Genomic DNA, 57,139 nt, shown 5'->3' with positions numbered 1-57,139 from the left:
CGCGAGCTTGCGCCCGCTATAGGCCTGGGCGACGCTTTCATGCGCGGGCAGGCGCGCCAGCGAGGCAATGGCCTCGGCGGCGGCCATCTTCATCTGTTCGTTGATGGTCGTTGCCCCCACGTCCAGCGCGCCGCGAAAGATGTAGGGGAAGCCCAGGACATTGTTGACCTGGTTCGGATAATCCGATCGGCCCGTTGCGATGATCGCGTCAGGGCGTGCCGCACGCGCCGTCTCGGGCAGGATTTCCGGTTCGGGATTGGCCAGCGCAAATATCAGGGGCCGATCCGCCAGCAGCGACAGCCATTCGGGTTTCAGGACATGCGGCGCGGACAGGCCGAGAAAGATGTTCGCGCCAGGCAGCACTTCGGGCAGGGTCCTGGCATCGGTGGCTCGCGCATAGCGCGCCATATTGGGCAGCATGCCCTCGCGACCCGCATGGATCACGCCGTCTCTATCGGTCAGAGTGACATTCTCCCGAGGCAGGCCCATCGCAACCAGCAGGTCAACGCAGGCCAGCGCCGCAGCGCCTGCACCCGAGGTTACCAGCTTCGCGTCGCTCAGCGGCTTGCCCTGGAGCACCAGCGCGTTTTGCACCGCCGCCGCGACCACGATGGCGGTGCCATGCTGGTCATCGTGAAAGACGGGAATGTTCATCCGTTCCTTAAGGCGGGCTTCGATCGAGAAGCATTCAGGCGCCTTGATATCCTCCAGATTGATGGCGCCGAACGTCGGCTCCAGGAGCGCGACGGCATCGACGAAGGCGTCGGGATCTGTGGTATCGACTTCGATGTCGAACACGTCGATATCCGCGAATTTCTTGAACAGGACGGCCTTGCCTTCCATCACCGGCTTGGATGCAAGAGCGCCGATCGCGCCAAGCCCCAGCACGGCCGTCCCGTTGGAAATCACCGCAACCAGATTGCCGCGCGCGGTGTAATCGAGCGCCTTGCCAGGGTCGGCGGCGATTTCCTCGCAAGGCGCGGCGACGCCTGGCGAATAGGCCAGCGCCAGATCGCGCTGGTTGACCATCCGCTTGGTGGGCTCGATCGCCAGCTTGCCGGGCTTGGGATGCCGGTGGTAGTCGAGTGCGCTGCGATAGAAATTGTCGTCCATCTATGACCCATTATCCCTTGGGCTGACAGGCTGCCCACAAGGTCCTGCTGCCGCCAGCCATCGCACCAACTCGAAGTCCATGATCGCGCGCGATGGTTGCGTGACGAGTGCCATCAAGGCTCCCCAGGCCATTCAACGATCGGCGCGATCTCTCCCACGTGTTTGATTGCCAACTGGCAGCCCTACGCCGCCCGACCGGTTGTTCCGATATTGCGAAAATAGGTCTGAACCAACATTTTGGCGGCGTGCAGGGCCAGTGCTTGCGTTGGCGCATTCGTGTTGCCGCTCGTGATTGTCGGCATAATAGACGCGTCGATCACATGCAGTTGTTCTGTTCCTCTGACCTTGAGCCGGGCGTCGACCACAGCGCCTTCGTCGAGGCCCATTCGGCAGGTGCCCACCGGGTGCCACATGGTGGTGGCCACGCTTTTCACGAACTCACCGATCTGCTCGTCGCTCTGCTTATCTTTTCCGGGGAGAACCTCTTCGTCCACGACTTCGGCAAGCGATTCCTGTTCCATCACCTTGCGCACAGCTTTCACTGCGTCGATGCCGACCTTCAGATCATATTCGTGACCGATGAAATTCGGGTTGATGAGCGGCATCGACGTCGGATCGCTGTCCGCCAAGCGCACCCAGCCCCGGCTTTTGGGCTGCAACACGACGGTGGCAAAGGTCACCCCGGAGCGCGAGCCGGTGGGGTTCAGTCCGTCCGCAGCGATGATCGGCTCGTGGTAGCATTGTACCGTGGGCTCCTCGCTGTCCAGGTCCAGCGGGTTCCAGTAGGACACCGTTTCGATCCCGTTGCCCGACGCCGGGCCGTCACGGGTCAGCAGATAACGCATCCCTGCGACCAGGGAGCCGATGCCATGGGCCGAATGCTGATAGCCCATCTTCCCCTTCACATAGGCAGTGATGGGAATGATCGGGTGATCGTGCAGGTTTTCCCCAACGCCCGGCAGATCCACCTTCACCTCGATCCCGAATTTCTGGAGTTGCTCCCTTTGCCCGATGCCCGAGTGCATCAGAATCTTCGGCGATTGCACCGCACCCGCAGACATGATCACGAGGTCAGCGCGGATGTCCTGTTCGTTTTTTCCGTTGAGAGCCCTGACACCGACTGCGCGTGTCCCGTCCAACAGCACTTTCGTAACCGTATAGCCGGTAAGCAGCTTCACTCGCCCACTGTCTACATGCCTGTGAAGATACGCGACCGCAGCGCTGCAACGCTTGCCGTTGAGCGTGTTGGTCTGAACGGGCGAAACACCGTTCTGGAAGTCTCCGTTATAGTCCGCGTTGTAGGGAAGGCCATATTCCTGGAATGCTTTCATGCATCGCTGATTCAGCTCGTTGATGCCCTTGGGCAGTTCAACGGACAGATCTCCGTGAATGCCATGATGGGCATTGTGGAAGGTGTCGTTCTTTTCCTGCTCGATATAGGCCTGGATCATCGTGTCCCACGACCAGTCTCCTGTATCGCCGACGGCAGCCTGCCAGGCGTCAAAATCCTGCTTCTGACCACGAACGTAGCACATGGCATTGATCGAGGAGCCGCCCCCGACGACCTTGCCCATGCGAAAGCGCCGGGGCGTCCCATGGACCGGCACCGTATCATAGGCCCAGACATGCCGGTCATGCGCGAGGATGTTCGAATATCCCGCAGGGATATGGATCATCGGATCACGATCCTTATCGCCTGCCTCGATGACCGCAATGCTGGCTCGGGTGTGACGGGCGAGATAATCGGCCACAACGCACCCGGCAGCGCCACTGCCTACGATGACCACATCGAACTCTTTGGTAGACATTGACAGGCTCCTGATTGCTTTTTGTTGTCTGCTCTGAATGGTTGGCGGCTCGATCAGGCCACCTGATTGGGACGCTGCCTCGGCCAAACCTCGCTACTGAGGACCTTTTGACTAGCGGCTGGCTCGGCCCTCAGCCGGATCGTTATGGAGTTGGAAGAGGTGTTCCGGACCTGGGCTCAGAATGGAGAGGCTGGAGGGGCATTCTTGATCGTCACCCACTGCCAATGTGTGAATTCTTCCCGATTTGCAGGACCGCCGATCGCTGTGCCATTACCTGAAGCGCCGACGCAGCCGTCACGCCGATGAGCGCCGCGTCCGCCTGTCCCGCGCGACCAAGCGCGTTGCCGGTCGCGGGCTCGATCACTTGATAGGACGCGGCGGCCTTCTGCCAGGCGCCGTCGAACAGCCTTCCGTCGAGGTGGGCGTCCTCCAGGAGAATCGACATTTTCATGCCCTTTTTTACGCAGCGAAATGGTCGAGGACGGCGGCGGTGAAAGCCTCCGCTTGCTCGACATTGGAAAGATGGGCGGCCGGCAGCATCTCAAGGCGTGCGCCCGGAATGGCGCGCGCCAGCAGCTCCGAATGGGGCGGGGGCGTCGCCGGATCCTCGGAGCCGCCAATTACGAGCGTCGGCGTGGCGATCAGGCCGAGTATCGGACGCATGTCCATGTCGCGAATGGCGGCACAGCAGCCCGCATAGCCCCCGGGATCGGTGGCGGTGAGCATGGCGCGCACCGGCGCGATCTGCTCCTTGGGCGTCGCGAGGAAGGCGGGCGTGAACCAGCGGTCCAGCACCGCGTCGACGAGCGCTGCCAGGCCGCCCTGGTGCACGGCCGCGATCCGGCTGTCCCACGACGAAGGCGGCCCCATGAAGGGCGAGGTGTTGGCCAGCACGAGGCGCTCGAGCCGTTCGGGCGCGCGAATTCCGAGCCACTGGCCGACCATGCCGCCCTTCGACAGCCCGCAGAAGAGGACTTTCGAAACGGAAAGCGCATCGAGCATTTCGATCACGTCACGGCCGAGCCGGTCCATCGAATAGGCGCCGGCCGGCGCATCGGACTGGCCGTGGCCGCGGCTGTCGTAGCGCAGGACACGGAAGGACCGTGCGAGCGCCGGTATCTGCGGCGCCCACATCTCCATGGCGGTGCCGAGCGAGTTGGACAGAAGCAGGACCGGTGCGGCCTCCGGGCCCTCGAGCCGGTAGGCGATGCGGCACCCATCGCCGGCAGTGATGAAATCGCTCATCACACCCGCTCCAGCAGCAGGGCGATGCCCTGGCCCACGCCGATGCACATGAAGGCCATAGCATAGCGGCCGCCGGTGCGGTGCAACTCCTCGGCGGCGGTGAGCGCGATGCGCGCCCCTGACATGCCGAGCGGATGGCCCAGCGCAATGGCGCCGCCGTTGCGGTTGACGCGCTCGTCGTCGGGCTGAAGGCCGAGATCGCGCAGCACGGCGATGGCCTGGCTGGCGAAGGCTTCGTTCAGCTCGATCACGTCGAGCTGGTCCATGGTGAGCCCGCCCAGCGCGAGCAGCTTGCGCGCGGCGGGCACCGGGCCGACGCCCATCACGCGCGGCGCCACGCCCGCCGCTGCCATCGCCACGATGCGCGCGCGGGGCGTGAGGCCGTTCGCCTTCGCCGCCGCCTCCGACGCGATCAGCAGCGCGGCGGCGCCGTCGTTGACGCCCGAGGCGTTGCCCGCCGTCACCGTGCCGTCGGGGCGGACGACGGGTTTGAGCTTCGCCAATGCCTCAAGCGTCGTCGTGCGGGGATGCTCGTCGTGAGCGAAGACGATGGCGTCGCCCTTCTTCTGCGGGATGGTGACGGGCACGATCTCGGCGGCGAGCCGGCCATTGGCCTGCGCGGCGGCGGCCTTCTCCTGGCTGCGGACCGCGAAAGCATCCTGATCCTCTCGACTGACGCCCCATTCCTGCGCGACATTCTCGCCCGTCTCGGGCATCGAATCGACGCCATAGGCGGCCTTCATCGCCGGGTTGACGAAGCGCCAGCCGATCGTGGTGTCCTCGATCTTCTGGCCGCGCGAGAAGGCGGTGTCGGCCTTGCCCATCACATAGGGCGCCCGGCTCATGCTCTCGACGCCGCCCGCGATCATCAATTGCGCGTCGCCCGAGCGGATCGCGCGCGCAGCCAGCCCTACCGCGTCCAGCCCCGAGCCGCAGAGCCGGTTGACGGTAGAACCGGAGATCTCCTTGGGCAGTCCGGCGAGCAGGGTCGCCATGCGCGCGACATTGCGATTGTCCTCACCCGCCTGGTTGGCGCAGCCGAGGATCACATCGTCCACCGCCTGCCAGTCGACATGCGCGTTGCGCTCGGCCAGCGCCTTGATCGGGATCGCGGCGAGATCGTCGGCGCGGACGGCGGCCAGCGTGCCGCCGAAGCGGCCGATCGGCGTGCGGATCGCATCGCAGAGGAAGGCCTCGGCCATCACGCGGCTTGCCTGTCTAAGGCGCTGGTGTCGAGCGAAGCGCCGGTCTTTGCCTTCACCTCGTCCAGCGTGACGCCGGGCGCCAGCTCGACGAGACGGAGCCCACCGGCTTTCCTGTCGCAGGCGATGACGGCGAGGTCCGTGATAATCAGGTCGACCACGGCCTTGCCGGTGAGCGGCAGGGTGCATGCGGTCAGGATTTTGGGCTCGCCCGCCTTGTTGGCATGGTCCATCACCACTACGACGCGCTTGACGCCGGCGACCAGGTCCATGGCGCCGCCCATGCCCTTCACCATCTTGCCGGGGATGGTCCAATTGGCGAGGTCGCCGTTCGCCGCCACTTCCATGGCGCCGAGCACGGCCATGTCGATATGGCCGCCGCGGATCATCGCGAAGCTGTCGGCCGACGAGAAGAAGCTGGAGGTCGGCAGGGCAGTGATGGTCTGCTTGCCGGCGTTGATGAGATCCGGATCGGCCTCGCCCTCATAGGGGAAAGGGCCGATGCCGAGCATGCCGTTCTCGCTCTGGAGCGTCACGTTCACGCCCGCCGGGACATGGTTCGCGACCAGCGTGGGGATGCCGATGCCGAGGTTCACATAATAGCCATCGCGCAACTCCTGTGCGGCGCGCGCGGCCATCTCGTCGCGGGTCCAGCTCATGCGACGGTCTCCCCCTTTGTCGCCTCACGGGGGCGCGTGGTCAGTTTCTCGATGCGCTTCTCGTTGATCGTGCTCTTGACGATGCGATCGACATAGATGCCGGGGGTATGGATGCAGTCCGGGTCGAACGTGCCCGCCTCGACGATCTCCTCGACCTCGACCACCGTGATCTTGCCGGCGGTCGCCATGTTCGGGTTGAAATTGCGCGCGGTCTTGCGAAACATGAGGTTGCCCGCCTGATCGGCGCGCCACGCCTTGATGATGGCGAGATCTGCGCGCAGCCAGGTCTCGCGCACATATTCCTCGCCCTCGAAGATATCGACCGGCTTGCCCTCGGCGACGACCGTGCCGACGCCGGTCTTGGTGTAGAAGGCGGGTATGCCCGCGCCGCCGGCGCGGATGCGCTCGGCCAGCGTCCCCTGCGGGTTCAGCTCCAGATCGAGCTCGCCAGAGAGATATTGCTGCTCGAACAGCTTGTTCTCGCCGACATAGGAGGAGATCATTTTCTTCACCTGTCGGCTTTCCAGCAGCATCCACAGGCCGAACCCGTCGGCGCCGGCGTTGTTGGAGATGACCGTAAGATCCTTCACGCCCGCCTTGCGGATCTCGGGGATCAGGCTTTCCGGATTGCCCGAAAGGCCGAAGCCGCCCGACATGATCGTCATGCCGTCGAACAGCACGTCCGCGAGCGCGGACGCCGGGTCTGCATATATCTTGTTTGCCATGATGTGCCCTATCCGAGATCGCCACCGGCGACGGGAAGGACCGATCCGGTGATATAGGATGCTTCGTCCGAAGCGAGGAACAGGATCGGTCCGACCTGTTCGTCGATCGTGCCGTAGCGCTTGAAGAAGGTAGAATCGGTGACCTGGCGAACCGCCTCGGCCATCCACCGCTGCTCGTCGGCGCTATCGCCATCCGGGTTGCGGGCAACCCGGCGGGGCGGGGCCTGCGTGCCGCCCGGCGCCGCTGCGACGACGCGAATATTGTGCGCGGCATATTCCATGGCCAAGCTTTGCGTGAGCGCGTTCACGCCGCCCTTGGCTGCGGAATAGGGCACACGGTGAATGCCGCGTGTCGCATTGGAGGATATATTGACGATCGTGCCGCCGCCTCGCGCCAGGAGGTGCGGCAGGACGGCATGGCAGCACCACAGTGTCGGCATCAGCGAACGGCGGATCTCGGCCTCGATCTGGTCAGGCTCGAATTCGGCGAAGGGCCGCATCCGGATCGCGCCGCCCACCCCGTTGATGAGGATATCGATCCCGCCAAACCGATCGACGGCGGCGGCGAGGGCGGATGCTGCGCCGTCATAAGTTTCCAGATCGCATACATGGCCTGCCGTTTCTCCGGTTGCGCCATCGGCGACCTCGGTCACGAAGCTCGCCCGGTCGACGAACAGCACCTGGCCCCCTTCAGCCGCGGCGCGCTCCGCCACCACGCGCCCGATACCCTGGGCAGCACCGGTGACGACCAGCACCTTGCCCGAAAAACGATCCGGGAAGATCATGCCGTCACCAGTTCGGTCGGGGCGAACTTCTCATAATAGAAGCCTGCCGGCGTCACGCCGCGGTCACGCAGGAGTTGCCGCACGCTCTCGACCATGGCCGGCGGCCCGCAGAGATAGACATCGCAGTCGCCCGCGTGGAGCGCTTCGTCCTCGATATGGTCGGTCACGTGCCCCTTGCGCGGGTGTTCGACATCTTGGCTGACGCATGTCACGTAGGTAAAGGTTGCGAGCCTGTCCTTCAGCGCGTCGAGGCGTTCGATCTCGACGAGGTCGGCAACCTTCGACACGCCATAGACCAGATGGACGGGCTGGTCGGTACCCTCGTCCGCAAGGACCTCGAGCATGGACAGCAAGGGCGCAAGGCCCGTGCCGCCCGCCAGCATCAGCAGGGGCCGCGTCCCCGCACGCAGGAAAAAGCTGCCGTTGGGACCAACGAAGCTGATCCGCGCGTCCGGCTGGGCCTCGGTCGCAAGCCAGCCGCTCATCAGCCCACCAGGAATGTTGCGGATCAGGAAGCTGGCTTCGGCTGCACCGGGTTTCGAGCTGAAGGAATAGGAACGGTGCTGATCCGTGCCCGGCACGGTGATATTCACATATTGGCCGGGCAAAAAGTCGAGCGCTTCCGGCTTGTCGAGCCGGAGCTTGAGGACGATCGTGCTGTCGGAGACCAGTTCGACCGCGCTCACCTGCGCGCCGTGCTCGGTGGGAACGAGCTTGCAGGCGGTGGAAGGCACCGGCACGTCGATCACGCAATCGGAGGATGGCACCATCTGGCAGGTGAGGACGAGGCCCTCTTCAGCCTCCTCGGCGGTCAGCGCGTCCTCGACATAGTCGTCGCCGAGGTCATAGTCGCCCTGTTCACAGCGACACTTGCAGGTGCCGCACACGCCGTCGGAGCAATCCATGGGCAGATTGACCTTCTGGCGATAGGCGGCGTCCAATACCTTCTCGCCCGCGTTGCAGTCGATGAAACGGGTGACGCCGTCCTCGAAGTTAAAAGCAATACGATAACTCATTCTGTCCTCTCCGGCAGGCCAGCGTCAGATGTGATAGACGTCGATGACCTGGTGGATATAATCGTTCTTCAGGACCACTTTCTTGCGCAGGATGACGGGTTCCGCGCCGGTGGTATCGAGCGTGTAGAAAGAGGTGCCGAAAAAGCTGTCGGTCACCTTGTAGCGATGGCTCAGCGTGTTCCAGTTGAAGCGCAGGTCCAGTTCGCCGTCGCGCTCCTGCAGGATCTCGATATTCCCGATGAAGTGGCTGGTGCGCGGCTCGGGTGTGGAAGCACCCGAGCGCTCGGTCTTGATGCGGAAAACCCTGTCCTCGAGACCCTCGCGGTTGGGATAGTAGATCAGCGAGATATGCTTGTGGGGATCTTCGACCAGCTGATCGTCGTCATCCCAGGCGGGCATCCAATATTCTGCCTTGGGCGAATAGCAATCGAGCCATTCGTCCCATTGACGGTCATCGAGCAGCCGCGCCTCGCGGTAGAGGAAATCAACCACGCTTTGGCGATCGAGGCCGGACGCGCGGGTCGGCTCGGGGGCGAGGAGGGTGCTCATTCAGCTGCCTCCAGCACCGGCGCGTTCTCGTGGAGAAGCGCCGTCTTGAGCGTCTCCGCCCAATATTCGTGCTGGCGCACGAACAGCCCTTCATCCTCGCTGCGCTCGCCGCTGAGGATCGGTTCGAGTCCGATTGCCCTGGCATTGTCGTCCGGCCCGTCGATCCAGCGCAGCGCGCCGCGACTCAGATCGTTCCACACCCCGTCGGCGGCCTGGTAGGCGGTCTGGCAGGCGCGGAACTCTTCCAGATCGTCCGGCGTGCCCATGCCGCTGACGTTGAAGAAGTCCTCATATTGGCGGATGCGCAGGGCGCGCTCCGTGCTGCTCTCCCCCTTGGGCCCGAAGCAGTAGATGGTGATCTCCGTCTGATCGACGCTGATCGGGCGGACGACACGGATCTGCGTCGAGAACTGGTCCATCAGATAGACGTTCGGATAGACGCCGAGGTTGCGCGTCTGTCCGACGATGAAGCCGGCCCGCTCCGCGCCCAGCCGTGCCGTCAGTTCCTCGCGATGGGCGAAGACGGGGCGGACCTCCGGATTGAGCAGATTGGTCCAAAGCAGGATATGGCCGTTCTCGAAGCTGTAGACGCCGCCGACGCTCTTTGACCAGCCATTAGCATCGACGGTGCGCGTGCCGTCCGCTTCGTAATTGCGGTGGCCCATGGTCGCCGCGTAGTTCCAGTGGACCGAGCTGACGTGATAGCCGTCAGCCCCATTCTCCATCTGGAGCTTCCAGTTGCCGTCATAGATGTAGGAAGAATTGCCGCGCAGAACCTCCAGCCCGTCCGGCGCCTGGTCGACGATCTGGTCGATGACGGCCTTCGCACCGCCCAGATGCTCCTCCAGCGGGAGGACATCGGGGTTGAGGCTGCCGAACAGGAAGCCCCGATAATTCTCGAACCGTATACGCTTGAGATCGTGCGAGCCGTCGGTGTTGAAGCCGGCGGGATACTCGCCGGTCTTCCCGTCCTTCACCTTGAGCAGCTTGCCGGCATTGTTGAACGTCCAGCCGTGAAAGGGGCAGGTGAAACTCCCCTTGTTGCCATGCTTGCGCCGGCAGAGCATCGCACCGCGATGCGCGCAGGCATTGATGACAGCGTGCAGTTCGCCGCCCTTGTCGCGGGTGATGACGATGGGCTGGCGGCCGATCGAGGTGGTGAAATAATCGTTGGGTTCGGGAATCTGGCTTTCATGCGCCAGATAGACCCAGTTGCCCTCGAAGATATGCTTCATCTCAAGCTCGAACAGAGCTTCGTCGGTGAAGATGTCGCGGCGGCAGCGGTAGATGCCGCGTTCCTTGTCCTCGACGACGGCCTGATCGAGCCGCTCCAGCAAAGTGGTGCCCATCATCATTCTCCTGTTTGCGTTTTGCGGCGTTCAGGCGTCCTGCAGGGCGCGGGCGCGGCTCGATTCCTGTTCGTCCGTCTGCTCCTCTGCCGGGTTCAGCACGAAGTCGAAGGCGATCTCGGCATAAGGCGCGTTGAGCCCGGCGGCATGGATATCGCTTGCGACGCTATGGCGAATGACCGGCGGGATCAGCTCGTCCTTGGTCGCATAGGCGAAATCGTCATGGACAAAGGGATCGCCCTCGATGTTGATCTGCGTGGTCAGATGGCGATAGCCGTGCGCGGAGATGAAGAAGTGAACATGCGCGGGCCGATTGCCGTGGCGGCCGACGGACGCTAGCAGCTTCTCGATATTGCTGCCGCCCGGCACGGCGTAGCCCGAGGGCAGGACGCTGCGGAAGCGATAACGCCCCTCCGCGTCGGTCTCGATCCGGCGCCGCAGATTGTAATCCGACTGGGTCTTGTCGAAGTAGGAATAATTGCCTTTGGTGTTGGCATGCCACACATCGACAATTGCATTGGCGATGGGCTTTCCATCCACATCGCGGACCTGGCCGTGCATGATCAGCACCTCGCCGTCATCGCTGCCGTCGTCCAGCCGCGCCTCGGCCTTGAGGAGCGGCGCGCCGGCCACGTAAAGCGGACCTTCGATCGTACGCGGGGTGCCTTGGGTGATGCCCTCGGCCTGGTCCTTGAGATCGGCGCGGATATCGAGGAAATGCTCGAGGCCCAGGCCCGCCGCCCACAGGCCGAACTCCGGCGCGCCACCGGCAATGAAGTTGAGCGCATGCCAGAATTCGTCGTCGGTCACGTCGAACTGGTCGATCGTCTCGAACAGGTCGGACACGATCTTGCGGACGATCGCCTTGAGCCGCTCGTCGCCGGCGCTTGCATGGTCGGCGCCCGCGATCTGGTCGAGGAAGCCCTGAATATCGGGAGATTGCGTCAACTGGGTCATTTCAAATATCCTCTCGACTTGGAAGAGTTTCTTGGGTCCGCCTGCCGGGACCAAATGGTCAGCGATCATCCTCCCGGATGGAGGAGGGGTGCCGACACAGCGGCGACACCCGGATCTCCATGAAGGGAAAAAGCGGCAACATGCTCAGCAGGTCGTGCAATTCGGCAGGGCTATCGACATCGAAGATCGAGACGTTTGCGTAGCGTCCCGCGAGGCGCCAGATATGCCGCCACTTGCCCGCTTCCATCAGTTCCTGGCAGCGCGCCTTCTCGGTCGCCTTGAGCGCGTCGATGCGCGCCGGATCGGCATCGGTGGGGATGCGGACATCCATCTCGACGTGGAACAGCATCAGCGGCCTCCCGTGACCGCATGGAGGACGGGGCTGGTGCGGTCCCGGCGGAAACGGGCCACCTTGTCTTCGTCGAGCGCGACCCCCAGGCCCGGGCCTTCGGGCACCACGAGCGAGAAATCCTCGTAGCGAAGCGGCTCGGCGAGGATTTCCTCAGTGAGCAGCAGCGGGCCGAACAGCTCGGTGCCCCAGTCGAGACGGGGAAAGGTCGCAAAAAGCTGCGCCGAGGCGGCCGTGCCGACGCCCGCCTCGAGCATCGTTCCGCCGTAAAGACCGACGCCCGAGGCCATCGCGATCGCCGCGACGTCATAGGCCGGATGCAGCCCGCCCGACTGGGCGATCTTGACCGCGAACACGCGCGCGCCCGCCGAAGCGGCAACCGCGAAAGCGTCGCGCGGTCCATGCAGCGCCTCGTCCGCCATCAAGGGGATCGCATGCCGTGACGAGAGACGTGTCATGGCGGGCAGGGCATCGCGCGCCACCGGCTGTTCGACGAGGTCGCATCCGCAATCGGCGAGCAGCCCCATGCCGAGGTCGGCCTGCGCCTCGTCCCAACCCTGGTTGACATCGACGCGCACGCTGCCACGATCACCCAGCGCCTTCTTGATCGCGGCGACATGCGCGACATCCTCGCGCACGCTGCGCTTGCCGATCTTCAGCTTGAAGATCGCATGACGGCGCTGTTCGATCATCGCTTCGGCTTCTTCGATGTCGCGGGCCGTATCGCCGCTCGCCAGCGTCCAGGCGACCGGCAGCCGGTCGCGCACGCGCCCGCCGCCGATCAATTCCGACACGGGAACACCCAGGCGCTTGCCGGCGCCGTCCAGCAACGCGGTCTCGACCGCGCATTTGGCGATGTGGTTGCCCACCACATGGCGCCGCACCTTGGCCATCGTCTCGCCGACGCGCGATATGTCGCAGGTCTCGAGGACGGGCGCGATATAGGTGTCGATGGCGAGCTTGATGCCCTCCGGGCTCTCGTCGCCATAGCTCAGCCCACCGATCGTGGTTCCCTCGCCGATGCCCTGGATGCCGTCGTCAGCCTGAATCCGGACAAGGACGACGGACTGGCTGTGCATGGTCGCCATTGCGAGCACATGAGGCCGGATCGTCGGCACATCGACAATCAAGGTATCAATGCTGACAGATCGACTCACCACACAGACCATCCTCAAATTAGCTTGTCTGCGGTGATAAGTACGGTAAGCTATAGGGAGTGGCAAAGATCATTCGGGTCTTGATGTGATACCCATAAGGTATGAAAGCGCATGGACCTTCGACAGCTTCGCTACTTTGTAACGCTTGTAAATGAACGCAATTTCACCCGCGCGGCCGATCGGCTCCGCATCGCCCAGCCGCCGCTGAGCCGGCAGATCCAGCAGCTCGAGGCGGAGATTGGCGCTGAACTGATCGATCGTTCGGCGCGGCCACTTCGACTCACCGAGCCCGGGCGGCTTTTTTACGAACAGGCCGTTCAGGTGCTGGCGCGCGTCGAGGAAATGCGCTCCATGATGAGCCGGGCGCTGGTGATCGAGAAGCGGCGCTTCGTCATCGGGTTCGTGGCATCGACGATTTATGCGCATCTGCCGGAGCTCATCCGCGAATTCCGCGCGGAAGCGCCGGATGTCGAGTTGAGCCTGATCGAGCTCGTCAGCCTGGAGCAGATCAGTGCGCTCAAGGAAGGGCGGATCGATGTCGGGTTCGGGCGTGTGCGGTTCGAAGACGAAGAGGTGCGCCGGACGGTGCTGCGCGAGGAACAGCTCGTGGCGGCGATCCCCGCCGGGCATCCTCTCGCGAAGGTTGATGGCCCGGTCTCCCTTCGGCAGCTCGCCGATGAACCGCTGATCCTCTACCCGCGGGCACCGCGACCGGGCTACGCTGACCAGGTCATCGCGCTCTTCCATGATATCGGCGTGGAGCCGCGCATCGCGCATGAGGCGCGCGAGTTGCAGATCGCCGTGGGTCTTGTTGCGGCGGAGGAAGGCGTGAGTATCGTGCCGGTATCCGTCCAGAAGTCACGCGTGAGCGACATTCGCTACCTGCCGCTGATCGAGCGGGCGACGTCCCCCATCATCATGAGCCATCGCATCGGTGACGCCTCGCCGGAGCTCGCTCTCATGGGAAGGGTGATTGCCCGCATGTACCCGCGATGGGGCTACGACGTGCCGGAGCCCTTTCGCCAGGCAGGTTCCTGACGAAAATCGTCGGGCCCGTACCTCTTCATATCCGGTATAGTTAGAATACTCCGATAGTCTTGGACAGTCGGTGGCGGCTTGTTCAATTTCGAGAAACCGCCAGTGTCGAACCCTTAAAGCGGCGACCCTGAACAACGCGGAAGCTAACGGGCGTTTCGGAGGGGACATGCTGGACACAAAGGTAGATCGTCGCTGCTGAGAGCATAGCTCTGCAGCGCACTCGATCGCTTCAATCAACAATCAATTCTAACGGCATGGCGCGGATGCGTGTCTTGCCGGGAAGAGGAGGCTCGGATGAGCAATGTCGATCCGGAGTTCTTGCAACCGCAGCACGCCGGCCCACCTGCGGGGAAGGGGTTATCGGCGTCGTCTCTCGTTGGCATCGTTGGTCGAAAGATGTTCTCGCGCCCGGCATTCGACGACCAGGCGGCATCGCCGACCATCGCCGGCAGCCGCAGTCCCAAACATCATTGGTTCGCAGCATGTCGTGGTGGCCACGGATGAAGCTCCACTCTATTTTGCGGAAGTCCGGTCTTTTGGCCGCTATGACCATGACGTGGATGGCCGCGCCCGCGAGTGCAACCGACGTGGATCCGGGCGACTATACGGCGCTCCCTCCCGGGACGAATATGTTCCTGATCTATGGCCAGCATATCCATCGCGATGAACTTCGCACGCCCGACGGCGGAACTCTGAAATCGGGCACCAGCCTGGACACGTCTGTGACGCTCCTGCGCTATGTGCATTTCACGAAGCTCGGGCCGTTCGTCGTCGATCCGCAGATCATCCTTCCGATTGGTTCGGTGCATAATGCGCAGGTCGGCGGACAAAGATTGGGCAAGGATACCGGTCTTGGCGATGCGTTGATCTTCGCAACCATCTGGTTCGTCAACAAACCCGGCAAGCGTCCGACCTATGTCGGATTTTCACCGATCATCGGCGTCCCGACCGGCGACTATGATCCCGACAAGGGCATCAATTTCGGAAACAATCGCTACACGTTCAATCCGCAGATTGGCGTCATCCAGGGGATTACCGACCGAATCCTGCTCGATGTCTACGGCGATGTCACCTTTTATGGCGACAACAACAAGGTGGGGCGCCTGCACCAGACGCTCAAGCAGCACGAGACCTATGAAGTCCAGTCCTGGCTCCGCTTCGCGATGCCCGACAGCAAATCCACTTTGTCGGTCGGTTATGCCGGATATTGGGGCGGCAGGCAGTATCTGGACGGGGTTTACCAGGGGCAGCGGACCGAGCACCAGCAACTGCGGCTCGCGGCGCAGACGATGCTGACGCGGAGCTTCCAGCTGGAGGCCATCGTCGCCCGGGATGTGCAGGCCAGGGACGGCTTCCGGGAAGCCGGTCGGTTTCAGCTTCGGCTGCTCAAGATTTTCTGATCCGACGACTACGGGCCGAGCCACGCAAGATGCGCCGGTCCCTCAACAGGGAGAGAATGCTATGTTCAAAAGGGCTTTGGGAATCTCGTATCTTCACTCGTCTATATCGGCGCTATCGCTGATCGCAGCGCTCGGTGTCTGCGATGCCGCCGCCGCCCAGACTTCAGGCGAGGCCGTGCCTGGCCCGAATGACGCACCGGTGCAGACTGCGGCAGCGCCTGGGCCGGCAGGAATCTCCGACATTGTCGTGACCGCCCGCCGGCGCGAGGAAAGCATCCAGAATGTGCCAATCTCGATTGCGGCGTTCGGCGGTAGCGCGCTGGCCGAGCGACAGATCGATTCCTCGGACAAGCTCACCCAGCTTGCGCCCAACGTCCAGTTCAGCGCCGTTGCCCCTGCTTCGGGAAACAGCTCTTCCTCGGCCATCTTCATCCGCGGTGTCGGCCAGACCGACTTTCTCGCCTCGACCGATCCCGGGGTCGGCTTCTATGTCGACGGGGTCTATTTCGCGCGGGCCAGCGGCACCGCCATCTCCCTGCTGGATGTCGATCGTGTCGAGGTGCTGCGCGGTCCGCAGGGAACGCTCTTCGGCCGCAACACCGTCGGCGGAGCAATCCAGGTTTTCTCGGCGCGACCGAAGTTCGACAAGATTGCGGGGAATATCGGGGTGACACTCGGCGATTATAATCGCCGCGATGTGCGCGGCGTCCTCAACCTGCCCGTCAGCAATACCCTGGCGCTTCGGTTCGCCGCAACGAAACGGGTCCGTGACGGCTATGTCACCAATATTCTAAGCGGGCGCGATCTCGGCGACGTCGATACTTTCGCGGGCCGGGCGAGCTTGCTGTGGAAGCCGACCGACAAGCTCGAGGTGACGCTGATCGGGGATTATACCAAGGACGATGTCCACGGTTCGCCGACGGTGTTCGGCGGCATCAACACGAGCGCTGCATTCGTCCGGTTCGCATCGGCGATCGCAGGGTGCCCGGGCTTCGCGCTCACCACGCCGCCCACGCCGGTTCCCGAAAACACCGACCGCCGCTGCGCGAACAACCAGTATCTCGGCCTCGGGCCCTACAAGGTCGCCTCCAATGCCCCCAGCAAATCCGAACTGGAAATGTACGGCGTCGGGCTGACGGTCCAGTATGAGCTTTCCAACTGGATGACCGTGAAGTCGATCACCGCCTATCGCAAAACCAAGCCCTTTTCGATCCGCGATGCCGACAACACCCCGCTCCAGATCCTCGAGACGGTTAACAGCGACAATATCAAGCAGTTCACGCAGGAACTGCAATTTCTCGGCGACGTCTGGGACGGCCGCCTCAAATATCAGTTCGGCGCCTATTATTTCCGCGAGACCGATTACCAATTTTACCCGGTTTACCTTCCCTCCCAGATCAGCCCGACGACAGGTGAGGAATTGCGCGTCGGCGGCCTCAATAACAATGCCTCCATCAAGAATCAGTCGATCGCCCTGTTCACGCAGGAATCCTTCGCCATCACCGACAAGCTCAACCTGACCGTCGGCCTTCGCTATACCCGGGACCAGAAGGAGGCGACGCCCGACGAGACGGCGGCGGCGTCAGGTTATGGCTACACCAATGTCGGGTATAATGTCGCCTATCCGGCGCCGCTCTCCGGTCAGACCGTATGCCTGGGGCCGCCTCGAACCGGAGCGGCGGCCGCGACATGCGCGGGCTCGAATGTCTATCTCTTCGATCCCGTCCTCAACAAGAAGACCATGAGCAAGGTCACGCCCGCCGCGACGCTCCAATACCAATGGACGCCCGAGCTCATGACCTATGCAAGCTATTCGAAGGGCTTCAAGAGCGGCGGGTTCAACACCCGGATCGTTCAGCCGGTGATCTCTCCCAACGCGCCGACGGGCAGGGAATTCCTGCCGGAATTCGATCCCGAGCAGGTCACGACATATGAAATCGGCGGAAAGTTGCTGATCGGGCGCGCGTTGCGCCTGTCGGGTGCGGGCTTCATCTCGAAGTACAAGGATATTCAGATCGTCGTTCGCGAAGGCGTGGCGCCTGTCGTGCGCAATGCCGGCAAGGCGACGATCAAGGGCTTCGAACTCGAAGGCACGGCCAATCCGGTCCGTCCACTGCTGATCAACTTCGGCGTTGGCTACACGAACTTCCAGTATGACAGCTTCACTGCTGCGCTCGAGGCAGGCCAGGTCGGGCTGGCGCCCGGTGCTTTGGGACGTGTCGACCTCAACGACAAGCAGGCCTATTCCCCCAAATGGAGCCTGAACGGCGGTCTCTCGTATCGCATCAAGGTCGGCGAGGGATCGATCACCCCACGCGCCGACATTGCCTACCGCAGCAAGACCTATTTCGATGCGCCAAACACGGAGCAGATCGCCCAGGGCAAATACGCGCTGGTCAATGCAAACATTCGCTACGAAGCTCCGGGCAACCGGTTCAGCCTCGCGGCCGGCATTACCAACCTGACGAACAAAGCCTATCGTGGCAGCGGCAACTCGTCGCTGACCGCATCCTCCGGCTATGCAGAAGTGACCTACGGCCCGCCGAGGATGTTCACCTTCGAGGGCACGTACAACTTCTAGGCGTTGCGTCCCGCCACGGCCTGGTTGCCGGGGTTCTGACGCGGATGAACCAGCTTTCCCGAACAGCCGTGCTGGGTTCACATGGACGCAATAACCTCGCTCCCGGCCTGGCGCCGCCCGTCCACGCACGCGGTCGCGCCAGGCCGGAAGCAAGTTCTGCCCGGGCATGCTGCAACAAAAACACCACCCCCGTGCGATGGGGCGGTTGCAAAGATGACAGACGGCTTGTGAACCAGGGGACAGCGGATTTCCAGTCTAGCCGCCCCGCTTCAATACCGCGCGTATCAGTCGGCATTGTTCCGGCGAATAGCCGTGATCCAGAAGCTCAGCTTCCGCCCCCGGCGCGCGATTATCTCCATGCCGAAAGAGGACGCAATAACGACGAAGCGCCTCGAGCCGCGCGTCGGCGAACGGATTTTGAACCTGGATATCGAACAGGCGCTCGATCAGCCGGCGCATGCGCCCGACCTGGGAGACACTGCGCAGGTTGTCACGGCAGGACAGCTGCGCGACCTGCATCGTGAGTCGATCCAGCTCCTGTGAGCCACGCGCCTTTGGTGCGATTGAGCAAGTGGCCTTGTCGGCGAATTGCTGCGCAAGATCGAGAAACATTATCGCCTCTTGACCGCATCAAGCGGTGCCCGACAGCGGGAAGACTGGATTTCCAGCCATCGCGCGATGGCGCCCAAGGTCATCTCGTCGATTTCGATTCCCCACAGACGAAGCATTCCTGTTGCAAACCTCATGGGTGCGTCCTCCGGGCGGGATGCCCGAAGATATGGGGCGCGGCCGTGACACCAATCAGCGCACAGACGATGATCGCGATGAACGGATCATCAAGAGCCCGTACAAGCGCTACGAAGAGGACACTGATTATTCCCACGGTGGCGGCGAAGAACGAGACCGAGGACAGTCGGGCCAGCATGTGCGGCCGCGTAAAGGTCGAGATCGATCCTCGCTCGGGGGCGCCCTTCAGGAGTGAAGCTGGCGCGCGGCGTAGAATGGGGAGCAGGAACAGTTTCATGTCTTCAACCGGGGTTTGAGATCGAGCCGGTATCTGCGCCGCGTGGACACGCAATTCAAAGATCGATTTGCTACTTGTGGATACCGCTGCGGTATGGGTTGACCATTCGCGCTCATCGTAGCAAAGGCGCATACCGCAGCGGAGGTCCGATCTTGCCGCCAAAGGGACGGCGACGCCGCTTATCACGCCATAGGCCGCGAGACCGGGCTTGCCATCGCGCGGGAGTGACCCTCTCTCCTGATCGACCCGCTGCTGCAGCGTCCGCAGATGCAGGGCAACGTCGATGATGGACCGTGTCCCCGGAGGTCCTTCTCGACCTCGATGCGGCGGCGCCGGTCTCCGTCGCCTTGTCAGTCCCGAAAACAGGGTTTCGGGGCTGGACCGGTAATCTCGCGACTGCCCAAGCGGACGTTCAGTGGGGACCTACGGCGCCTGGCGGGGGCGGCTACGTGACGCCAGCCCCGCCCATTTGCCTTTGCATCGTCGCTCAGAGCGCCATCGTCCTGCCGAACAGGGCCCTACGCGTTTCATCGTCAATGTCGGACTTGAGCTTGAGCGTGTCACGAAGAGCGATCGCGCGAGCGGCTGCCGGGCGCGTGTTCATCGTCTCATGCCACCTCCGCAGATGGGTCAGGGAAGGGAAAGCTTCGCCGACGATGCCGGGCGCGAAATTCACCCAACCCCACGCCGCGAAATCGACGATCGAACAGTTTTCTCCAAGTATGAACGAACGGTCGGCAAGGCGCGCATCGAGAATCTCGAGATGCCTTTCGGCTTCTTTCGTATAGCGGTTGATCGCATAAGGGAGCTTCTCCGGTGCGAATTTCACGAAATGGACCGCCTGACCGGAATATGGCCCAAGCCCCGTCGCGATGAACATCAACCACGACAGCAGTTCGCCGCGCGAACTACCGGCCGTTGCGCCGAACTGGCCGGTCTTCTCTTCCAGATAGAGAAGAATCGCGTTGGAATCGAACACGATCTCACCGTCGTCCACGATCACCGGCACCTTGGCATTCGGGTTGAGCGCGGTAAAAGCCGGGATATGCTGATCCCCCTTGAATATATCGACGGGGATCATCTGGTATGGAAGTCCCGTTTCCTCCAGCATGAGCGCAACCTTCATCGGATTGGGCCCGGAGTGAAAATAAAAATCGATCATGGATTGTGTTCCTGTTGAGGTTATTCACAGCTGTCCGATGTCAATAGTGCCTTATTGTCCATCTGCCTGGGGGTCGCCGTGCACGACGGACCGGCCGTTTCCGTTTCAGTCAGCGCGCCCGCGCACGAATTGAAGCGTCGTTTCCGCAACGCGCCGGCCAAGATGCTCGGCAGTCCGCAGGTCGGCGGCGGGAGGAGCAACATCGGGACCTTCGTCGGCGTTCGACTGTGCCGATGCGCCCAGCCAAATTCCCAGCCGGTTCAGATCCTCTTCCGATCCTGTGCTGGAGTTGTTCGCGGGCGGCAGGCCGAGGCTGACCCAGTGCATGCCCTGCTGAGCCGCAAATAGTGCGATCTGGATCAGCGTCGCCAGCTTGTCGCCCGAGCGCGAGGCCGAGTTCGAGAAGCCGGCCGCGATCTTATTTTTCCAGGCAAAGCCCTTGGCGAAGACGGTGCTTGAGGTCAGATCCAGGAAGGCTTTGAACGGCGCGGACGCGCTGCCCATATAGGTCGGCGCGCCGAAGATGATGGCCTCCGCCGCCTCCAGATCGTCCCAGCGAGTCTGGGCCTCCTCGACCGTGAGCAGCAAGGCCTCCGCGCCCTCCACCTGGTTCACGCCCGACTTCACAGCCTCGGCCTGCCGCGCGGTATGGCCGTATCCGCTGTGATAGACGATGGCGATGCGAATATCCGACATATGCACACTCCTTTGTATATATGTTGGCGACATACCAACATAATCAGATAAATGAAGTCATCCTTGCCAAGGGATGGTGAACTGGCCCCGCCTGGCAATGTCGGCGGCCACTTCCGCGATCGAAACCCTTTGCAACTCCTCCTCCAGCGCCTGACGGGCGCGATCGAGCGCAGGGAGCATCGCGGCCTGGATATATTTGCCGACCACGCATTTCTCATCGGGCGGCGAGCGATGCAGCGAGAAAATCTCGCAGTCCTCCACGGCCTTGTAGACGTCGAACAGGCTGATCTTCGCCGCAGGTTTCGCCAGTAAAGCACCTCCTCCCAGGCCCATCTGCGCGGTGGAAAGGCCGGCATCGGCGAGCCTGGAGAGAATCGACCGGATGACCGCCGGATGGGTACTGGCGCTTCTTGCGAGATCCTGGGACCGCACGGGCCTGCCCTCGTTAACGGCAAGCGCGGCGAGCGTGTGAACGGCAACGGCGAAGCGGGTGCTGGTGGGCAAGTGAAAGACCATATCCAAATGTGTTGCTATCGTAATTACACATTAGTGCGGATCCTTCAATCCCCATCGGATGACCGACGGGGCACATGTATTTCGTCCGGTGCTTGATGCGCTGGTAAAACTCTTGCGCCGGACCGTCGCATGGCTCTACGGACGCCATCACAAAATTACGTTGATAAGACCGTGCAGCTGTCGCGGGCTCGTTCGAAATGCGCGCCACCAATTCGCTCAGTCGGAGCCTGCCGACTGTACCCATCGAATCTCGCATCGCCGGATCCAAAATCGTTTCATTGTTCAGCGATAGCTTCCGGTCTGGAGCTCGGATCTATATTGATAGGCGAAAGGCTCGTCCGCAACGTGTCGAGCATCAAGTTCGCCGCGGCCCGGACTGCCGATTCATCGCATCCGGCCACCGCCTGGACATACACGCCGGATAGCAAGATCAAAATAAGCTGGGCCAGATCGCCTGGATCGACGTCGCTCCTGAGTTGCCCGGCCTGGATCGCGGCGGACATCCGGCGTTCAAGTGTCCATTGGCGAAGCCGTCGTCGCCGTTCGACAAAATCACGTATCGCGTCGCAGCACGGAGCACCGGACAGGATGGCGAGGAAGCCGGTGGGTCCGCTGCCTGCGGCGAAGACGGCCGTATCAACACTGCCGGCCACCAGCTCCCTTAGGACGTCACCAATATGGACCCGCCGCAAGGCGGTTCGAAAAAAACGCAGTCGTGTCGCTTCAAAGCGCAGAAAGGCATGGCGGAAAAACGATTCTTTAGGGCCGAACGTCCGGTAGAGGCTCGGCCGGCGCAGGCCGGTAGCATGCTCCAGATCGTCGATGCTGGTCCCTTCGAATCCCTTGGCGCAAAAAACCTCCATGGCGGCCTCGAGCGCCACATCCGGATCGAACGAGAGGTGCCTTCCCATGCGCGTTAATCGGTCATCGCGAACCGGTGTATCAGCCCGGTTGGATCTTCCCTTTTTGCCGCAGTGTGAGGTGGCAGTCTCGCGCATGTTGGCGGCTGCTCACGCTCGGATGCCAAGTCATTGGCTTGCCGTCCGCTCCCCACGGCTCTCGTCCGTGCAACAGCCGATCGAACGGGCATATGGTTCTTCCTCATGATCGGGCGTGGTGTTTATCGCTGCATCTTCCGGTCGCATTGATTGTAACAGGCTAAGGGGCATAAGATAAGGATCCGGCCTTCAGCAGCATGGCGACATAGGCCGAGGTGTAGCCACCATGGAAGTCTTCGGCAGCCTGATACATCTGCTCAGCGTGCATTTGCCTTTACTCGCGTTGAACTCTCTTTCGTTTCTGTCCCCTCTGGTCCATCCGTCCACCCCCCACCAAGCGCCAGGAACAGGTCCACCTGCCGATCGACAAGGGTCGCACGCGATTGCGCGAGTGTTGCCTCGGCGTTCGCGAGACTTGCTTCGGCGGAAAGAACATCGATGAAGTTTGTTCGGCCGAAATGATAGAGACGGCTTGCCTGGTCGCTCGCCTTGAGCGTGTCCCCCTGGGTCAGCGTGAGGGCATGGTTTCGATCTGCTTCCCGGGCATAGGCCGACAAGGCGGTTTCGGTCTGCCTCAATGCCTCGATGACCGTGCCGTCGAAATTGGCGGAGGCAGCCTCGGCAGAAGCCCCGGCCTCTGCGATCCGGGCATGGGCGACCGACCGATTGGGAAAGGTCCATGAGAGGAGGGGGCCGAGGCTACCGCCGAAGCCGTTGCCCGACAGGAAGGTCGAGAACGGACCCGCGAAGCCCATCGAGCCGCCAAGCGAGATGTGCGGGTAGAGTTCCGCTGTCTCGACGCCGATAGTCGCCGTCGCTGCATGAAGCCGGCGCTCCGCCGCGCGGACATCCGGACGTCGGCTGAGCAGCGCGGCGCCGTCTCCGATCGGGATGACCTGCCGGAGCGAAGGTGGAGCAGCACATTCCTCCGCCTCACGGGGGTAGTCCGCAGGCGCGCGGCCCATGAGCGCAGCCAGTTCGTATAACGCGGCCTGACGACTGGCGAGGACGCCCGGAATAGCCGCGGCGCTCTGATCGACGGCCGCCCTTGCGCGCGTGACATCGAAGGCCGTGCCGCGCCCGCCGCTTGCGAGGCGCGTGGTGACCTGCAGCGTCTGGCGCTGCACCTCGAGAACCCTTCGGGTGGCCGCAAGCGTCACGTTTGCAGAGCAGGCGGCCGCGTAGCTGCGCGTGACCGCTGCAGCGACGGCCACCCGGACCTGGTCGCGTGCCGCCTGTTCAGCCTCGCTGTTGGCGCGTGCCGCCTCGATGCCGCGCTTGATGCCGCCGGCCAGATCGAGTGGGTAGGACACCCCCGCGCCAAGATTGTAGGTATAGGACGAACCGGGGCCAGTGAAGCCGCCGATGCGGCTGATGTCCGCGCCGCCCGAGATGGTCGTCTGGATGGTCCGGCCCGCCTCGGCCTCGCGCACAATATAGCTTGCACGCTTCAGATTGGCATCGGCGGCCCGCAGATCGGTATTCGCCGCGAGCGCTTCCGCTACATAGGCGTCGAGTCTGGCATCCTCATAAAGACGCCACCAATGATCGGGCAGAGGAGCCGATATGTAGATTGCCTCGTCGCCGCTGTGGAATGGCGCGTTCGCCGAAGGCGATTTGACCATCGCATGGTCCGGAACCCGGAAATCCGGACCGGCGGTGCAGGCCGACAGCAGCGCCATCAGCAGTCCGGATGCGGCAGCATGGCGTTTCATGCCCGCTTCCCCCTCGGCAGGATCGTGACAGTCGCTGTCCGCCCGGGAATAAGCGCGGTGTTCGGCGCCAGCCGATCGATATGGATCCGCACAGGAATGCGTTGGGCCAACCGAACCCAGGTGAATGTCGGAGTGACCGTGGGCAGCAGGTTGCCGCTGTTCCCGCGCTGGTCATCGGCGATACCGCCTGCGATGCTGTCGACATGGCCCTCCATCGGTTGCGGCGTTCCCATAAGCCGCACGATCGCGCGGTCCCCGACACGAATGCCGTCGAGCTTGGTTTCCTCGAAATAGCCCTCCACCCTCAGGGTGTCGGTCGCGATCAGCGCCATCGCCTGCGTGCCGACCCCGATATAGTCGCCGGGATGAAGATCGAGATTGGTGACCTGCCCGTTGACGCTTGCGCGGACCTCGGTCCGCTGCAGGTTCAGCGCGGCGGTTTCGCGGGCCGATTGCGCCTGCATCAGCGCCGCCTGCGTGGTCAGCACGCGAGCGACATTCTCTTCATGGGTCTCGGCCGCGACCAGGTCGCCCAGCGCGAGATCGCGCCGCGCCGTCTTGCGCGCCATATCGAGTGTTGCCTTGGCGCTGGCAATGTTGGCGTCGGCTTCGTCGAGCGCGGCCCGGTATCTTGGACGGTCGACTACGAAGAGCAGGTCGCCGGCATGAACGACCTGATTGTCGCGCACATGGACCTCGGTCACCAGACCGGCAACATCGTTCGTGACCCGCACGACATCGGCGCGGACATGTCCGTCGCGCGTCCAGGGCGAGACCTCGTAACGATGCCACATTGCGATCGCGACGAGCGCCGCGACAACGACGATGACGAGGGTCGCCACCAGCCTGACCAGATAAGGAACAAAGCGTTTCATGACATGGATCCAAAAATGCCGCTCGCATCCGCGAGCGCGGCAAGAAGGAGAAGGAAGATTGCGAGATCGACGATCGGCCGATGGACGATGAAGCGATAGAAGCCGATGCTCGACAGGAGCATCGTCACCGCCCCGCACAGGACCAGCGCTCCGAGCCCGATCAGGATGAGGGTCGGAACGAACACCCCGAAGATCGAGATTTCGCCGATCATGCTTGCGTCTCCAGGAGAGGTGCGGCGGCATCGGGAAAGAGGCTTCGCCGCAGACCCACGAGCGCGAGAGAGAGCGCCCTTGCGGCATCCTGCGGAAGCGTCGATGAGCTCCTTGCCAGGAGCCGATCGAGTTGTAGGCGTGCATCCTCGCCAACACCGGGCGCAGATGAACCGGCGGATCGAAGATGGTCATGAACCGCAACCAGCACAGACCCGATAGCCCCATCGGTATCGGCCAGACCCCTTCTGCCTCTGATCCGGCGCAGCTCGTCGATGTTGATGCCGGCCCGCGTGTCCGCCAATATAGCCTCGAGCGTGTCGGAAGAGGCCTCTCCGCGGGCTACATGCGGATAGAGATAGGCGACGCGGTCCAGCATTGTAGCGAGCCAGCGCTCGGTGCGAGGTCGGGCACGGCTCAGGCATCGGCGAGCCAGGTCACGCCGCGTGACATGAAGCAGCTTGCGGGCACGCATGTTACCATCGATGCTCGCAAAAAGCGTCAGGCTGATCACGGGGGCGGCCATCCCGGCGAACTGCGCCATATTGCCGTTGAGAAGGGCATCGAGGCTGCTGGAATAGCGATCGACGAGTCCGATCGAGGTCGGCAGCGTCACCATGAAGCCGAGCGCATAGGGTGCTGTCGGAGGCATGGTCATCATCCCTCCCATCAGGAGAAGCGTGGGGGCCAGAACCATGACCAGAGGCGCGAAGTCCGTGACGCGCGGAAAGATCGCGAAATCGTAGAGTAGGCAGACCATCGTGGCGACGACGGCACCAATCAGCAATTTCCAGCCGGTGGCGGAGTCGCCGCCAATGCTTGCGAGAATGGCGCCCACGGCCCCGGCGATCAGGGCGGCCGACGCGCCGTCGGGCCAGGCAGTCGCGATCCAGACCGTGCACAGCAGCACAACCGCGGTTGCGACTCCCAGCGCCGACCGGATGGCCACCCCATGATCGCGGTGGAGCGGACGATGGCCGGCGCGGCGTAGAACGGCTTCTATCTCCCTGGGCGGAATTGCATGAGGATCGGCTATCAGCGTCCGCAAAGCGCCGCAGGCGCTATGGGATCGAATCAGTTCGTTGAGGCGCACGAGCAGATTGGCGAGCAGCATCGCGGTCCAGGACGATGGCGCTGCAGGTTCCAGCATCCGCGCACGGCTTGCGAGCGTCTTCGCCTCCCCATCGGAGCGCGCACCGGACTCCAGCCACTGGCGCGTGTCTGCCAGAAGCACCTCGACCGTTTCCGGCATCGCTCCGGCCGCACGGAGCTGTTCGATCCGGTCGAGACATGCAGCGCCCAGGGGCAGGATAAGGGAAATCTGATCCTGCAACGCCCGCACCACCGAGATTCGCGGCTGCAGACGTGCCATGTCGAAGGGAAGGTGGATCGAAAGCTGGTGAAGATCGAAGATGTCGACCGCTAGACGCCGCCGGTCCCGGTTCAACGTCGCTTCCAGTCGGTCGTTCAGCGTGTCGGACGACCAGCGCGCTGCATCCCCGAGAATCGTATCCACGCGGGCGATCAGACGCGAGGTGACAGTCTGCGGAAGGACCACGCCATGGAGCAAGCTGGCACACAGGATCCCCAGCGTGATCTCCTGGACGCGCAGGATCGCGGTGGTGAAGATCGCATCGGGCGCGGAGACCGAAGGAAAGCCGATAATGCTCGCCGTGTAGCCGGCAAGAAGAAAGATATAGGATCGCGGAGTCCTATCCAGCAGTCCGAAATAGATGCAGACGCCGAGCCAAAGGGCGAGTGCAAGCGTGAGAAGCTCGGGAGAGTTGACAAGATTGGGCACGAGGATCACCGCCATCGTGGCGCCCAGGACCGTGCCCAGTACCCTGAACAGCGCTTTCGACAGAACCGCACCGGCAAGCGGTTGCGAAACGATATAGGCGGTAAGCACCGCCCAGGAGGGCCGGGGCAGGCCGATGCGCAGCGCGATATAATAAGCGAGCATCGCTGCCACGAGGCACTTCACGGAGAAAAGCGCGTCGCGGACGCCGAACCGATCAGAACTCATTGCGCCGCTCCCCGTCGAGCGACCGTGCAATCCTGCGGATCACGCGCAGGGCGGTTGCGAGATCCTCGTCGTCGAAGCCCGCAAGCGCCGTGGCGCGCAACGTCGCTATTGCCTGTTTGACCTCGCGCGCGGCCTTGCGACCGCTGCTGGTGAGGCGCACGCGGCGCACCCGGCGATCGACGGGATCGAAGAGACGTTCGACATAGCCGGACTCTCCGAGCGCATCGACGAGCCGGACGAGCGATGCCGAATTGATATCGAGACCTGAAGCCAGGTCGGTTTGGCGAAGATCGTCGCCGAGTTCGTCCGTGAGAAGCAGGGCAAGACCGGTGGCTCCCGAGAGACCCAGTCTGGCCAGCTTTAGGTCGAGTGCATGGCGCCAGCTGCGCGCGAGCGGGACGAATTCCCGAGTGAACTCGCTTTCAAGTGCAGCGCGGCCTCCCGCTCTGCCGTCCTTGATATCCAGGGGCATGCCGTCGCGCTTTCCACAGGATCGGGGCGATGCGCGTTGCCCTGCGTCCATCTTCTCGGTAGCCATTGTCAGGAAAGCCTTTCGCGGCACTCATCCGACGCGGCATTTGCTCTAAGGAAATGACTGCGTAAAAGATCATTATGGTTCGAACGAATACCGTGGGGGTATCGTGTACGATGTGAAGCATCTCCGCTATTTTGTCGCCGTGGCGACCGAACGCAGTTTTACCCGTGGCGCCGAACGGCTCAACATGGCCCAGCCGCCGTTGAGCCGTCGGATCCATGAAATGGAGGAGGAACTCGGGACGAAGCTGTTCGATCGTGAGGCAAGGCCGCTCGCCCTCACGGCCACAGGCCAGCTCTTCTACGAGCAGGCGATCCAGGTCATCCAGCGGGCCGAGCAGATGCGCACGACGATGAAGCGCTTCGTCGCGTCGGAGCGCCCCCGGTTCGTCATGGGGATCGTCTCGTCGATGCTCTATGCGCGTCTGCCGGAAGTGGTGCGTCGCTTCCGTGCGCGGGCGCCCAATGTCGACTTGAGCCTCGTCGAGATGAACAGTGCCGAACAGATGTTGGCGCTCAAGGAGGGGCGCATTCATGCGGGCTTCGGACGACTGCGCCTGAATGATCCGGCCGTGCGTCGGGAAATTCTGCGGGAAGAACCGCTGGCGGTGGCCATGGCGCCCAACCATCCGCTTGCCTTTGGCGACGGACCGCTAGAGCTGGAGGCCGTGGCCGATCTTCCTCTTATCGTCTATCCGAAGGAACCGCGCCCGAGCTATGCGGACGTCGTTATCTCGATGTTTCAGGACCTCGGCATGTATCCGTCCCGGATAGTCGAGGTGCGTGAACTGCAGACCGCGCTCGTCATGGCAGCGGCGGGCGAAGGCGTGTGCGTCGTGCCGGAGTCGGTGCAGCGCATGGGAAGGGTTGATATCGCCTTTCGCGAACTCGGCGGGGCGATGACGATCCCGATGATCCTGAGCTATCGGATCGACGATCGCTCCGAGGAACTCCACACCCTGTTCCAGGTATTCGCGGACGTCTTCGCCGAATGGGGCTTCCTGCTGCCTCAGGGAATGGTCGACGCAATAAATACTGAACGGCCAATGGGCTGACCTCGAGCCGGTGGATATCCTTTTCATTATGCTGCTTGAGATCGCTCACTAGCTAGGAGACCTGTGCGCGGGTGGGTGTAGGCACGGGCAATGATTGTTGATTCTATGGGGCTTTCCCAAGAAGAGAGCGGGACGCGGCGCATCGTTCGATAGGTCAGGAGCGGATCGGTTTCGCAGGCCGTAACCAGCGCGGATCATCGCTCGACGAACTGGCAACGCTGATCGATTGGCAGCCGGTGGCGGCTCTTCTTGGTCCATTGTATTCCGCTGCCAAGGGCGAACCGGCCTGGCCGCCGCTGGCGATGTTCAAGGCCCTTTTGCTCTCGATCTGGTACGATCTATCTGACGTGAAGCTTGCGGACGCACTTGATGATCGCGCATCCTTTCGTCGCTTCTGCGGCTTTTCCAGCACCGAGGCGACGCCGGAGCGCACTGCCTTCGTGCGCTTCCGCAAGCTGCTGGTCGCCGACGGACTCGACGGCAGCCTCTTCGACGCTGTGACGGCTCAACTCAGCGCGAAGGCGGTCACGGTCAAGATCGGTACGCTGGTCGACGTCACTATCATTGCGTCGGCCAGCGAAGAGGATGGCGATGGCCGCTGGGTCAAGCACAAAGGCAGGAGGGTGGTCCACGGGTTCAAGGTCCATGTCGGCGCGGATGCGGACACGGCGTTGGTCGAGAAGATTTCGGTCACCCCGGCCAATGTGAACGACGGACATGCCGGTCCTGCGGCGCTGCCCGACCATCCCGGCCAAGTCTTCGCCGACAGTGCCCACCGGGGAGCGCATTTCGGCAGCGCCGTCCGCGCCAAAGGCGGCACACCGCGCATTGTCGCCCACAGCGTCTGGGCTCGCACCGAAGAGGAAGCGCAGGCTTGGCTTAGGGCCTGGAACCGACCGATCCATCGCGTCCGCGGCAGGATCGAGAAGATCTTCGAAGCTACGGCCTACGCAGGATGCGATGGCGAGGCATCGCCAAAGCCACCGCCTAAGTTCATCTCACCGCCATCGCCTACAACCTCAAGCGCACGCTCACCATCGTCAATGCCGAGGCGGCTTGACGGCAAACAGCACGCGACCGGCGCGTCTCCGCCCGCCAATAGTATTCAAAATCAATGCTCTAGATCCACCCGCGCAACGGTCTCCTAGATGCGTTCAATGATTACTGCCGGTGCCATTCCGCCGGCTGCGCACATTGTAACGAGGCCGCGCTTCAGGTCGCGGCGCTCCAGTTCGTCCAGGACCGTACCGATCAATATCGCGCCGGTGGCGCCGATGGGATGCCCGAGTGCGATCGACCCGCCATTGACATTCACTTTGTCCCGGTCGAGCCGGAGGTCGCGGATGAACTTTTCGGCGACTACGGCAAAGGCTTCGTTGATCTCCCAAAGATCGATGTCATCGACCGTCAGGCCCGCCTTCTCGAGTGCTTTCCGCGCGGCGGGGACGGGTGCATTGAGCATCAACGTCGGGCAATCTCCCACATTGGACATCGCAACGAGTCGGGCGCGGGGCTTGAGACCGTTTTTGCGCGCATAGTCCGGTGATGTCAGCAATATGGCCGCGGCGCCATCGACGACACCGGAGGAATTGCCGGCGTGGTGGATATGCTCGATCTCCAGATCGGGATATCTGGCATTGATGAGCTTGCGGAACGTGGTTCCTGAAGAATCCAGCTCAACGTCGGCGATGATGGGGAACGAAGGCTTGAGTGCCGCCAGTCCCTCCGCGGTCGTCTGGGGCCGCGGGAACTCCTCGCGGTCAAGAGCGAGGGTCCCGTCGGCCTTGTAGACGGGCACGATGCTCCGATCGAACCTGCCTTCGGCCAGGGCAATGGCCGCTCGCTTCTGGCTTTCGAGCGCAAGGGCATCAACGTCGGAGCGGGTGATGCCCTCCAGCGACGCGATGGCATCTGCACAGACACCCTGATGGGATTGGGGGTGGCTGGCGCGCAAGCGTAGATTGCCGGCATCCATCATCAGCGGCGGTTCGCCGGCAGCGGCATCCTTCGCGGCCAGCACACCGGTCAGCGACATCATTTCGGTGCCGCCGGCGACAATCACATCTTCCAGCCCCGACATGATCATGCCCGAGGCGAGATTCACGGCTGTGATTCCCGAGCCACAGAAACGGTCGAGGGTAACGCCGCTCGCCCTGATGTCATATCCGGCGTCAAGTGCTGCCATGCGCCCAAGATCACCGCCTTGAGGGCCGCGCTGAGCACTTGTGCCCCAGATGATATCGTCTACTTCCGCGGTGGCAAGGTTGTTGCGATCGGCAATGGCACGCAGCACCGTCGCCGCCAGCTGTTGCGGGTGCATATCGGCCAGCGCGCCTTTACCCACCTTGCCGATACCCCGCGGGGTGCGAACACTATCGATAATCCACGCTTCGGCCATGTCGTTTCACCATTAATCAATCAACTAATAAATGTCTTAGTCCGGGGATCCCCAAATGTGCAACCGGCTTTCGAGAATGACGGGCAAATTCCAGCGGCTCGTCTTCACCACCCTTGGGCTGTCCGGATGTCCCCAAGACTCTATTGTGCGGCTCTGACCATCCTGGTCACGCCGCGGGAAGTGCGTCGAACGCCTCGACATCGATTGCAAGCTGACATGCACCTCGCGCCATTGACAGGAACATTTCGTCGCCTCGCTCCGTGCGTTCGACATTCGCCGAGGCGAAGATCGGCATGATGACGCCCTGCAGCATCCCGCGCCGATAGTCGGTCCAGGCATTATCCCATCCATAATCGGTGACGCCGTGGCGGCGCAGTTCATCGAGATACAGGCGAATAAGATCTCTCTCATGGGCGCGGCGCAACTCGCTTTGTATGCCGGCGCCCAGAAAATATCCCACGTCCACCATGCCCATGGCGCGCGCGGCCGTCTGCCAATCGAGAACGGCTAGCGGTTCCTGTTCGCCAAGGATGTCGAACAGGAGGTTGTCGAGACGTAGATCCCCGTGAATGACACAGAAGCGTTCGAACTCGAGCGCGCAGAAATCCCCGACTTTCTCGCCGAAACGCGTGCAGACGGCCATCAGGTCGGGCTCCAATATGCCGTCATAGCGCTCCTGGAACTTGCGCAGCGCCGCAGGGAAAATGCCTTGCATCGTCTTGAGATGCCTGGGGCGCGCGTTCAGCCATTCGATGGACCGGAGCGCGGGATCGTTCCACCTTGGGCCATGAAGGGCGGCCGCCTGCCTCATCACATGCTCTGCATCCTCGAGGCTGCATCCCTTGAGTTGATTGCCGCCCCGCGCCGGCCCCAAATCCTCCAACAGGAGCAGAAAGTCACCCGTCGCCTCGTTGATTGCAGCGTAATAGGGGTGCGGGGTGCGAACCGCCACCGTGTGGCTCAATTCTCGATAATAGCCCACCTCGTTGAGGTAGAGCCCCAGTGCTACACCGGTTTCGCGACTGGTTTGATCCTCGGCGGGGAATTTCCCGACCAGCGTCGCTGGGCCAGCTCGGCCATTGTCGTCATAGGAGAGCGTGAAGCGAATGCTGTCTCCAACCATGCCGGCACCGATCGACTCATAGCTCAGGCTGGCCACTGAGGCGGCGTCGACGATTCCCTTTTTGCTGAAACAGTCGGTTAGCCATGCAGGCGTCACCTGGCTGGGGTGGATGGGAATGTGATCGACGCTTGTTTCCATTTCGGTGGCCTCTCCTGCCATGGCTTTTGCGCGCTCCTCCTGTTCCAACAGGGGCTTGCATCTCGCTAATTAGTCAATTAATGCGGCACGGGCAATAGCGACGTATCAGGTCGCAGGGAGGATGATATGGGAAGGATCGGATTTTTTCTGGCTGGCGTTGGCATCGCCGCTTTGGCGGCCCCGGCCTTTGCTCAGGATGCGCCGCCGCAAACTCCACCGGAGGGTCCTGGTCTTCAGGACATCGTCGTGACGGCTCAGCGACGGTCGGAGCGTCTGCAGGATGTTCCGGTCGCGATCACGGCGGCCGGAGCCCAGCAGCTCGCGACGGCCCGTGTCGAGAATATCGCGAACGTCGCTGCGATCTCTCCGAGCGTCCAGTTCACTGCGGGCAATATATCGACGTCGACCGCCAACATCCAGATTCGCGGTCTCGGCACGACGGGAAACAGCAGAAGCTTCGAGGGCGCGGTTGGTGTCTTTATCGATGGCGTATATCGAACGAGGGCGGCGGCGGCGCTTCAGAATTTCAACGACATCGACAATCTGCAGATTCTGCGTGGTCCGCAAGGAACCCTGTTCGGCAAGAACACGTCAGCCGGCGCGGTTTTGATCAGCTCCACCGCGCCCGAGTTGGATCGGGTCGAAGGCAAATATGAGATCGGTTACGGAAACTTCGACACCTTTCTGGCCAAAGGCGCGGTTAACGTCCCATTGAGCGAGAATGCCGCGATCAGGGTGGCCGGCCTTTATTCGACCCGCGACGGCATCTACAAGGATGTCAACACAGGCAAGCGCCTCAATGGCGACGAGACCTATGCCTTCAAGGGGCAATTTCTGTTCGAGCCGGTGGATACGGTCAAGATTCGGCTCATCGGCGACTATTCGCGTGGGCATGGGGCCTGTTGCTATGCCACCTCAAATCTCGTGGACGGCCCGACGCAGCCGCTGGTCGACGCGCTGACCCTGGCATTGGGTCTCAAGACGCCGTCGACGCGGCTGAAGGACTATGAAGTTGCGCTGAACCATCCGGGTAACCAGGTGGTAAAAGACTATGGCGGCACGCTGCTGACCGATATCGAGCTCGGTGGCGACACGCTGAAGTCCGTGACGGCCCTGCGCAAGTTCAGCGTGATCCAGACGGACGTTGATCCGGATTTTTCAGGAGCTGACATTTTCAGCCTGGACGAGGACTTTGCCAGCCGGTTCTTCTCGCAGGAACTGACCTACAACGGCAAGATCAGTTCGCTGAATGCGAACTATGTGCTCGGCGCTTTCTATTCGAACGAGAAGCTCTCGATGGCGCGGGCCACGCGTTGGGGGAGCCAGGGTCAGGTCTATTGGGACACGCTGTTATCTGCTGCTGGTCTGCCGCCCGGGACGGTCTATGCGGCCCCGGGCACTTGGGCGACGGAAGCGATGGGGGGGCGCTCGCGCTCCTATGCGGCGTTCGCCCATTTCGATTTCAAGGTAGGAGATAAGTGGAACATCATCGCTGGTCTTCGCTATTCGATCGAAAAGAAGAGCGGCTTCTTCTTCAATCCCTTCTATCGCTCGGAGCCGAATGACGTGTTCCGTGTGCTGGGCGTGCAGCCTGGGCCAGCCTATAACGCGAGCAGAACGGACAAGGCGCTCAGCGGAACATTCGGAATTCAATATCATCCCTCGCGCGATGCTATGATCTATCTGACCTATAATCGCGGTTTCAAGGCGGGTGGGGTCAACATGGACGCGAACGCAGCCGGTCTGCCCGCCAATAATCCCGCGGAAGTGCCGGGCGCTACGCCTCTCGATCCGACCTATCGTCCTGAGAAAGTGGACGCGGTCGAATTGGGCGCGAAGATCGAATATCTCGATCGCCGCGCACGGACGAATGTGGCGGTCTTTTACAACCATGTTTCTGACCTTCAGGTCGCGCAGTTCATCGGCTTGCAGTTTGCCGTGCTCAACGCAAAGTCTGCTGAAACCTATGGGTTGGAAATCGAAAACCTGTTCAAGATCAATGATGCCGTCACGCTCGGTCTTGACGGTACCTGGTTGCCTAAGGCGGCATTTGGTGATGATCCCAACATCGATCCCGTGCTTTCCGGGCATCGCTTCCGCTACGCGTCGAAATTCACGGGCAATGCCACGGTCAATCTCGATCAGCCGATCACCGACGACCTCAGCCTCACTGGCCGTGTTCAGTACCAATATACCGGACCGCAATTGTATAACACGGCCTCGCTCGTCCGGCGATCGGCGGTCAGCCTCGTAAATGCGAATTTGGGAATCAAATCCGGGCGTGGCGGATGGCAGGTGGAAGCCTGGGTCCAGAACCTGTTCGACAAGATCTACGGCACCTTCGCGTTCAACACGCCGTTGCAGACGGGCGACGAGAATGTCTACCTAGCGGCGCCCCGGACCTTCGGTCTCACGCTGCGCGGCAACTTCTAGGGCAAGGAAGCGGAGCGGTCTGGTGACCGTTCCGCTTCCTGTCTTGATGGGCCTGGAAGGAGCGCGATCATGTCCAACGGCTATTCATCCCGGAGCATGGAGTCCCGTGTCGTTCTGGTGTCGGGAGCGTCGTCCGGTCTGGGCGCGCATTTTGCCCGCGTTCTCGCCGCGGCTGGCGCATCGGTTGTCCTCGTCGCACGACGCACCGACAAGCTTGAGACCATAGTCGCCGAGATCCAGGCTTCCGGTGGCCGCGCGGTTGGCGTCCGCATGGATGTGACGGACCCCGTCTCCGTCGGGCAGGCCTATGAGGAGGGCGAGAGGGCGTTCGGGCCGATCGACGGCGTCATCGCCAATGCCGGGATGAATTCGGAAGGTCTGGCGCTGGAGCTTGGCGCAGACGAGTTCGATGCGGTGATGGCGACGAACGTCAAAGGGGTGTTCCTGACGGTACAGGAAGCCGCGCGGCGCATGATTGCGCAGAGCAGCCGGGAACGGGAGAATGGTCGGATCCTGATCATCTCGTCGATCACCGCGCACGCCGTCACACCTGGGCTCGCAGCCTATAGCGCCAGCAAGGCGGCGGTCGTGCAGTTGGGCAGGGTGCTTGCCCGCGAATGGGCGCGCACTGGCATCAGCGTCAATATTCTCTGCCCCGGCTATATCGAAACCGACCTCAACGACGAGTGGTTCGCGAGTGAGGGCGGGCAGAAACAGATCGCACGATGGCCGCGCAAGCGGCTGCTGGCCGCGGAGGATCTCGATGCGACGGTCCTGCATCTGCTGTCCGATGCGGCGCGCAGGGTGACCGGCGGTGTCTTCACCATCGACGACGGACAGTCGCTATGAAAGAGGCCGCATCTCTCCAGGCGGGTCGCTTTTGTGGCAAGGTGGTGGTGGTGACGGGCGGAGCGTCGGGAATCGGGCGCGCGAGCGTGGAACGATTCCATGCCGAAGGCGCGGCGGTGATGGCCGCCGATCTGAATGAAGAAGCCGGCGAGCGTCTTCTGTCGCAAGTGGGCCGAGACCGTTTGCTGTTTCGCAGGACCGATGTCGCCGATGCTGCCGATGTGACCGCGATGGTTCGCGAAACCGGCAATCGGTTCGGGAGCGTGGATATCCTCCTTAACAACGCCGGCGTCGGCTCTTACGCCAGAACGTCCGATCTCGATGCGGATCAGTGGCGGCGCACCTTCGCGGTCAACCTCGATGCCGTCTTCTATGCGAGCAGGGCGGTTCTCCCGTCGATGATCGCCGCGAAAAGCGGTGTCATCCTGACGGTCGCCTCGATTTCCGGCCTTGCGGCGGACTATGGCTTTGCCGCCTATAATAGCGCCAAGGCGGGCGTGATCAACTTCATGCGAGCCTTGGCGATCGACCACGCCGCAGAGGGGATACGCGCCAATACTATTTGCCCCGGCCCGGTCGACACGCCCATAATGTCCGACCTTGAAACGATGCCGGGAATGCGGGCCTATTGGGAGCGTCGCGTACCGACCAGGCGCTTCGCGCAGGCTGAGGAAATCGCGTCAGTCATCGCATTTCTGGCGTCAGATGACGCGAGCTTCATCACGGGGGTCGCGCTTCCCGTCGATGGCGGACTGACGGCGCATACCGGGCAACCCGATCTGCCGACATTGCTGGCGACAGGAGAGCCGATACCGCTTGTCTGAATCACAAGGGAACCAGAGAGGATAGCTATGGAACGCGATAAGGCCAAATCCGACAAGTTCGCCATCTATCGCATGGCCGACGCGCCGCCCTATGCCGAACTCGATGTCATGGTGACCGAGCATTTGACGCCGATCATCAGCGATGGTCTCCAGCGCGCAGGTATGGCGGGTGCCGACAACGGCACCATTGTGAAGCTGCTCTTCGCCATGCCGGGCATGAGCCTGACCTACGCCTGGTTCAAGAGCGGGTTCCCACTGCCCCGCCACAGCCATGACGCGGATTGCCTCTACTATATCATCGCCGGCAATCTTCGGCTTGGCACCGAGACGCTCGGTGCCGGCGATGGCTTTTTCGTGGGTAGCGAGGTCCCCTACGCCTATACGCCGGGTGAGCAGGGCGTCGAGTTGCTCGAGTTCCGGACGGCGGAGCAGTTCAATATTCGCTGGCTCGCCAACAATAAGGGTTTCTGGGACAAGACGGTGGGCGCGATCGCCGCGCAGCAGAGCCAATGGCAAGGCGAAAGGCCGCCGAGCAGCCTGTAGCTGCGCGGGCCATGAAGTTCTCGATGCCCGCTTTTGCGCAACATTGTCCGGCGATCGTCGCGGCGATGCAGGGGCGGGGCGATCCTTCCACCTGAAACGGGGCATGAGCCCATCGGAAACCGCGGATGCACGGACTGGAACAGTATCTAACGCAGCCATTTCACCGGGCGCTTCGGGAAGCGGCGGGGACTGTGGCGACGATCGATGCGGGGCGTGTTCGGACCTGGCGCCAGATCGGCGAGCGTGTGCGCCGCCTTGCCGGCATCCTGCATGAAGCCAGGCTCGAACCGGGCGGCCGCGTGGGGATGCTGGCCGCCAATGGCGACCACTTTCTCGACTATATGCTGGGCACCTGGTGGGCGGGCGGCGTGATCAACCCGGTCAACCTGCGTTGGACGTTGGGCGAGATCGCCTATTCTCTGGCGGACTGCGACACGCGGATTCTCATCGTCGACGAGAAGCATCTGGGGCATGCGTCCGAACTGCGCAGTCTCGCGCCCTGCATCGAGACGGTCCTCGTTGCCGGCTCGCCTGACTATGAGGCGCGGCTGCTTGCGGCCGAGCCTGCCGAAGAACATCTGCGCGGCGGCGACGACCTGGCCGCTATCCTCTATACCGGCGGAACGACGGGCAAGCCCAAGGGCGTCATGCTGACCCACAGGTCGATGATGGCATCGGCACTTGGATATGCCGGTACCTCCGATTGCGCTCCGGGCGCATGCATGATGCATACCGCGCCGCTGTTCCATGTCGGAGCGATCTCGGGCCTGATCGCTGCGATGCTGCGGCGTTCGGTACATGTTTTCGTGCCCGGTTTCGACGCCGAGGCAGTCATGCGCGCGGTGGCCGCCCACAGCGTCACCGACCTGTTTCTGGTGCCGACGATGATCCAGGCGCTGCTCGATCATCCCGCCTTCGCGAACCATGACCTCAGCAGCATCGAACGGATCATCTATGGTGCCGCCCCGATCCCCGCCGCTTTGATGGACCGGCTGATCGAGGCCTTGCCGCGGTGTGGTTTCGTCCAGGCTTACGGCATGACCGAGCTGTCGCCGGTCGCCACGTTGCTCGGGCCCGCCGATCACCGTGCGCTGGACCCGGCGGGCGAGCGTATCCGTTCCGCCGGCCGGGCGACGATGACCGTCGAGTTGAGGATCGTCGACGAGCATGATCAGGAGGTCCCCGTCCGGACCCACGGCGAAATCGTGGCGCGCGGCGAGGGCGTGATGCTCGGCTATTGGAACCGGCCGGAGGAAACCGCCGCGGCGCTGCGCGGCGGCTGGATGCATACGGGCGACATCGGCTGGATGGACGAGGCGGGCTATGTCCATGTCGTCGATCGGCTCAAGGACATGATCGTGAGCGGCGGCGAGAATGTCTATTCGGTCGAGGTCGAGGGCGCGCTGGCGAGCCATCCCTCGGTCGCCCAATGCGCAGTCGTCGGCCGCCCGCATCCCCATTGGGGCGAATCCGTTCATGCCGTGATCGTCGTGCGCCCTGGCGAAACGCGCGACGAGACCGCGCTTCTCGCCCATTGCCGCGCGCGGATCGCCGGCTACAAATGCCCCAGGAGCTTCGAGTTCCGCGACGCGCTCCCGCTCTCCGCCGCCGGGAAAATCCTTAAAACCCTGCTTCGGACATAAACCGCCGTAGCAGTCTGGCAGCGGCGAGTCGCCTCGATGGTTACAATGGCAAGCGAGGCCGCCCGAACGAACGGGTGACCTCGCTGCTGGTCATGCCTTGAGCGTGTAGCGGATCGGAAAATTCTTGATGCCGGTGACGAACGGCGCTTCGACATAGCGGACGGGGCCGGCCACTTCTACGGTCTCGACCCGATCGAGGAACGATCGGAAAAATGCCTCGATCTCCAGCTTTGCGAGGAACTGCCCCAGGCATTGGTGCGCGCCATATCCAAAGGAGAGATGATTGTTGGGGCTGCGGTCGATGCGGAACTGATCGGGGGCGTCGAAGGCTTCGGGGTCACGCGTGGCGGCGCCGTAGCTCAGCATGACCGTGTCACCCTTCGCAATCGTCTTTCCGCGCAGCTCGTAGTCGGCGGTGACATTGCGGAAGAAATGCTTGACCGGCGCGGTCCAGCGTATCGCTTCATTCGCGAATGATTTGAGCAGAGCTGGATCGGCGCGCAGGCGCAGGAATTGCTCGGGATCGTCGATCAGCGCCTTGAGCCCCCCCGCGATCGAGGCGGCCGTGGTGTCATGACCGGCGGTAGCGACAATGATATAATAGCCGATGCGTTCTTCGATCGACATATCCTCGCCGCCGGGTTTGCCGTTGGCGATCAGCGTGGCGACGTCATCGCGCGGATTGGCCCGGCGATCACGGGTGATCTCGTCGAAAAAGGCCAGGAAATCCATCTTCACCGCTTGCAGATGTTCGGCCTGCGTCATGCCTGGCCTGACGATGTTGGGGTCCGAGGAGCCGAATGTCTCTTGGGTGAGCTTGAGCATCCGGGCTTCGTCTTCTTCGTTGATGCCGAGAATGGTCATCGCGACCCGCAGCGGATACCAGAACGCGACGTCCTCGACGAAATCGCACTCGCCGCCCAGACCGGTGAGGCGATCGACATATTGATCCGCAAGCTGGTTGATGAGCCCCTCCAGCTGGCGGACATTTTTCGGCAGAAAATAGTCCTGCGTGAGCGCGCGCATATCCTGATGGCGCTGTCCGTCGATGACGACGAGCGAGTAGATGCCGGCCTCGACGCCGTGATTGGCCCGGTTGGCGTCTTCGACCTCGATCGGCAACAGTGTATTGCGTGGACCGGCGTTGAATATCTCCGATTGGCGTTCCAGTTCCCGGATATCGTCATGCCGTGAAACGATCCAGAACGGTCGATATCCCTCGGGTGTGGCGTAGGCGACGGGGTGCTCGGTTCGCAGCCAGCGGAAATAGTCTTGCAGGCGATCCGCGTCGCCATACAGGGCATTGTCCGCGATGTCGTTGATCGTGAAGCTGGTCACTTTATCTCTCCGTAAATCGTCATTGCGCGGCTTGCGCGGTGTCAGGCGTGAGTACAGCCTTGATGCATTTTCCCTCATGCTGGTCGCGAATGGCGTCGTTGATCTTCGAAAGGGGGTAGATCGTCACGAGCTTATCGAGCGGGAGCCGTCCGTTGCGATGATGCTCTATGAGCTCGGGGATAAAGGCCGCGGGATCGCTGTCCCCCTCGATGATGCCGATGATGCGATGGCCCAGTGTCATCAGATTGTTGATCTCGCCCGGCGGAGGCGTGCCGGGCGCGGCGATGCCGACCAATCCGAGTGCTCCGCGCGGCGCCAGGACAGACAGGGCAGCCGCAAGCGCGTCGGGGCGTCCGGTGGTGTCGAGTACATATTGCACGCCGTCGGGGACGATGGCGCGCACTGCCGCCGCCCAGTCGGCGTCTCCGATTGGATCGAGACTATGCGTGGCGCCCAGTTCGAGTGCCAGATCCCTCCTCGCCGCATGGGGTTCGACAACGATGATGGTGGCGCATTGCTGGATGATGGCGCCCATGACGGCGCTCAGGCCGACTGCGCCACCGCCGATCACCAGCAGCGCTGATCCGGCTTCGCAGCCCAGCGAGCGCATGACGGCTCCCGCGCCTGTCTGGACGCCGCACCCAAGGGGACCGGCGATCTCGAGCGGAAAATCGTCGGGCACCCTGGCGAGGTTACGCGCATAGGTGATCGCGTGGGTAGCAAAAGAGGACTGGCCGAAGAAATTGGACGCCAGCGGCCCGTTGGCCCGGCTGAGAGTGGTCGAGCCATCGGGGCGCATGCCCGCATAATTGAGCGCGGGCATGGTCTGGCAATAGGAGGGAAGGCCGGCGAGGCACTGGCGGCACTCTCCGCATGACCGGAAGCTGATCGCGACGCGATCGCCTGCCTGGAAGTCGCCGATATCGGAGCCGACGCGCTCGACGATCCCGGCGCCCTCATGACCCAGCACGACGGGCCGGTCGAAGCCGAATGCGCCCATCTGCGCCACGATGTCGGTGTGGCAGAGGCCCACGCCGACGATCCGCACCAAAATCTCATCGGGCCTGATCTCATCGAGCGTGACGGTTTCCACACGGAATTCCGCTCCGGGACCATCCACGACCGCTGCTGTAACTTCCATGCCTTCCTTACCCACAATTAGTCACTGAATTAATGGCAGAGAATAATCGCCAATTCAATAGCGATGGGGCTTCGCGGCGGATGCGGTGCCATCCTGGCCCGGTGCGCGCTTTTGCCGGGCGCGGGCCTTTGGTGGCCGAAAAGTCAGGGAACAGGCATATAGGCCGCGGAGCGGCGGTGAGCGGCATTGCAGTTTTCACGTCAATTAACTAATGAAATAATGAAAAGGACGGCACAGGATTGTCGAGAGAGGCACGATCATGTCGGCGCGCGCCGCATCCAATATCAGATCCGTGGTCGTCGCGGGCGCTTCGCGAGGGATCAATCTGGCGATTGCACGCGGTTTTGCCGAGCGCGGGGCAGATGTCGTCCTCTTGAGTCGCGATCCGGACCGTATCGAGTCGGCCGCAAAGCAAATGCGTGATGACGGGCTGGGCGCGCTGGGATTTGCGTGCGACGTTCGCGACTATGCGGCGGTCGAGGCCGCTTTTGCCGCTGCCGTCGAGGCCAATGGTCCGGTCGATGTCGTGATTTCCGGAGCGGCGGGGAATTTCCTGGCGCCGGCTCTTGGGTTGAGCGCCAATGCCTTCAAGACGGTCGTCGATATCGACCTGCTCGGAACTTTCAACATATTCAGGGCAAGCTATCCGTGGCTGAAGCGGCCGGGTGCTTCGCTGATAGCCATTTCAGCCGGCCAGGCTGTCCATCCGACAGCGTTCCAGGTCCATGCCTGTGCCGCCAAGGCCGGAGTGAACATGGTCACCCGTTGCCTTGCGCTCGAGTGGGGGCCGGCGGGGGTTCGCGTCAATGCGATCTCGCCCGGGCCGATCTCCGATACCGAGGGCATGGCGCGTCTTGCCGGGGATTCGGCAACCGAAGCCGCTATCAAGGGGCGGCTTGCCTTGCGTGCCTATGGCACGAAACAGGATATTGTCGAGGCGGCGCTGTTCCTGGCGAGCGAGCAGGCGCGTTATATCACCGGGGCGATCCTCAACGTCGATGGCGGCAATGATCTGGCGATGCCGCGATCGATGCCATCCCCGAGGCATTCCGATGAGAGCCCCCAGGACCGTGCTCCGCTCAGCAGGCGGAGGTGGGCAGCAGGCCGCGCAGAAGGATGTCGACAAGCTTTTCAGCCACCTCGCCAGCGGTTTCTGTCCCATCGGGCCTGTACCACCGCGCCGGCCAGTTCAGCGCCCCCGCAAGGGCAAAGGCGGTGAAGCGAACATCGGTCGTGGCAAGCGAGCCGTCCCAAACAGCGTCCTCGATAAGGGCGCGAAGCGACTGATCGACCTCCCGTTTCAGGGATCGGAACCGGGTGGCACTTTCATCGGAGAGCAACTCGTCGCCGGTACGGATGACGCAACGCCCGAAATCATCCATGTTGATCTCGGCATAGCGGATCAGGAAAGCGCGCAGCCGCGCCAGTCCGTTGCCCGGATGATTCGAGGCTTTGCGTGCCGCATCCTGCAACTGTTCCAGGCCTCGGCGCACGCATTCGAACAGTACCTGATCCTTGTTGCCGAGATAATGATAGACGACCGGCCGCGTGACGCCGAGCGAAACCGCGACATCGTCAAGCGACGTCGCGTGGAAACCGCGACTGTTGAACATCCTTACGGCCGCGACGAGCACTGCTTCGCGCTTGCGTTCTCGTTCCTCGATCCGATCGCCAGGCGACCGGAACGGGCTTTGATCGGGTTCAGTCGAAGGTTTCACGATTGACCTTTACACGTCCATATGGAAGTTACGTATGCGTATAGAGAATCGAGAATCTTTTCAATATCAGTCGGAGTCTGTCTGACATGTCGTTCGATCCTGTGATTATCGCGTCGGTTGCGCGCACGCCCATGGCCGGGTTTCAGGGTGCTTTCGCACCGATGACGGCCGTTGAACTCGGCTCGGCCGCGATCCGCTCGGCGGTCGAGCGCGCCGGGATCGGATCCGAAGCCGTCGAGCGGATCTATATGGGCTGTGTCCTGCCCGCGGCCCAGGGGCAGGCGCCGGCGCGCCAGGCCGCGCTCGGCGCCGGGCTGGCGCGGAGCGTCGAGGCGACGACCGTGAACAAGATGTGCGGTTCGGGCATGCAGGCGACGATCATGGCGTGTGAGGCCATTCTCTCCGGTTCCATCGATATCGCGGTTGCGGGCGGCATGGAAAGCATGACCAACGCGCCTTATGCGCTGCCCAAGCATCGTGGCGGCGCACGGATCGGGCATGACCGTGTCGTCGACACGATGATGATGGATGGTCTTGAGGACGCCTATGCGCGCGGCAAGCCGATGGGGGCATTTGCCGAGGATAGCGCACGCGAATACCAGTTTTCACGAGAGGAGCAGGACGCCTACGCGCTTGCGAGCCTTTCGCGGGCGAATGCGGCGATCGCCGGCGGGGTATTCGCGGCCGAAATCGTGCCTGTGGAGGTCTCTACCCGCGGCTCCGCCACGACCGTTGCGGTGGATGAGCAGCCGGGCAAGGCACGGCCGGACAAGATCCCCTTGCTCAAGCCCGCCTTCGTCGATGGTGGAACGGTAACGGCGGCCAATTCCTCATCCATCTCCGATGGCGCCGCGGCGCTCGTGCTCGTGCGCGAAAGCGTGGCACAAAGCCGCGACTTTCCGATCGAGGCGCGCATCATGGGCATGGCAGCTCATGCGCAGGAGCCCGCTCTTTTCACCACGGCGCCGGTGCCCGCTATTCGCAAGCTTCTCGCCAAGACAGGTTGGACCATCGAGGATGTCGATCTGTTCGAGATCAACGAGGCCTTTGCCGTCGTGGCGATGATCGCGATGCGGGATCTGGGCATTCCCCACGAAAAGCTGAACGTGAACGGCGGGGCGACCGCGCTTGGCCATCCCATCGGCGCATCGGGCGCCCGGATCATCGTCACTCTCGTGTCCGCCCTGAAGGCGCGCGGGCTCAAGCGGGGCGTTGCCGCCCTGTGCATCGGTGGCGGCGAGGCGACGGCGGTCGCGGTTGAGATCGCGTAACAGGAAGGGGACGCCCAATGGAATTGAACGGTATCGGCGCCATCGTGACAGGCGGCGCATCGGGCCTGGGGGGTGCAACGGCGAGACTGCTTGCCCAGAAGGGCGCCCGGGTCACGATTTTCGATCTTAATGAGGAGACAGGGGCGGCCCACGCTGCGGACATCGGAGGCCTTTTCGTCAAGGTGAATGTGTCCGACGACGCCAGCGTGTCGCAAGCTGTGGCGAAGGCCGAGGAGGCGCATGGCGTTGCCCGCGTGCTGGTCAACTGCGCCGGTGTTGCGCCGGCGATCAAGACGGTCGGCAGGGAAAACGCGCCGCATCCGCTCGACGCATTCCGCAAGACCGTCGAGGTCAACCTGATCGGCACCTTCAACGTCATCTCGAAGTTCGCGGCGCGCCTCGCGGCGGCCGAGCCGATCGGGGAGGAGCGCGGTGTCATCGTCAATACTGCGTCGGTCGCTGCCTATGACGGCCAGATCGGGCAAGCGGCCTATGCCGCATCCAAGGGCGGCGTGGTCGGCCTTACCCTGCCGGTCGCGCGTGATCTGGCCCAGCACAAAATCCGCGTCGTCACCATTGCGCCGGGCATTTTTCTGACACCGATGCTGATGGGCCTGCCCCAGGCCGCGCAGGACAGCCTCGGCACCCAGGTTCCGCATCCCAGCCGCCTTGGCAAGCCCGAGGAATATGCCCAGATGGTCGAGGCGATCATTGCCAATCCGATGCTGAACGGCGAAGTGATCCGTCTCGACGGCGCCATCCGGATGGCGCCGCGATGAGTGGCGTCGGCCCCGAAAAGACGGCGGAGATCGCCGCAAAAGTCGAGGCGTTCGTTCGCGACGTCGTCGTTCCCTATGAAAAGGATCCGCGCCGCGATCATCATGACGCGCCGACTGACGAACTCGTCACGGAGCTGCGCGAGAAAGCGCGGGCGGCCGGCGTGCTGACGCCGCATATCCTGCCTGACGGCAGCCATCTCTCGCAGCGCGAGACTGCGATCGTCCTTCAGAAGTCAGGTCTTTCGCCACTCGGCCCGCTGGCGGTCAACACGGCCGCGCCGGACGAAGGCAATATGTACCTGCTCGGCAAGGTCGGCAGCCCGGAGATCAAGGACCGTTTCCTCAAGCCAATGGTGGAGGGACGGGCACGTTCGGCTTTCTTCATGACCGAGCCGGCCGAGGACAATGGCGCCGGGTCCGATCCCTCGATGATGCTCACGACCTGCCATCAGGACGGCAATCACTGGGTGATCAACGGCCGCAAGGCCTTCATCACAGGAGCCCAGGGGGCCAAAGTCGGCATTGTCATGGCCAAGTCCGACGACGGCGCCTGCATGTTCCTGGTCGACCTGCCTGACCCAGCGATCCGCATCGAGCGCGTTCCGAACACGATCGACAGCTCGATGCCTGGCGGTCACGCCGTCGTTGCGATCGAGAATCTGCGTGTGCCGGCCGACCAGATGCTGGGTCATAGCGGCGAGGGCTTCCAATATGCCCAGGTGCGGCTCAGCCCCGCGCGGCTGTCGCATTGCATGCGCTGGCAGGGCGCGGCAATCCGGGCGAATGAAATCGCCACGGCCTATGCCTGTCGCCGCAAGGCGTTCGGCAAGACGTTGATCGACCATGAAGGCGTCGGCTTCATGCTCGCCGAGAATCTTATCGACCTGAAGCAGGCCGAACTGATGATCGACTGGTGCGCGACGGTACTCGACAGCGGTTCGCTCGGTTCGGCCGAGAGTTCGATGACGAAGGTCGCCGTGTCCGAGGCGCTGATGCGCGTCGCTGACCGCTGTGTTCAGGTGATGGGCGGCAGCGGCGTTACCCAGGATACGGTTGTCGAGCAGGTGTTCCGCGAGATCCGCGCCTTTCGCATCTATGACGGGCCGACCGAGGTGCACAAATGGAGTCTCGCGAAGAAGATCAAGCGCGACCACGCGCACAGCCTGGAGAAAGCGTCATGACCGGCGCGGGGTTGCGTTTCGAGCGGGAAGGGGCGGTCGCCCGGCTGGTGCTGGATCGCCCCGACGCCGCGAACAGCATCAATCTGGATCTCGCCAAGGCGTTGGCACGGGCCGCGGTCCAGTGCGACGAGGACGCGACCATTCGCAGCGTCGTGCTCACCGCCAGGGGCAAGCTGTTCTGCCCTGGCGGGGATGTGGGGGCCTTCGCGAGTGCTGGAGATGGTTTGCCGGCGCTGCTCAAGGATCTGACGATCTATTTGCATCAGGCCGTCAGCCGGCTGGCACGGATGGAAAAGCCGCTCGTCACCGCCGTCAACGGCGCTGCCGCGGGTGCTGGGTTCAGTCTCGCTATTCTTGGCGACATCGCGCTGGCGGCCCGATCGGCAACATTCAACGTGGCCTATGGCGCTATTGGCCTGTCGCCCGACGGCGGCTCGACATGGTTGCTGCCCCGACTGGTCGGGCTGCGGCGCGCTCAGGAGATCATGCTGCGCAACCAGCGGCTCGGCGCCGAGCAGGCCGCTGAGCTTGGCGTCGTCACCCGTGTTGTGGACGACGGCGCGCTCCTCGAAGAGGCCATGGCGATCGCGCACGAGCTCGCGACCGGGCCGACCTTCGCTCTCGGACGTACTCGTGCGCTGCTGTTGAACAGTTTCGGCGAAAGCCTTGAGGCGCAGATGGAGTTCGAGGCGCGGTCGATCGTCGAATGCGGCCGATCGGCGCATGGACAAGCGGGCGTCGCGGCTTTCCTCGCGCGCCGCAAACCTGAATTCGATTGAGCGCCGGAACGGGCGGAGAGGTATAGACTTATGGCGATCAAGACGCGTTTCACCGAATTGCTGGGGATCGAACATCCGATCGTTCAGGGCGGCATGATGTGGGTAGGCCGCGCGGAACTCGCCGCTGCCGTATCCAACGCCGGGGGGCTCGGCATCCTGACCGCGCTCACCCAGCCGACGCCCGATGATCTGCGCCGGGAAATCGACCGGTGCCGGTCGCTGACGGACAAGCCGTTCGGCGTCAACCTCACCATCCTGCCCTCGGTGTCCCCGCCGCCCTATGCTGAATATCGCAAGGCGATCATCGATGGCGGCGTCCGCATCGTCGAGACCGCCGGATACAAGCCGCAGGAGCATATCGACGACTTCAAGGCGGCGGGCATCAAGGTTGTCCATAAATGCACGGCCGTTCGTCACGCGGTGTCGGCCGAACGGATGGGGGCGGACGCGATCTCGATTGACGGTTTCGAATGCGCCGGACATCCCGGCGAAGATGACATTCCGGGTCTCATTCTGATCCCGGCGGCGGCGGACAAGGTCAGCATTCCGATGATCGCCAGTGGCGGGTTCGGCGACGGGCGCGGCCTCGCCGCTGCACTGGCGCTCGGGGCGGACGGCATCAACATGGGAACGCGCTTCTGTGCGACCGTGGAGGCGCCGATCCACGACCGCGTCAAGCAGTTCCTCGTCGACAATGACGAGCGGTCGACCAATCTGATTTTCCGCAAGTTCCACAATACAGGCCGTGTCGCAAGGAACAGCGTCTCGGATCAGGTGGTCGAGATTTCGGCACGCGAGGGTGCGGTATTCGAAGACATCCGGCCGCTGGTGTCGGGTGCGAGGGGACGTGTGGCCCTTGAAAGCGGCGATCTCGACGCCGGCCTGGTCTGGGCCGGGCAGGTCCAGGGGCTCATTCATGACGTGCCGAGTTGCGCGGCCCTGATCGAGCGGATTGTCGGTGAGGCGGAAGCCATCATCAAGGCGCGCCTGGCCGGAATGGTTGCATGAGGCTGACGGAGACGCAGCAGGCCATCCGGGACACGGTTGCCGCCTTTTCCCGTGATCGCATCGCACCCAACGCCATTCAATGGGAAGCGGACGGCCGGTATCCGGTCGAACTGTTCACCGAACTGGCACAGCTCGGCCTGATGGGCATGACGGCGCCGGAGGCTTTTGGTGGCACCGAGGCCGATTATGTCTCCTATGCCCTGGCGCTCATGGAGATCGCGGCCGGCGATGGCGGCCTCTCCACGGTGATCAGCGTCCATAATGCGCCTGCCATCGCCTGCTTGCTCCAGTCCGGGTCGCAGGCGCAAAAGGAGCGGTTCCTGCCCGACATGTGCGCGGGCAGGTCGATCGGTGCCTTCGCGCTGACCGAAACGGACGCGGGGTCAGACGCTTCGGCGATCCGCACGCGCGCCGAGCGATCGGGCAGCGGTTATGTGCTCAATGGGACAAAGCAGTTCATCACCTCGGGTCGCATAGGTGGCGTCGCCATCGTGTTTGCGGTGACGAACGTAGAGGCCGGCAAGCGTGGGCTTTCGGCGTTTGTTGTTCCGACCGACACAGCCGGATTTGAAGTCGACAAGGTCGAGCACAAGCTTGGGCAACGGGCATCGGACACTTGCGCGCTCCGGTTCGTCGACATGGCGGTGGGCGAGGACCAGTTGCTGGGCCGTGAAGGCGACGGCTACAAGATCGCGCTGGCCAACCTGGAGACCGGGCGCATCGGCATTGCCGCGCAAAGCGTCGGCATGGCACGCGCGGCCCTCGAAAAGGCGGTCGTGTATGCGCGGGAACGACGTTCCTTCGGCAAGGCGATCATCGAGCATCAGGCCGTCGGCTTTCGTCTGGCGGATCTTGCCGCGCGGCTCGCGGCGGCCGAAGCCCTGGTGCTGGCGGCCGCCGCACGCAAGGATGCGGGCGAGCGCTGCCTTTCCGAAGCGTCGATGGCCAAGCTCTTTGCATCCGAGACGGCCGAGGCGGTCTGTTCCGGGGCACTCCAGACGCTGGGCGGCTATGGATATCTCGAGGAGTTCGGCATTGCGAAAATCTACCGGGATGTGCGTGTGTGCCAGATTTACGAGGGAACGTCCGATATTTTGCGGATGGTGATTGCCAGGGGGCTGCGAGCGGACCGATGAGCGAGGACAACCAGCAGTTCGACGACAAGGCGCTCGGCGCTTATCTTGCCGCCAACCTCGAAGGCTTTACCGGCAATCTTGTGACCACGCGTCTCACCGGCGGCGCATCCAATCCCACCTTCCTGCTGAGGGATGGCGAGACCGGCAGCCGCTATGTCCTGCGCAAGAAGCCCGCTGGCGTGCTGTTGCCCAGCGCCCATCAGATCGAGCGGGAATACCGCATCATGGCGGCGCTCAAGGCGACGGACGTGCCTGTCCCCAATGTCCGTCTCCTGTGCGAAGATTCCGGCATCATCGGCACCAGCTTCTACGTCATGGATTTTCTCGAGGGGCGTATCTTCCGCGACACCAAGCTTCCGGGAATGACGCCCGATGAGCGCAAGGCCGTCTACGAAAGCTTCATCGATGTCATGGCCAGGCTCCATAGTGTGGACGCCGCCAGCGTCGGTCTCGGCGATCTCGGGCGTCCCGGCAATTATTTCGAGCGGCAGATCGGGCGCTGGACCAAGCAATATCGCGGCTCCGAAACAGAGACCATTCCTGAAATGGAGCGGCTGATCGCCGAATTGCCGGCGTTGATTCCCCAGGACGATACCGTGACGATCGCGCATGGGGACTTCCGGCTGGAGAATCTGATGATTCATCCCACAGAGCCACGAGCAATCGCGTTGCTGGACTGGGAACTCTGCACGCTGGGCCATCCGCTGGCCGATCTCGCTTATGCCTCCATCGGCTATCACGCGCGCCTGCCCTGGTTTGGGACGCTCGAGGGCGTGGATTTCGCGCAAAGCGGCATTCCCGATGAGTCATCGCTGATGCAGGCTTATTGCCGGAAGACGGGGCGGCGCGAGATCGACCACTGGAACTTCTATGTCGCCTTTGCCTTGTTCAGGCTGGCAGCGATTGCGCAAGGTGTCTATCGGCGGGGCCGGGACGGAATCGGCACGGGTCATGAGGCGGCCGCCTCGAACGAGACGCCTTACATCGCGAAGCGTGGCTGCGTCGTACTCGACGGCTGACCCGATACGGCTGTAGCATGCGCGCGGCTCCGATAGGTGGAGGGACATCTTCCATGCGCCGCGCTTTGTCGCCCATTTCCGGCTCGCCGATCTGCTGGGATGAACTCTATGCTGCGTGTTCCAGTATCTGCTTCAGCGGAACCGCGCTATTCTCAAGCATCTCGCGCGGGAGTTTTGCCTCCGCGGCGACAAGCAGCTTGCCCTGAACATAGTCCCTGGTTGCATTGATGCAATCGAGCGCGATGACGCGCCCTTCCTTGCGGTAGATGATCGAAAAGGAGCGATCGGCCGGATCGCCTCGGACGATTTCTTCGTCATGATCGACCGAGAGTCCGATAGTCTGCAATTTCAGGTCATATTGGTTGGACCAGAACCACGGGATCGCGTTGTAGGGTTCGGGATCGCCCATGATCGCGCGGGCGATGGCGGTCGCCATGTCATTTGCGTTCTGGACAGATTCGAGCCGGATCAATCGACCGCCGGCATAGCGGTTCGTATGGAGTGCGCAGTCGCCGGCCGCATAGACGTGCGGTAGCGACGTCTGGCCGTTGCCATCGACTTCGACACCGTTGCCGCCGCGCGCGCCGGCCGCCAGCAGTGGTTCGATGGCAGGGATGATCCCGATGCCCACGACGATCATCTCGGCTGGAATGACCTCACCGGATCCGAGCCGGAGGCCGGAAACCTTCCCGGCTACGGCCTGAACCTCCGCAACGGTTTCGTTCAATCTTATATCGACACCGTGGGCGCGGTGCTCGCTTTCGTAGAAGTGCGAAAGGGCGGCTCCTCCGACGCGCGCAAGAAGCCGTTCCTGTGCCTCGATCAACGTGATCCGCTTGCCGAGCTTGGCGAGTACGGCGGCGGTCTCGAGGCCGATATACCCGCCACCGATCACGGCAACATGGGTGACCGATAGGAGTTCGCCCATCATCCTGTCGATATCGGCGCGCGTTCGCACCGTATGGATGCCTGCAAGGCCAGGTGCCACGCCAGTGAGCGCACGTGCATGACCGCCTGCGGCCCAGATCAAATCGTCATAGCTGATCGCCGTTCCATCGTGGGTCCGCACGATCTTCGCGTCCGGATCCACCGACACGACGCGCTGTCCGGTCAGCATCGCAATCTCGCGCTCGTGCCAGAAGGTCGCGGGGCGGATCAGCAGGCGTTCGAAAGGCTTTCGACCGGCCAGATAATCTTTTGAAAGAGGCGGGCGTTCATAGGGCAGCTCGGTTTCCTCGCCGATGATCGCCACCGTCCCTTCGAACTTTCGCTGCCGCAGCGCAATTGCGGCCTGCGCGGCGCTATGGCCGCCGCCGACGATGACTACTGAAAAATGTCGAGGCGCCAATGTCATCCGGCAGGCTCTCAGTCTTCCGGCGCGATGGTCACGCGAAGGCCGTCCAGCCGATCGTCGATCGTGATCTGGCAGGACAGGCGGGAGCTGTCCTCCCGATGTGACGAACTGTCGAGCAGGTCGCTTTCGTCTTCGCTCATCGGCGGCAAACGGGCATCTTGATCCTGATCGATATAGACATGGCAGGTCGCGCAGGAACAGCAGCCGCCGCACAGGGCGAGCAATTCGTCTACGCCATCGTCGCGGATCACCTCCATCAAGCTGAGACCGTCCGTAGCCTCGATGATCTTCTCCGTCCCGTCCCTGGTAGTCAGATAAATTCTGGGCATTTCCTCATCCCTGCTTGTTGATTTGATGTGATTTGTGGCCGTCTCAGGCCGGCTTTTGAGCATGGTGACCGCTGGTCATTCCGTGCACGAGCCGCCAGCGGAGAGCGGCCTGAACATCATCGGTGACGCCGATATGCTGGAAATAGTCGTTGAGGGTGCCATACCGACGATCAATGGCCGCAAACATCCGGTCCAGATAGTCGGGCTTCACCGCCAGCAGGCGCTCCACCAGATCCAGCGGCGGCCGATGACCAAAGCGTCTCTCGATACGCACGACGAGATCAGGGCCTGCGTCACTCAGGCCTGGTGCATCGCTCGACCGAAGATAGTCGGTCAGGATATCGTCGCGCGAAACGCCAAGGATCGCGTGGAGCAGGGCGACGAACATGCCCGTGCGATCCTTGCCCGCCGTGCAATGCACGAGAACCGGACCATCCGTTGCCGCGATGCGTTGCAGAAGATGTCCGAATAGCGCCTCGTAGGGGCGGCTGATGGCCAGAGTGTCGTAAAGCTCGGCGTAAAAGCCGTCCACGGCCGACACCGTGGTGCCCGGCGTGCGAAGCAGGGCGAGATGAGGAGCTTCCTTTTCGCGCTCTTCTTCATGGCTGACGAGCCTGGCATTCCAATGCGCCGGCCATGGCGACCGTTGCGCAAGGCGTTCGCTTGGATAGCGAAGATCGGCCACCAAAGAGAAGTTCGTGCCAAGGAGCATGGCCGTGCCTTCCGCGGTCGCGCCTGACAGCTCACCCGACCGGTAGAGCCTGTCGGATATGAGGTTCCCGCCATGACGGGACGCATAGCCTCCGAACTGGCGGAAATTGGCGACACCGATTTGCATCCACGCTCCTGTTCAGGCGCGGGCGAGGCCCCGCCGAATCCCATTGGCAGAAAGTCATTAGTCGATTAAAGAGGAAAAGAAAACCGGTGCGCGGACCGTGTAACATTAGGATGGTTCCGCACTGGAGCGCGCTTGCTCACGTGGAGCAGGCGCTTCATGCACCCTCACGCCATCATGCAAAGGAGAAGCAATGTCCAGCTTTGAGTTCGTCCAGGTCGACCGCCAGGGACCAATCACGATCGTCACCCTGAACCGTCCCGAAGTGATGAATGCGCTCCATTATCCGGCGCACCAGGAGCTTGATCGCGTGTTCGACGACTTCCTGGCCGATCCCGATCAATGGGTGGCAATTGTCACCGGCGCGGGAGACCGCGCCTTCTGCGCCGGGAACGACCTGAAATATCAGGCGGCGACGGGTGATCTCAAAGCGGCGGATAATGGCTTTGCCGGGCTGACGTCGCGGCCCAGTCTCGACAAGCCGCTGATCGCCGCGGTCAATGGCGTGGCGATGGGCGGCGGCTTCGAACTCGCGCTTGCCTGCGACATCGTCGTTGCGTCGGAAAAAGCACTGTTCTCGCTCCCCGAACCCCGGGTCGGGCTCGTTGCCCTGGGCGGCGGTGTCCACCGTCTTCCTCGCGCGATCGGGCTTTCACGGGCGATGGACCTCATTCTGACCTCGCGCAGGGTCGGCGCGGAAGAGGGTAAATCGCTCGGGTTCGTCAGTCGGGTCGCAGCGCCAGAAGCCCTTCTTGAAGAGGCGCTGGCTGTCGCAAGAGAAATCTGCATCGCCAGTCCCATGGCGATCAGGGCCACCAAGGAGGCGGTGCGCCGCGGTCTCGAGGGGGCCCTCGACGAGGCGCTGCGCGATCAAATGGGGTATCCCGCGATGGAGGCGCTGTTCGCGTCCAACGACTTCGTCGAGGGCCCGCGGGCTTTCTCGGAAAAGCGCCCGCCTCAGTGGCGCGGCCGCTGATCGCACGGGGCCCCGGTCTTCCTCTGCGGAAGGGAGGCCGGCGCCCGGTGACAAAGCCGCAACGACGCTGTAGTCACTTGATCAATTATGACGGGTGAATGACATTGGCGACAAATCTATTCTCGGTGCGCGGGCAGGCGCGTGATCTCCTGCTTGCAGCGGCAAGCGACATCATGAAAGAGCGCGATTCGCTGGAGCTTTCGCTCAACGACATCGCCGGTCGGGCGGGGGTGAATTCCGCGCTCGTCAAATATCATTTTGGCAACAAGCACGGGCTCTTTTCGGCTTTGCTCGAGCGCGATCTCGCGATCGCGATCGAACAGCTGGAGGGGTTGGTGGCCATGGATCTTTCGCCGACCAGAAAGATGCGCGCGCATCTCTCGGGGGTCATTCGCATCTATTTCCGCTTCCCTTATCTCAATCGACTGAGCGTGGAACTCATGCGCGGCGCGGACGAGGCGACGGCCCAACGCATCGCCGACCGTTTCCTTCGGCCCATTCACAACGCCTATAGCCGGATGATCGCCGAAGGCGTCGCCGCGGGCGAGTTCCGTGCGGTGGACCCCAAGTTGTTCTACTTCACCGTGATCGGCGCGTGCGACCAGATTTTCACCGCGCGCTTCGTTCTCAAATATGTCCACGGCACTGACCTCATCGATGAGGACCTCCAGAGGTCCTACGCCGAGCAGACCGCGCTGGTCATCATGGATGGCCTCAGGGCTCCTGGAGATGTCGCCTCGAGCCCAGCGTGAATGTTCTCGCTGGATTTTAGTTAGGTAATGAATTAGGTAGTCCGAGGGCCAACGAGCCGGAAAGGATTGCCTGTGCTGACCAAGGGAGATGAATACCCCATCCACCAGTTGCCGGAGCCGGTGGCGTTTGCCGGCACCGACCGAAATTTCTATGATCGCTACTTCTTCAACGGCTACGGCCCGGACGGATCCGGTTTTTTTGCCGTTGCCTTCGGCATCTATCCGCACCTCAATATCGCCGACGCCCATTTTTCGTTCGTGCGCGGCGAGACGCAATATTGCGTCCATGCCTCCCGCGTGCTGGGAATGGAGCGGATGGACCTCCAGGTGGGACCGATCCGGATCGAGGTTCTCGAGCCGCTCCAGTCGCTGCGTATCACTGTCGCGGACGAGACGGGCATCAGCGCCGACCTGACCTTCGAGGGGCGCGCCTTCCCGATCGAGGAGCCCCGCTTCACCCACCGCATCGGCCCGCGGACTTTCCTCGACTATACACGCATGACGCAGAACGGACGGTACACGGGGTGGATCGAGGTCGATGGTGAGCGCTTCGCGCTTGCCCCGGAGACCGTCGGCACGCGGGATCGCAGTTGGGGGGTGCGCCCGATCGGCGCGGCGGATGCCCAGCCCTATGCTCCTGCGGTCGCGCCCGGATTCTTCTGGCAGTGGACGCCACTGAATTTCGCCGACCGGAGCATATTCTTCCATATCAATGCCGACGCCGAGGGTCGGCCCTTCAATCTGCGCTCGGTCCTGGTCCCCGACGGCGCCGGCGCGGACGGCCATGTCGAAATCTCCGATGCCGCGCTCGAGACCGTGTGTGTGCCCGGAACGCGGCATCCCGCAAGCGGACGGTTGGCGATCAGTCCACCGGGTGAATCCGAGATCGAGATTCTGATCGAGCCGGTCGGGCGGTTTCAGATGCGCGGCATCGGCTATGTATCCCCGACCTGGGGGCATGGTCTCTACAAGGGGGACCGGGTCGTCGAACGGGAGGACATACGGTTCGCAGACCTGGACCCGATGGCGATCGACAATCTCCACGTGCAGTTCCCGTCGAAAGTCACGTTCCAGCAGGCGGGCCGACCTTCGGCGAGCGGGATCGGTGTCTTCGAGCAACTGATCCTCGGCCCCTACAAGCCGCTGGGATTTACGGGAATGCTCGATCCGGCCGGCTGACAGACGCCCAAGAAAATCGTTCCAGAGGATTGCCATGCACCCCAGTCATCACGCCAAAATCTCTCCAGACCGTGCCGCTGTCATCATGGACAGCGGCGAAACCGTTACTTTCGGCGAGCTCGATGCAAGGTCGAACCAGGGAGCGAGGCTTCTGCGTGCGTCCGGCCTCGCCATCGGCGACACGCTTGCCGTCGTGATGGACAATAATGTCCGGTATATGGAGATCGCCTGGGCCGCACAGCGCGCGGGCCTCTATCTCATCTGCATTTCGTCCAAGCTCACGCCGCCGGAGATCGAATATATCGCGCGCGACGGCGGCGCGAAGGCGATCGTCGTGTCCAACGCCATAGGCGGCGCCTTCGCTGCGTTGCCGACCCTGCTCTCTGACGTGGAGCTGTTTCTGGTTGGGGGCGAAGCGGAAGGATATCGGTCCTGGGAGAACGAAGCAGATCGCCTCGACCCGACGCCGATCGCCGACCAGCGTGCCGGTGCGGACATGCTCTATTCGTCCGGTACCACGGGACGCCCCAAGGGTATCCGGCCGCCTCTGCCCGTCGACGAGGACATTCACGGGCCCACGCCGCTCGCGACGGTGGCGGCGAACATCTTCGGCTTCGGCCCTCAAACCGTCTATCTTTGCCCGGCGCCACTCTATCACGCCGCGCCGCTTCGCTGGTGCATGGCTGCCCAGAAGCTGGGCACGACCATCGTAGTCATGACGAAGTTCGATCCGGAATGCGCTCTCGCGCTGATCGAGCGATATCGCGTGACCCACAGCCAATGGGTTCCCACCCACTTCGTGCGGATGCTCAAGCTGCCCGACGAGGTGCGCGCGCGCTACGACCTGTCATCGCTCAAGGTTGCCATTCATGCCGCGGCACCCTGTCCGGTGCCGGTGAAACAGGCGATGATCGAATGGTGGGGGCCGATCCTCTACGAATATTATGCCGGCACAGAAAACAACGGCATGACCCTCATCGATTCTAGGCAATGGCTCGAACATCCCGGCTCCGTGGGCAAGGCCGTGGTCGGCACGGTGCGCATCTGCGATGAAGATGGCGAACCCCTTCCGCCACGCACCGAGGGCGCGGTCTATTTCGAGGGTGGTCCTTCCTTCGTCTATCACAACGACCCGGAAAAGACGCAGGCCGCCACGAACCGGCATGGTTGGACGACATTGGGCGACGTCGGCTGGCTCGACGAGGACGGCTTCCTGTATCTGACCGACCGCAAGAGCTTCATGATCATTTCGGGTGGGGTCAATATCTATCCGCAGGAGATCGAGAATCTGCTCGTGGTCCATCCCCGGATCGCGGACGCCGCCGTGGTCGGCGCGCCCGATCCCGAGATGGGCGAGATGGTTGTAGCGGTCATCCAGCCGGCGGATTGGGAAGATGCCAATGATGCGTTCGCCGAGGAACTCCTGGTCTGGCTGCGTCCGCAGATATCCGGGGTCAAGATGCCGCGACGGGTCGATTTCATGCAGGAACTGCCGCGTCATCCGACGGGCAAGCTCTACAAGCGCCTGATCCGCGACGCCTATTGGGGGAAGAAGGACAGCGCCATCGTTGCCTGTGTCAATCGGCGTCCAAAAAGGACCCCCTATCGGCGTCCAAAAGGGACCCCGTTTGTCGAGCGGTGTGACGGGT

General features: G+C 62.7%; 54 protein-coding genes and 1 pseudogene (1 of these 55 cut by a window edge). 22 read left to right on the top strand and 33 right to left on the bottom strand.

Annotation, left to right across the window (positions count from 1 at the left end):
• The 14 genes from BGP17_RS04150 to BGP17_RS04085 form a co-directional block, all read right to left on the bottom strand.
• Positions 1-1,113, bottom strand: partial view of an NADP-dependent malic enzyme gene (locus tag BGP17_RS04150; protein WP_070156411.1) — the beginning only. It extends 1,155 nt beyond the left edge of the window; 1,113 of the gene's 2,268 nt are visible here — the first part of the coding sequence; it begins with the start codon at positions 1,111-1,113; the stop codon falls past the left edge of the window.
• Positions 1,114-1,295: 182 nt separating this feature from the next.
• Complete coding sequence (locus BGP17_RS04145) at positions 1,296-2,921, bottom strand: GMC family oxidoreductase (protein ID WP_070156410.1); 1,626 nt, start codon at positions 2,919-2,921, stop codon at positions 1,296-1,298.
• Positions 2,922-3,132: 211 nt separating this feature from the next.
• A complete protein-coding gene (locus BGP17_RS04140; RefSeq protein WP_070156409.1) occupies positions 3,133-3,366 on the bottom strand; it encodes a hypothetical protein in 234 nt (77 codons plus the stop codon).
• A 14-nt stretch (positions 3,367-3,380) separates the two neighbouring features.
• Positions 3,381-4,166: a 3-oxoadipate enol-lactonase gene (pcaD, locus tag BGP17_RS04135; protein ID WP_070156408.1), complete on the bottom strand. Its 786-nt coding sequence runs from the start codon at positions 4,164-4,166 to the stop codon at positions 3,381-3,383.
• On the bottom strand, positions 4,166-5,368 hold the full coding sequence (gene pcaF / locus BGP17_RS04130) for a 3-oxoadipyl-CoA thiolase (protein WP_070156407.1): 1,203 nt from the start codon (positions 5,366-5,368) through the stop codon (positions 4,166-4,168). Before pcaF ends, pcaD begins: the two co-directional genes overlap by 1 nt.
• Entirely contained in the window at positions 5,368-6,027 is a 660-nt protein-coding gene (locus tag BGP17_RS04125) for a 3-oxoacid CoA-transferase subunit B (RefSeq protein WP_070156406.1), read from the bottom strand. Before BGP17_RS04125 ends, pcaF begins: the two co-directional genes overlap by 1 nt.
• Entirely contained in the window at positions 6,024-6,752 is a 729-nt protein-coding gene (locus BGP17_RS04120) for a CoA transferase subunit A (protein WP_070156405.1), read from the bottom strand. Before BGP17_RS04120 ends, BGP17_RS04125 begins: the two co-directional genes overlap by 4 nt.
• 8 nt (positions 6,753-6,760) lie before the next feature.
• Positions 6,761-7,537 (bottom strand): benzoate diol dehydrogenase BenD, encoded by a 777-nt coding sequence (gene benD / locus BGP17_RS04115; protein WP_070156404.1) that lies wholly within the window; start codon positions 7,535-7,537, stop codon positions 6,761-6,763.
• Positions 7,534-8,553 (bottom strand): benzoate 1,2-dioxygenase electron transfer component BenC, encoded by a 1,020-nt coding sequence (gene benC / locus BGP17_RS04110; RefSeq protein WP_070156403.1) that lies wholly within the window; start codon positions 8,551-8,553, stop codon positions 7,534-7,536. The genes benD and benC overlap by 4 nt, the downstream gene beginning before the upstream one ends.
• Positions 8,554-8,577: 24 nt before the next feature.
• Positions 8,578-9,102 (bottom strand): benzoate 1,2-dioxygenase small subunit, encoded by a 525-nt coding sequence (gene benB, locus BGP17_RS04105; RefSeq protein ID WP_070156402.1) that lies wholly within the window; start codon positions 9,100-9,102, stop codon positions 8,578-8,580.
• A complete protein-coding gene (locus BGP17_RS04100; RefSeq protein ID WP_018250963.1) occupies positions 9,099-10,451 on the bottom strand; it encodes a Rieske 2Fe-2S domain-containing protein in 1,353 nt (450 codons plus the stop codon). The genes benB and BGP17_RS04100 overlap by 4 nt, the downstream gene beginning before the upstream one ends.
• A 30-nt stretch (positions 10,452-10,481) precedes the next feature.
• A complete protein-coding gene (gene catA / locus BGP17_RS04095; protein ID WP_070156401.1) occupies positions 10,482-11,408 on the bottom strand; it encodes a catechol 1,2-dioxygenase in 927 nt (308 codons plus the stop codon).
• 58 nt (positions 11,409-11,466) lie between these two features.
• Positions 11,467-11,757: a muconolactone Delta-isomerase gene (catC, locus tag BGP17_RS04090; RefSeq protein WP_070156400.1), complete on the bottom strand. Its 291-nt coding sequence runs from the start codon at positions 11,755-11,757 to the stop codon at positions 11,467-11,469.
• Positions 11,757-12,926, bottom strand: coding sequence for a muconate/chloromuconate family cycloisomerase (locus BGP17_RS04085; protein WP_151956017.1), 1,170 nt, complete (start codon positions 12,924-12,926; stop codon positions 11,757-11,759). The genes catC and BGP17_RS04085 overlap by 1 nt, the downstream gene beginning before the upstream one ends.
• 99 nt (positions 12,927-13,025) lie before the next feature.
• Here BGP17_RS04085 and BGP17_RS04080 point away from each other — a divergent pair, with 99 nt between their 5' ends.
• The 3 genes from BGP17_RS04080 (at position 13,026) to BGP17_RS04070 (ending at position 17,933) form a co-directional block, all read left to right on the top strand.
• Positions 13,026-13,952 carry a LysR family transcriptional regulator gene (locus tag BGP17_RS04080; RefSeq protein WP_151955617.1) on the top strand — a complete coding sequence of 309 codons (927 nt, stop codon included), beginning with the start codon at positions 13,026-13,028 and terminating at the stop codon, positions 13,950-13,952.
• A 254-nt stretch (positions 13,953-14,206) separates the two neighbouring features.
• Positions 14,207-15,352, top strand: a complete 1,146-nt coding sequence (locus BGP17_RS04075) for a transporter (RefSeq protein ID WP_151955616.1) — start codon at positions 14,207-14,209, stop codon at positions 15,350-15,352.
• Positions 15,285-17,933 carry a TonB-dependent receptor gene (locus tag BGP17_RS04070; protein ID WP_151955615.1) on the top strand — a complete coding sequence of 883 codons (2,649 nt, stop codon included), beginning with the start codon at positions 15,285-15,287 and terminating at the stop codon, positions 17,931-17,933. The genes BGP17_RS04075 and BGP17_RS04070 overlap by 68 nt, the downstream gene beginning before the upstream one ends.
• Before the next feature lie 255 nt (positions 17,934-18,188).
• On the opposite strand, the gene BGP17_RS04065 is transcribed toward BGP17_RS04070, so the two are convergent.
• From BGP17_RS04065 to BGP17_RS04015, 11 genes are all read right to left on the bottom strand, one after another.
• Complete coding sequence (locus BGP17_RS04065; protein ID WP_151955614.1) at positions 18,189-18,545, bottom strand: hypothetical protein; 357 nt, start codon at positions 18,543-18,545, stop codon at positions 18,189-18,191.
• Between the two features lie 130 nt (positions 18,546-18,675).
• Positions 18,676-18,957 (bottom strand): hypothetical protein, encoded by a 282-nt coding sequence (locus tag BGP17_RS04060; protein WP_151955613.1) that lies wholly within the window; start codon positions 18,955-18,957, stop codon positions 18,676-18,678.
• Between the two features lie 487 nt (positions 18,958-19,444).
• Positions 19,445-20,119 carry a glutathione S-transferase family protein gene (locus BGP17_RS04055; protein ID WP_151955612.1) on the bottom strand — a complete coding sequence of 225 codons (675 nt, stop codon included), beginning with the start codon at positions 20,117-20,119 and terminating at the stop codon, positions 19,445-19,447.
• Positions 20,120-20,224: 105 nt separating this feature from the next.
• Positions 20,225-20,815 (bottom strand): flavodoxin family protein, encoded by a 591-nt coding sequence (locus BGP17_RS04050; protein ID WP_151955611.1) that lies wholly within the window; start codon positions 20,813-20,815, stop codon positions 20,225-20,227.
• 57 nt (positions 20,816-20,872) lie between these two features.
• Entirely contained in the window at positions 20,873-21,319 is a 447-nt protein-coding gene (locus BGP17_RS04045; RefSeq protein WP_151955610.1) for an Rrf2 family transcriptional regulator, read from the bottom strand.
• Between the two features lie 287 nt (positions 21,320-21,606).
• Entirely contained in the window at positions 21,607-22,242 is a 636-nt protein-coding gene (locus tag BGP17_RS04040; protein ID WP_286711117.1) for a TetR/AcrR family transcriptional regulator, read from the bottom strand.
• A gap of 344 nt (positions 22,243-22,586) precedes the next feature.
• On the bottom strand, positions 22,587-24,044 hold the full coding sequence (locus BGP17_RS04035; protein ID WP_151955608.1) for an efflux transporter outer membrane subunit: 1,458 nt from the start codon (positions 24,042-24,044) through the stop codon (positions 22,587-22,589).
• Positions 24,041-24,919, bottom strand: a complete 879-nt coding sequence (locus tag BGP17_RS04030; RefSeq protein WP_151955607.1) for an HlyD family secretion protein — start codon at positions 24,917-24,919, stop codon at positions 24,041-24,043. The genes BGP17_RS04035 and BGP17_RS04030 overlap by 4 nt, the downstream gene beginning before the upstream one ends.
• Positions 24,916-25,131, bottom strand: a complete 216-nt coding sequence (locus tag BGP17_RS04025) for a DUF1656 domain-containing protein (protein WP_151955606.1) — start codon at positions 25,129-25,131, stop codon at positions 24,916-24,918. The genes BGP17_RS04030 and BGP17_RS04025 overlap by 4 nt, the downstream gene beginning before the upstream one ends.
• Positions 25,128-27,155, bottom strand: coding sequence for an FUSC family protein (locus tag BGP17_RS04020; RefSeq protein ID WP_151955605.1), 2,028 nt, complete (start codon positions 27,153-27,155; stop codon positions 25,128-25,130). Before BGP17_RS04020 ends, BGP17_RS04025 begins: the two co-directional genes overlap by 4 nt.
• Positions 27,145-27,693, bottom strand: a complete 549-nt coding sequence (locus BGP17_RS04015; RefSeq protein ID WP_151955604.1) for a MarR family winged helix-turn-helix transcriptional regulator — start codon at positions 27,691-27,693, stop codon at positions 27,145-27,147. The genes BGP17_RS04020 and BGP17_RS04015 overlap by 11 nt, the downstream gene beginning before the upstream one ends.
• Positions 27,694-27,796: 103 nt before the next feature.
• Between BGP17_RS04015 and BGP17_RS04010 the strand changes: the two genes are divergently transcribed.
• Together BGP17_RS04010 and BGP17_RS04005 are read left to right on the top strand one after the other, a co-directional pair.
• On the top strand, positions 27,797-28,744 hold the full coding sequence (locus BGP17_RS04010) for a LysR substrate-binding domain-containing protein (RefSeq protein ID WP_286711116.1): 948 nt from the start codon (positions 27,797-27,799) through the stop codon (positions 28,742-28,744).
• A gap of 149 nt (positions 28,745-28,893) precedes the next feature.
• A complete protein-coding gene (locus BGP17_RS04005) occupies positions 28,894-29,892 on the top strand; it encodes an IS5 family transposase (protein WP_353681862.1) in 999 nt (332 codons plus the stop codon).
• Here BGP17_RS04005 and BGP17_RS04000 read toward each other — a convergent pair.
• The gene (locus BGP17_RS04000) at positions 29,889-31,142 is read right to left on the bottom strand and encodes an acetyl-CoA C-acetyltransferase (protein WP_286711115.1); all 1,254 of its coding nucleotides are present in this window, start codon (positions 31,140-31,142) and stop codon (positions 29,889-29,891) included. The two genes, BGP17_RS04005 and BGP17_RS04000, sit on opposite strands and share 4 nt — an antisense overlap.
• Positions 31,143-31,308: 166 nt before the next feature.
• The gene (locus BGP17_RS03995) at positions 31,309-32,451 is read right to left on the bottom strand and encodes a phosphotransferase (protein ID WP_286711114.1); all 1,143 of its coding nucleotides are present in this window, start codon (positions 32,449-32,451) and stop codon (positions 31,309-31,311) included.
• Positions 32,452-32,529: 78 nt separating this feature from the next.
• On the opposite strand from BGP17_RS03995, the gene BGP17_RS03990 reads away from it, so the two are divergent.
• From BGP17_RS03990 to BGP17_RS03970, 5 genes are all read left to right on the top strand, one after another.
• Positions 32,530-34,836, top strand: a complete 2,307-nt coding sequence (locus tag BGP17_RS03990) for a TonB-dependent receptor (RefSeq protein ID WP_286711113.1) — start codon at positions 32,530-32,532, stop codon at positions 34,834-34,836.
• A 69-nt stretch (positions 34,837-34,905) separates the two neighbouring features.
• Complete coding sequence (locus tag BGP17_RS03985; protein ID WP_286711112.1) at positions 34,906-35,685, top strand: SDR family NAD(P)-dependent oxidoreductase; 780 nt, start codon at positions 34,906-34,908, stop codon at positions 35,683-35,685.
• Positions 35,682-36,509: a meso-2,3-butanediol dehydrogenase gene (budC, locus tag BGP17_RS03980; protein WP_286711111.1), complete on the top strand. Its 828-nt coding sequence runs from the start codon at positions 35,682-35,684 to the stop codon at positions 36,507-36,509. Before BGP17_RS03985 ends, budC begins: the two co-directional genes overlap by 4 nt.
• 27 nt (positions 36,510-36,536) lie before the next feature.
• Positions 36,537-37,052 carry a cupin domain-containing protein gene (locus BGP17_RS03975; protein ID WP_286711110.1) on the top strand — a complete coding sequence of 172 codons (516 nt, stop codon included), beginning with the start codon at positions 36,537-36,539 and terminating at the stop codon, positions 37,050-37,052.
• 125 nt (positions 37,053-37,177) lie between these two features.
• The gene (locus BGP17_RS03970) at positions 37,178-38,695 is read left to right on the top strand and encodes an acyl-CoA synthetase (RefSeq protein ID WP_286711109.1); all 1,518 of its coding nucleotides are present in this window, start codon (positions 37,178-37,180) and stop codon (positions 38,693-38,695) included.
• A 90-nt stretch (positions 38,696-38,785) separates the two neighbouring features.
• Here BGP17_RS03970 and BGP17_RS03965 read toward each other — a convergent pair whose 3' ends face one another.
• Together BGP17_RS03965 and BGP17_RS03960 are read right to left on the bottom strand one after the other, a co-directional pair.
• The gene (locus BGP17_RS03965) at positions 38,786-40,033 is read right to left on the bottom strand and encodes a cytochrome P450 (protein ID WP_286711108.1); all 1,248 of its coding nucleotides are present in this window, start codon (positions 40,031-40,033) and stop codon (positions 38,786-38,788) included.
• Between the two features lie 19 nt (positions 40,034-40,052).
• Positions 40,053-41,174: an NAD(P)-dependent alcohol dehydrogenase gene (locus BGP17_RS03960; RefSeq protein WP_286711107.1), complete on the bottom strand. Its 1,122-nt coding sequence runs from the start codon at positions 41,172-41,174 to the stop codon at positions 40,053-40,055.
• A 259-nt stretch (positions 41,175-41,433) separates the two neighbouring features.
• Between BGP17_RS03960 and BGP17_RS03955 the strand changes: the two are divergent.
• Positions 41,434-42,132, top strand: a pseudogene (locus BGP17_RS03955) (SDR family oxidoreductase); the annotation flags it as partial.
• 121 nt (positions 42,133-42,253) lie between these two features.
• On the opposite strand, the gene BGP17_RS03950 reads toward BGP17_RS03955, so the two are convergent.
• Positions 42,254-42,892 carry a TetR/AcrR family transcriptional regulator gene (locus tag BGP17_RS03950; protein WP_502688447.1) on the bottom strand — a complete coding sequence of 213 codons (639 nt, stop codon included), beginning with the start codon at positions 42,890-42,892 and terminating at the stop codon, positions 42,254-42,256.
• An 86-nt stretch (positions 42,893-42,978) separates the two neighbouring features.
• On the opposite strand from BGP17_RS03950, the gene BGP17_RS03945 reads away from it, so the two are divergent.
• From BGP17_RS03945 to BGP17_RS03915, 7 genes are read left to right on the top strand one after another with little or no spacing between them, the layout of a single operon-like run.
• Positions 42,979-44,163 (top strand): acetyl-CoA C-acyltransferase, encoded by a 1,185-nt coding sequence (locus tag BGP17_RS03945; protein ID WP_286711106.1) that lies wholly within the window; start codon positions 42,979-42,981, stop codon positions 44,161-44,163.
• 17 nt (positions 44,164-44,180) lie between these two features.
• Complete coding sequence (locus BGP17_RS03940) at positions 44,181-44,942, top strand: SDR family NAD(P)-dependent oxidoreductase (RefSeq protein ID WP_286711105.1); 762 nt, start codon at positions 44,181-44,183, stop codon at positions 44,940-44,942.
• Positions 44,939-46,123 (top strand): acyl-CoA dehydrogenase family protein, encoded by a 1,185-nt coding sequence (locus BGP17_RS03935; RefSeq protein WP_286711104.1) that lies wholly within the window; start codon positions 44,939-44,941, stop codon positions 46,121-46,123. Before BGP17_RS03940 ends, BGP17_RS03935 begins: the two co-directional genes overlap by 4 nt.
• The gene (locus tag BGP17_RS03930) at positions 46,120-46,902 is read left to right on the top strand and encodes an enoyl-CoA hydratase/isomerase family protein (RefSeq protein WP_286711103.1); all 783 of its coding nucleotides are present in this window, start codon (positions 46,120-46,122) and stop codon (positions 46,900-46,902) included. The genes BGP17_RS03935 and BGP17_RS03930 overlap by 4 nt, the downstream gene beginning before the upstream one ends.
• A 30-nt stretch (positions 46,903-46,932) precedes the next feature.
• Positions 46,933-47,910 (top strand): NAD(P)H-dependent flavin oxidoreductase, encoded by a 978-nt coding sequence (locus tag BGP17_RS03925; protein ID WP_286711102.1) that lies wholly within the window; start codon positions 46,933-46,935, stop codon positions 47,908-47,910.
• Positions 47,907-49,046, top strand: a complete 1,140-nt coding sequence (locus BGP17_RS03920; RefSeq protein WP_286711101.1) for an acyl-CoA dehydrogenase family protein — start codon at positions 47,907-47,909, stop codon at positions 49,044-49,046. The genes BGP17_RS03925 and BGP17_RS03920 overlap by 4 nt, the downstream gene beginning before the upstream one ends.
• Entirely contained in the window at positions 49,043-50,065 is a 1,023-nt protein-coding gene (locus BGP17_RS03915; protein ID WP_286711100.1) for a phosphotransferase family protein, read from the top strand. Before BGP17_RS03920 ends, BGP17_RS03915 begins: the two co-directional genes overlap by 4 nt.
• 106 nt (positions 50,066-50,171) lie before the next feature.
• Here the strand turns inward: BGP17_RS03915 and BGP17_RS03910 are convergent, their stop codons facing one another.
• From BGP17_RS03910 to BGP17_RS03900, 3 genes are read right to left on the bottom strand one after another with little or no spacing between them, the layout of a single operon-like run.
• A complete protein-coding gene (locus BGP17_RS03910; RefSeq protein ID WP_286711099.1) occupies positions 50,172-51,419 on the bottom strand; it encodes an NAD(P)/FAD-dependent oxidoreductase in 1,248 nt (415 codons plus the stop codon).
• Between the two features lie 11 nt (positions 51,420-51,430).
• Positions 51,431-51,748, bottom strand: coding sequence for a 2Fe-2S iron-sulfur cluster-binding protein (locus tag BGP17_RS03905; RefSeq protein WP_286711098.1), 318 nt, complete (start codon positions 51,746-51,748; stop codon positions 51,431-51,433).
• A 43-nt stretch (positions 51,749-51,791) separates the two neighbouring features.
• On the bottom strand, positions 51,792-52,586 hold the full coding sequence (locus BGP17_RS03900) for a tyrosine-protein phosphatase (RefSeq protein WP_286711097.1): 795 nt from the start codon (positions 52,584-52,586) through the stop codon (positions 51,792-51,794).
• Between the two features lie 190 nt (positions 52,587-52,776).
• On the opposite strand from BGP17_RS03900, the gene BGP17_RS03895 reads away from it, so the two are divergent.
• The 4 genes from BGP17_RS03895 to BGP17_RS03880 all read left to right on the top strand — a co-directional run.
• Positions 52,777-53,559, top strand: coding sequence for an enoyl-CoA hydratase-related protein (locus BGP17_RS03895; RefSeq protein ID WP_286711096.1), 783 nt, complete (start codon positions 52,777-52,779; stop codon positions 53,557-53,559).
• A gap of 98 nt (positions 53,560-53,657) precedes the next feature.
• Positions 53,658-54,311, top strand: a complete 654-nt coding sequence (locus BGP17_RS03890) for a TetR family transcriptional regulator (protein WP_286711095.1) — start codon at positions 53,658-53,660, stop codon at positions 54,309-54,311.
• A 72-nt stretch (positions 54,312-54,383) separates the two neighbouring features.
• Positions 54,384-55,490: an Rv3169 family protein gene (locus tag BGP17_RS03885; RefSeq protein ID WP_286711094.1), complete on the top strand. Its 1,107-nt coding sequence runs from the start codon at positions 54,384-54,386 to the stop codon at positions 55,488-55,490.
• An 85-nt stretch (positions 55,491-55,575) separates the two neighbouring features.
• Positions 55,576-57,139, top strand: a 1,564-nt coding sequence (locus BGP17_RS03880) for an acyl-CoA synthetase (protein WP_502688446.1), incomplete at its 3' end; no start/stop codon positions are given.

The sequence above is a fragment of the Sphingomonas sp. 67-41 genome (assembly GCF_001899725.1).
GTDB classification, from domain to species: Bacteria; Pseudomonadota; Alphaproteobacteria; order Sphingomonadales; family Sphingomonadaceae; genus Sphingomonas; species Sphingomonas leidyi.
This window is presented reverse-complemented; position numbering and strand designations above follow the sequence as displayed.

Coding starts and splice junctions, on each gene's coding strand:
- catC (WP_070156400.1), bottom strand. CDS start 11,757: ATGCTGTTCCACGTCGAGATGGATGTCCGCATCCCCACCGATGCCGAT.
- BGP17_RS03970 (WP_286711109.1), top strand. CDS start 37,178: ATGCACGGACTGGAACAGTATCTAACGCAGCCATTTCACCGGGCGCTT.
- BGP17_RS04030 (WP_151955607.1), bottom strand. CDS start 24,919: ATGAAACGCTTTGTTCCTTATCTGGTCAGGCTGGTGGCGACCCTCGTC.
- BGP17_RS03925 (WP_286711102.1), top strand. CDS start 46,933: ATGGCGATCAAGACGCGTTTCACCGAATTGCTGGGGATCGAACATCCG.
- pcaD (WP_070156408.1), bottom strand. CDS start 4,166: ATGAGCGATTTCATCACTGCCGGCGATGGGTGCCGCATCGCCTACCGG.
- BGP17_RS04025 (WP_151955606.1), bottom strand. CDS start 25,131: ATGATCGGCGAAATCTCGATCTTCGGGGTGTTCGTTCCGACCCTCATC.
- BGP17_RS04085 (WP_151956017.1), bottom strand. CDS start 12,926: ATGGTCTGTGTGGTGAGTCGATCTGTCAGCATTGATACCTTGATTGTC.
- BGP17_RS04060 (WP_151955613.1), bottom strand. CDS start 18,957: ATGAAACTGTTCCTGCTCCCCATTCTACGCCGCGCGCCAGCTTCACTC.
- BGP17_RS03935 (WP_286711104.1), top strand. CDS start 44,939: ATGAGTGGCGTCGGCCCCGAAAAGACGGCGGAGATCGCCGCAAAAGTC.
- BGP17_RS04140 (WP_070156409.1), bottom strand. CDS start 3,366: ATGTCGATTCTCCTGGAGGACGCCCACCTCGACGGAAGGCTGTTCGAC.
- BGP17_RS04100 (WP_018250963.1), bottom strand. CDS start 10,451: ATGGGCACCACTTTGCTGGAGCGGCTCGATCAGGCCGTCGTCGAGGAC.
- BGP17_RS03915 (WP_286711100.1), top strand. CDS start 49,043: ATGAGCGAGGACAACCAGCAGTTCGACGACAAGGCGCTCGGCGCTTAT.
- BGP17_RS04035 (WP_151955608.1), bottom strand. CDS start 24,044: ATGAAACGCCATGCTGCCGCATCCGGACTGCTGATGGCGCTGCTGTCG.
- BGP17_RS03895 (WP_286711096.1), top strand. CDS start 52,777: ATGTCCAGCTTTGAGTTCGTCCAGGTCGACCGCCAGGGACCAATCACG.
- BGP17_RS04065 (WP_151955614.1), bottom strand. CDS start 18,545: ATGTTTCTCGATCTTGCGCAGCAATTCGCCGACAAGGCCACTTGCTCA.
- BGP17_RS03905 (WP_286711098.1), bottom strand. CDS start 51,748: ATGCCCAGAATTTATCTGACTACCAGGGACGGGACGGAGAAGATCATC.
- BGP17_RS04015 (WP_151955604.1), bottom strand. CDS start 27,693: ATGGCTACCGAGAAGATGGACGCAGGGCAACGCGCATCGCCCCGATCC.
- BGP17_RS04125 (WP_070156406.1), bottom strand. CDS start 6,027: ATGAGCTGGACCCGCGACGAGATGGCCGCGCGCGCCGCACAGGAGTTG.
- BGP17_RS03900 (WP_286711097.1), bottom strand. CDS start 52,586: ATGCAAATCGGTGTCGCCAATTTCCGCCAGTTCGGAGGCTATGCGTCC.
- BGP17_RS03890 (WP_286711095.1), top strand. CDS start 53,658: ATGACATTGGCGACAAATCTATTCTCGGTGCGCGGGCAGGCGCGTGAT.
- BGP17_RS03960 (WP_286711107.1), bottom strand. CDS start 41,174: ATGGAAGTTACAGCAGCGGTCGTGGATGGTCCCGGAGCGGAATTCCGT.
- budC (WP_286711111.1), top strand. CDS start 35,682: ATGAAAGAGGCCGCATCTCTCCAGGCGGGTCGCTTTTGTGGCAAGGTG.
- BGP17_RS04000 (WP_286711115.1), bottom strand. CDS start 31,142: ATGGCCGAAGCGTGGATTATCGATAGTGTTCGCACCCCGCGGGGTATC.
- benD (WP_070156404.1), bottom strand. CDS start 7,537: ATGATCTTCCCGGATCGTTTTTCGGGCAAGGTGCTGGTCGTCACCGGT.
- BGP17_RS03910 (WP_286711099.1), bottom strand. CDS start 51,419: ATGACATTGGCGCCTCGACATTTTTCAGTAGTCATCGTCGGCGGCGGC.
- BGP17_RS04120 (WP_070156405.1), bottom strand. CDS start 6,752: ATGGCAAACAAGATATATGCAGACCCGGCGTCCGCGCTCGCGGACGTG.
- BGP17_RS04050 (WP_151955611.1), bottom strand. CDS start 20,815: ATGTCGGATATTCGCATCGCCATCGTCTATCACAGCGGATACGGCCAT.
- BGP17_RS04080 (WP_151955617.1), top strand. CDS start 13,026: ATGGACCTTCGACAGCTTCGCTACTTTGTAACGCTTGTAAATGAACGC.
- BGP17_RS04055 (WP_151955612.1), bottom strand. CDS start 20,119: ATGATCGATTTTTATTTTCACTCCGGGCCCAATCCGATGAAGGTTGCG.
- BGP17_RS03945 (WP_286711106.1), top strand. CDS start 42,979: ATGTCGTTCGATCCTGTGATTATCGCGTCGGTTGCGCGCACGCCCATG.
- catA (WP_070156401.1), bottom strand. CDS start 11,408: ATGACCCAGTTGACGCAATCTCCCGATATTCAGGGCTTCCTCGACCAG.
- BGP17_RS04075 (WP_151955616.1), top strand. CDS start 14,207: ATGGCGCGGATGCGTGTCTTGCCGGGAAGAGGAGGCTCGGATGAGCAA.
- benB (WP_070156402.1), bottom strand. CDS start 9,102: ATGAGCACCCTCCTCGCCCCCGAGCCGACCCGCGCGTCCGGCCTCGAT.
- BGP17_RS03985 (WP_286711112.1), top strand. CDS start 34,906: ATGTCCAACGGCTATTCATCCCGGAGCATGGAGTCCCGTGTCGTTCTG.
- BGP17_RS04070 (WP_151955615.1), top strand. CDS start 15,285: ATGTGCAGGCCAGGGACGGCTTCCGGGAAGCCGGTCGGTTTCAGCTTC.
- BGP17_RS03920 (WP_286711101.1), top strand. CDS start 47,907: ATGAGGCTGACGGAGACGCAGCAGGCCATCCGGGACACGGTTGCCGCC.
- pcaF (WP_070156407.1), bottom strand. CDS start 5,368: ATGGCCGAGGCCTTCCTCTGCGATGCGATCCGCACGCCGATCGGCCGC.
- BGP17_RS04145 (WP_070156410.1), bottom strand. CDS start 2,921: ATGTCTACCAAAGAGTTCGATGTGGTCATCGTAGGCAGTGGCGCTGCC.
- benC (WP_070156403.1), bottom strand. CDS start 8,553: ATGAGTTATCGTATTGCTTTTAACTTCGAGGACGGCGTCACCCGTTTC.
- BGP17_RS04040 (WP_286711117.1), bottom strand. CDS start 22,242: ATGGGAAGGCACCTCTCGTTCGATCCGGATGTGGCGCTCGAGGCCGCC.
- BGP17_RS03990 (WP_286711113.1), top strand. CDS start 32,530: ATGGGAAGGATCGGATTTTTTCTGGCTGGCGTTGGCATCGCCGCTTTG.
- BGP17_RS03975 (WP_286711110.1), top strand. CDS start 36,537: ATGGAACGCGATAAGGCCAAATCCGACAAGTTCGCCATCTATCGCATG.
- BGP17_RS03940 (WP_286711105.1), top strand. CDS start 44,181: ATGGAATTGAACGGTATCGGCGCCATCGTGACAGGCGGCGCATCGGGC.
- BGP17_RS04020 (WP_151955605.1), bottom strand. CDS start 27,155: ATGAGTTCTGATCGGTTCGGCGTCCGCGACGCGCTTTTCTCCGTGAAG.
- BGP17_RS03930 (WP_286711103.1), top strand. CDS start 46,120: ATGACCGGCGCGGGGTTGCGTTTCGAGCGGGAAGGGGCGGTCGCCCGG.